Origin of the sequence: Thiomicrorhabdus arctica DSM 13458 (assembly GCF_000381085.1) — a bacterium.
GTDB classification, from domain to species: Bacteria; Pseudomonadota; Gammaproteobacteria; order Thiomicrospirales; family Thiomicrospiraceae; genus Thiomicrorhabdus; species Thiomicrorhabdus arctica.
This window is the reverse complement of the sequence record NZ_KB905901.1, coordinates 1-57671: the sequence shown is the minus strand read 5'-3', so window position 1 is coordinate 57671 and position 57671 is coordinate 1. Positions and strand designations below refer to the sequence as shown.

Here is a 57671-nt window from a genome sequence, read left to right as displayed (position 1 = left end):
GAATCTTCTATGAAGTCACCTAAAGAAGAATCTTCATCATCACCAATTGGTGTTTCCATAGAGATAGGCTCTTTGGCAATTTTCATGACCTTGCGGATTTTGTCTTCGGGCATCTCCATCTCTTCTGCCAGCTCTTCAGGCGTCGGTTCACGACCCATTCTTTGTAATAACTGACGTTGGATACGATTTAATTTATTGATCGTCTCAATCATATGTACTGGAATACGGATAGTACGTGCCTGATCGGCGATAGAGCGAGTAATCGCCTGACGAATCCACCAGGTTGCATAAGTCGAAAACTTGTAACCACGACGATATTCAAACTTATCAACGGCCTTCATCAGACCAATATTACCTTCCTGAATCAAATCTAGGAATTGAAGACCACGATTTGTGTATTTTTTAGCAATCGAGATAACCAAACGTAAATTAGCCTCAATCATCTCACGCTTAGCAAGACGAGCTGTTGTCTCTGACTTACTCAAATCTTTGTAGATTGTCTTGTAGAGTGCAATCGGCATTTTTTCAGCCTTGGAAATCATCGCTAAACGTTTTTGAGCACGTTTAATATCACCACGAGCGGCTTCTAAAGCCTCAGCATGTTTAGGTGAATTTTCAATCAAACGATCCACCATTTCATAGTCTCGCTCAGAGCCTACAAATGTTTTTAAAAACGTAGCACGTGGTACACCAATTTTACGCATCACGATATCGACAATAACACGTTCTTGCTCGCGAATGGATTGGATTCTAGCCTTGATTAGACGCATCATTCTGGTTGAGAATAAAGGCGTAATTCGAACACCACGTAAATGTTCAATGACGGCCTGTCGTTTTTTTATCGACTTAGGATCATCTGCACCGTCTTTATCAGCAGCTAATTGTGCTGCAACGCTAAACTTTTCAAGCTTTTTCAAGAATTCAGCTAATTCTTCAGGGTTAATCCCTTCTTCTTTGGGTTCGTTGTTAGCATCACTATCAGGTGAAAGCTCTGCAATTGGAATATCAATCAAGTCAGCTGGACGGTAGAAACCTTGAATGACATCGGCGATTTTACCTTCACCACTTTCCATCTTCTTGAACGTGCTTAAAATGGTATTCGCATAAACTGGATACTTAGCTAAAGCATCCAGCATATCGCGGTTTCCAAATTCAATACGTTTGGCGATATCAACTTCACCGTGGCGCGTCAAAAGCTCTACTGAACCCATCTCGCGCATATACATACGAACAGGATCCGTTGTACGACCAAACTCACCATCAACTTCAGATAGTGCAGTAAGTGCCGCTTCCGCAGCAGATTCATCAAAGACACCACCTTCCTGAGTGAGTAATTCATCCTCATCAGGTGCCGCATCAAATAACTTGATTCCAAAGTCTTTTAGAATCGTTAAAACTTGACCTAACTGATCTTCCTCAATGTCATCTGGTAAGACATCGTTGACATCCGCAAAGGTTAAATAACCCAGTTCCTTTGCGCGTTCAATTAGATCCGTTAACTGTTGCTTTCTTTCGACTTTAGTCATGTATTGCCTCAAATAATATTGCTTGATTCCGCTTACGGATTATTTCTGATAAAACTGCGTGTAAAAAAACGGAACGCGCAATTATACTAAACTTTTAAATTAATTTGTTACGATTTTCCCTTAAAAATGAGCGTGTTAGCAGTCAATTTCTGTGCCAACACTTTCATTCTATGGGGATGAATCTTTAATCATGATTTGTAACTTAGCCATTTCTTCAGCACTCCAGCCTGATTGTCCCAAACTTTTTTCATCAATCAACTTACCCAAACCTAACACCACGGCCTCAAATTCAGCCAACAGGAAACCTTCATCATCAGGGACTGGAGACTGCTCAATCAATGCCAACTCTGCTTGATAACCATTGGCATTCATCCAATTAAGCCCTGCTTCTGCAATAAATTGATTAAACTGTAATGACTCGATTACACCGCCTAAAACACTGTGATCACGTTCATTTGATCTAAATAAATCTTCACAAAATTCTGGTGCGAAGAAATCTGCCCACTCTGGTCTTTTTAGGAGAATCCGCACCATTTTCAATGGCATAGTGACGACTCGACTGACCTTAACACTCTGAGAGGTTTTTTTACCTGAGTCGGACTTAAACTGAGCAAAACCAGACTTGACATCCATCTGTTTTTCTACACGCCAAGTGGGCAAACCGACCACCTCTGCAACGCCTTCCGCCAATAGGAACTGATATAAATCCTGCGCTGATTGCACGTAAGGCTGTGCTAATGCGACCAACTGCTGACGTCCTTCTATCGAGTTTACAGGAGAAGATAACCGACCCTGCAAACCTTGTAGTAAAAAAGCCGACAAAGGCAAGGCTTCCTTGATTCTCGTTTGAAAACCCTCAAAACCATCTTCACGAATCATCGAGTCTGGATCCTGACCTTCCGGCAAGAACAGAAACTTGACCGAACGTTCTTGCTGCATCAGGGGTAATACCAACTCTAAAGCCTTCCATGCCGCCTTAAGTCCGGCAGAGTCGCCATCAAAACAGAAGACAATCTCGTTAACCTGCCTGAACAAGATCTCTATATGGTCAATCGTCGTCGCTGTACCCAGTGTTGCAACCGCATTATGGACTTCAAACTGAGCCAGCGCGACAACATCCATATACCCTTCTACCACCAAAATACTTTCAAATTTTTGGCGTGATTGGCGCATCTCGTACAAACCGTACAAAGTCCTACCCTTATGAAATATGGGCGTTTCTGGCGAATTCAAGTACTTAGGTTGTTCATCACCCAAAACACGTCCGCCAAAAGCAATCACTCGACCCCGCCCATCACGAATAGGGAACATGATTCGGTGCCGAAACCGATCATAGAGTTTGCCATCTTCTTTTTGCACCAATAGACCAACTTCAACCAACTGTTGCTTTAATTTCGCATCGGCTTTAAGGCCAGAAACCAAACTATTCCAACCTGGTGGCGCTAATCCAATCACGAACTGTTTAGCGATCTCAGCACTTAAGCCTCGAGCCTTTAGGTAGGATTTGGCTTCAAGCGCAGACGCATGGTCTCGCAATTGATGACGATAAAATTTGGCTGCCAAATGCATCACATCATATAAATCATGTTGCTTCTGCTGTTTGACTTGTTGGGCTTTCTGCCTTTCTGGTGTTAACTTTTCACGTGGAACTTCCATACCATACTGTGAGGCTAAGGTATCAACAGCTTCAACAAAAGACAGCCCCTCATATTCCATTAAAAACTTAAGAGCATCCCCACTGGCACCGCATCCAAAACAATGATAAAACTGTTTGGTTGGACTGACATTAAAGGAAGGTGACTTCTCATCATGAAAAGGACAACAGGCTTTATAGGAAGTGCCTGCTTTTTTGAGGGGAACACGCTGATTTATAACTTGCACCACATCTGCTCGAGATAACAAACTCTCGATAAAGGAACGCGGAATTGATCCAGACTGACTAGACATACTCACACCTTATCCACAGAAAAATACACAGGTCATTAAACGCAAAAACCCGCCAGTGATTCACTGGCGGGTTTTAAATTGGGTCGAAATCATTTTATCTAAAACAACTTATCACAACAGAGCTTAAAAAGTTAAAAACGTTTTAAACTAACTTTGCTTTAATCAGCTTACTTACCACACCCATATCGGCACGACCTTGCATCGTAGGCTTTAATAAACCCATAACCTTACCCATGTCTTGCATGGAGGCCGCACCACTAGAAGCCATGGCTTCATCGATAAGTCTGTTCACTTCTTCGTCTGTTAAAGCATCTGGCATGAAATCCTGAATGACCGTCATTTCAAAGGCTTCTTGCTCAGCTAAATCTGAACGATCTGCGTCCACAAATTGCTGATGAGAATCTCGACGCTGCTTCATAGCTTTGTCAACAATCGCTAGAGCAGCTGCTTCATCTACGGCAGCGCCTGAATCGATCTCAACCTGTTTGATTGCAGCTATCAAAGAACGCACTACAACTAGGCGCTCTTTATTCTTAGCTTTCATACAGGCTTTCATTTCAGCTGTAAGTCGTTCTTGCATCGTATTAGACATTAAGACTCATCCAATCCAATTATTAATACATACGAGTCGTACGACGGTTGTCGCGAGACAAACGCTTAGCTAAACGCTTAACAGCCGCTGCTTTCATACGCTTCTTAGCCCAAGTAGGCTTCTCATAATACTCGCGCTTACGAGTCTCAGTTAAAACACCTGCTTTTTCACAAGCACGCTTAAAACGACGTAGTGCTACGTCAAATGGTTCAGTATCTCTGATCTTTACGCTTGGCATAATTTTACCTAATTGATTTTTATATATCGGTTCTTATTCACCACGCAAGAAATGGAGAACAGCGGAAAACGTAGGATTATAATTTCGTAGCCGACATTTTGCAAACCTTTTTATGATAAAAAACGAGATTGTTTGTTAAAATTCAGCCACTTTGAATGAGAGAGAAGAATACGCCATGTTGGTTTTAGGAATAGAAAGCTCGTGCGATGAAACAGGAATCGCCCTATACGATACTGATAAAGGCCTAATTGCCGATACACTTTACACACAAGTCGAACTACATGCGCAATATGGTGGTGTCGTACCCGAACTGGCTTCTCGTGATCACATCCGTAAATTAACACCACTCATTCTACAGACCTTAGAAGATGCTCACATTTCTAAAGACGCACTGGATGGTATCGCTTACACAGCTGGGCCCGGTCTGATTGGCGCATTACTGACTGGAACTTCCGTTGCGCGCAGTCTGGCTTATGCACTCGACATCCCTGCAATCGGTGTCCATCATATGGAAGGTCATCTTCTTGCCCCCATGTTAGAGGATAACAAGCCTGAATTCCCTTTTATCTGTTTATTAGTTTCCGGTGGGCATACCATGATTATTCGTGTCGATGGCATTGGTCAATACAAACTACTTGGTGAAACTTTAGATGATGCTGCGGGTGAAGCTTTTGATAAGACCGCTAAATTACTTGAACTCGGCTACCCCGGCGGTCCGAATGTATCCAACCTAGCTTTAAAAGGTGAATCCGGGCGCTACATTTTTCCACGACCAATGGTTGATCGCCCTGGTATAGATATGAGTTTCAGCGGTTTAAAAACATTTACCCGTAACACTTGGTTGAAAGCGGTTGCAGAAGGGGACTCTAGCGAACAAACTAAAGCGGATATTTGCCGTGCATTTGAGCTGTCTGTTGCGGAAACCCTGACCATAAAATGCAAACGTGCTTTAGAGCAAGAAGGCCTAAATCGTATTGTGGTTGCGGGTGGCGTCAGCGCCAACCGTGAGATTCGAGCTAAACTAGACCAACTCATGAAGAAACGTCGTGGCGAATCCTTTTACCCAAGACTGGAGTTTTGCACCGACAATGGCGCAATGATTGCCTATGCGGGTGCACAGCGATTATTAGCAGGACAGTGCAATGATTTGAATTTTGCCGCCACGCCAAGATGGTCTTTGGAAGACTTACCACCCATAAAGGTTACCCTTAAGGAGTGATTGCCCTTAATTTTGTCATCACTAGATTGACCAGGCCTGGTCATTCTTGAAAAAAGCATTTAAATCTAAATTCAAACCTACTCTGAGCCTTTTTTATTTTTAAACAACCCCTCTTCACCACTCATCAATCGCTGGATATTGCCACGATGGCGCCAAAAGAGGAATACTGTCATGACAGCCGTCAAAAACACCCAACTGATTTCGCCTGATAAAAAATAGATATAAATCGGGGCTAATGCGGTGGCAATTAACGCGGATAAGGATGAAACTTTAAGCACTTTAGCGACAAATAACCATGTTGCTCCAACCGCTAGACCGATTGGCAATGACAAACCAAACATCACCCCCAGCATAGTAGCGACACCCTTCCCACCTTTAAAGCCAAAAAATACCGGATACAAATGGCCTATAAAGGCCATAAAACCTACCAGGATAATAAACTTGGCTTCCAAATGCATCCAGTGCGCTATGAGTACAGGAATCAACCCTTTTAACATATCGCCTACCAGAGTAATAGCCGCCGCTTTTTTGCCCTTGTCTCCGCCGATACGCAGAACATTGGTTGCACCTGGATTACCTGAGCCACCCTCTCTTGGATCTGGCAATCCCATTATTTGACAGACAATAATAGCCGTCGAAATCGAGCCTATTAAATAAGCCGCAATCATAAAAAGTGTTATCTCTAATTCCATCGTGTTTCCTTTAAAATATGCATTGCTACGACACACTCATCAGGTATTGAAATAAGGAATACTCATAGAGGTCGTGTAAAGATTGAATGATTTTACTAGAAGTAGATAATAGACGTTCAGATAAACACCCCTATCAACGTGAAAACGCCCAGAAACCGACTATTTTCAAGGAAGAACATGGACATCATCTTTATTCAAGGCCTAAAAACCCAAGCCATTATTGGTATTTTTGATTGGGAACGTGAAAACCGCCAACCTTTGATTTTTGACATTGAGATGGCGGTACCCATTGCCAGTGCGGCAAAAAGCGACGACATTGATGACACGGTCAGTTATAAAACGGTCTCGGATGAAATTATTGAACTCGTCGAAAACAGCTCTTATGAACTACTAGAAAGCCTAGCCGAAGCGATTTGTCTGCACATTTTAAGCACGCACAAAGCGGTACAAAGCATTCAGTTAAAGGTCGGAAAACCTCAAGCTGTCGCAGAAACCGATACTGTTGGATTGATCATAACCCGACATCAAGAAAAGTAACGCTTAGACTGCCTTTTAGTCGCCTGCCGCAGTTATGGCTCTTGTGCCGCACTTTTGATTAACGGCACAATATGCTCCATGTGTAAGCAAGCGTTTTGCTCAGTTATTTTATCTAACCCAACATAATCTTCCTCAAACTGACGACAATTTTGTTTCGATAGGTTTTTAACAATTTTATTATAAAGCCCATCGCCTTTTGCAAGACGAACAATTGTTACCAACTGCTCTGGCGTGAGTTGCGGAGCAAATTTCTGCACGATACGGTCATCAACACCGACCATTTTGTTGGCCAATACTCGGTAAGCTGCTAATTTACGCTGGTGACCCTCCTCATCTGCAGTATTAGGATGATTTAAACGCTGTTCAAGCACAGTATTGAGGGCTTTAACGACCTCAACAGGCAATGAAAATACAACTGGACCAATCTCTAGCTCAAACTCACCAGACTCTTTTCGTTTTGCTTCAATATCCATACTATATTCCTGCCTAAATATACTTTGTATCTGTTGAGGTAAACTCAATCTGGCCTAAACTTTCCAATTCAAAAGTCTTTTCGACAATTCGACGAATCGCACCTTTCAATATTTCTTTATTTGGCATGCTTGCATTGGCTAGGTCAGCCTCAAATTGTTTGGCCAAAATACCACCCGTATTTTTCATGATCAAGTCATTGAGTTCAGGGTCATTCGCCACCATCATAAACATCAATATATCTTTATTATCTAACACCCTTAAAAGATTCTGGCACTCCAAATCCTTCAATGCCTTAATTCTCAACCCTAACTTAATATAACTCTTTAACATAGAATGGCTTTCGCCCTGCTCTAACGCTAATAAGTGCGCTAAAGTGATATTCAATAGTGCCACTGAAAATTGATCCATCTTTACGGCAGCACAACCCATATGAACTAACCATTCATTTTCATGAAGTTTTTTTAATCCGACCTTCATAGTGAACATTTCTCTTATCAAGTAGTTATGAACTAAATTAGGTTTAGGCATCGTGAGTAAATTTAAACTCTACTCAAAGCCAAATGGACAGCAAACAGCTGACCATGCAATTTAGAACGTAGTAGCGGTTTATGCATGTTTGTTGCATAATACCACATCCTTTAATAAAACGATTTCATACGAAAAAATGCGCTCTAACACATCTTCTAAAAACCATCGTCATACAGCGCTGCCAACCCCTTCAGCCGAAGGGATTAAACACAGTCAGCAACTGAGTAAAAAAATTAGAAGTACGCTGACACGGCATAAGCAGTTAACCTTTGCCCAGTATATGGATAAAGCACTTTATACGCCAGAATTAGGATATTATGCAAGCGCATTACCCAAAATTGGCACGCAGGGTGATTTCATAACGGCTCCGGAAGTTTCACCGATTTTTTCGCGTTGTTTAGCCCACCAAGCAATACAGGTACTTGAACAACTCGAATCCCCTAATATTTTAGAATTTGGGGCCGGTAGTGGCGTCATGGCTAAAGATATTTTATTAGAGTTAGCGCAACAAGGACAAGCCATAGAACGGTATTACATTCTAGAAATCAGTGCGGATCTACAACAACGCCAAATCACTAGATTAAAGAATGAATTGCCCGCAGAACTGTATAAAAAGATCGTTTGGCTAAGTGAGTTACCGAGCAAACCGCTTTCTGCTGTTATTATTGCCAATGAGGTACTCGATGCCATGCCGTTTGAACGGTTGCGTATCGAGCCAGAGCAAGCTCTACAAGGCTATGTTATTTACAATGAAATCGCCGAAAAATTTGAGTGGGACTACCGACCGATTGTGGATTCGGGCTTGCAAAAATTTGCCAATCAACTGATTAAAAATATTGGTAAGGTCTCTCATTTAGGCTATGAGACGGAAATCAACCTCAATATCAAACCGTGGTTAAAATCACTCAACCAACGCCTAACACAAGGTGCGGTGTTTCTAATAGATTATGGCTATACTCGTCAAGAGTACTACCAGCCTGCTCGCGTAATGGGCACATTGCGTTGCCATTACCAACATCGTGCACATAGCAATCCTTTCTTTTATCCTGGACTACAAGACATTACCGCACATGTCGACTTTACGGCGGTAGCTGAAGATGGGTTTGACAGTGGCTTTAGGGTGGCTGGCTTCACAACTCAAGCAAATTTTTTAATGGGCTCTGGATTACTAGAGATGTCCGCAGCGCCTGAAGCTTCGATTACAGAGCAAATTAAAATTGCCCAACAGATCAAAACCCTGACACTGCCTGATGAAATGGGCGAAAGCTTTAAAGTGATCGCTCTGACTAAACATATTGATCACCCACTTATTGGCTTTAGCGTCCGGGATTTACGACATCAACTGTAAGAATTCACAACAATATTACGATTAAACACGAGACTTAGGAACCAACCATGGATATTTTTCAAGCCGCTATTTTAGGCATTATTGAGGGCCTTACTGAATTCTTGCCCATCTCATCAACAGGTCATTTAATTGTCGCCAGTGAGTGGATGGGATTGGAACAAACGGATCAAAACAAATCGTTTGAAGTCATTATTCAAGTCGCTGCTATTTTGGCTATTTTCTCGCACTACAAAGAGAAATTCAGTCTTCAGCATATTCGCCTTTGGACCAATGTATTGATTGCTTTTCTGCCTCTCGCCGCGATTGGATTTTTATTCCATACTCAAATTAAAGCGCTATTTACCTTAGAAACAGTGGCATGGATGTTTATTGTGGGTGGGATCATCTTTCTGATTATGGAAAAATTCTATCGAGAAGAGACTCATCACACTCGAGACATTGAAGATTTAAGCATCTCGCAAGCATTCTGGATTGGGATTGCACAAATGTTCGCACTTATTCCGGGCACAAGTCGTGCCGGAGCCTCGATAGTCGGTGGTATTCTGGTTGGATTAGACCGTAAAGCATCCGCTGAATTCTCTTTTTTACTGGCCTTACCGGTATTAGCTGCGGCATCTGGTTTAGATCTCGCCACACACTATTCTGAATTTGCTAACACATCATGGTTACCTTTATTGGTCGGCTTTGTCATGGCCTTTATTATGGCCTACTTAACCATGAGTTTATTTATCCACTTCCTAGCAAAATTCACCTTTAATGCTTTCGGGATTTACCGCATTATATTTGGAATTGTACTGTTGATCTGGTTTGTTTAAACTTGGTTCACAAGTAAGAAGGTTTCGATAAAAAAACTCATGCATACCACATGGATAAGGTACATCACTTTCTCTTTTATGGAGTATTGATATTATGGTTTTCAGGTGTTGCTCTGCAAGCAATGCCCCTTGTTATGATTCATTCGACCCTATACTGCACGCATACTTGATCCTTTATACATGCTTGCCAAAAATGAATAGCGCAAGGTTTTAGTGGCTTGATTATCTCGTTAAAAGGCTGGATATTTTATTCCTTGATGCAAGAAGAAAAACCATATCACTCTCTATCAATTAAATAACTTAACTGATGACAATTTTTGTCCCTAACTGATACTCCTCAGGAGACAGCATGCTTCGTTTTCATACCGCCCATCAAAGCCAGATCATCGACCAAATTGCTATTAAAGAAAGGAACATCCCTGGGATTCTTTTAATGAAAAGAGCCGGTTTATTTGCTTTTGAAACCTTACAACACCACTTCAGTAACCCACAATCCATCGTAGTATTTTGTGGTACCGGTCACAACGGTGGTGATGGCTTCGTGGTGGCTCAGTTGGCGTTACTGGCAGGCATGGAGGTGCATGTTTTGCTCCATGGCAATCCTGAGTCCATTCAGGGGGATGCACTGATTGCCTACCAAGAAATGCTTGCTGTCGGCATGACCACCAGCCCCTTTGCTGAAAGCATTATCATTCAAGCAGATGTTTTGGTGGACGCCCTATTTGGCACAGGGCTCAACCGACCGATTAGCGGTCAACTCGCCAAACAGATCCAATGGCTCAATCATCTAAAAAAACCCGTATTAGCATTGGATACACCCAGCGGCTTACACGCGGATACCGGTGCCATTTTAGGTCAAGCGATTCACGCGACCCATACTTGTACTTTTATGACTCGAAAGTTAGGCTTACATACTTTTCAAGGTACTGATACCGCCGGAAAAGTGCACTACAGTCGCCTGTTCTTACCATTAGAAATTCTCCAAAGCCAATCACCTCTTGCATTGAACCACCCCCTAAAATACTGGATGAATAAATTACCTGAGCGCCTCGCTAGCCAACATAAAGGGGTCGCTGGAACAGTTTGCTTAGTGGGCGGAAACCATTCGATGATGGGTGCTATTCAGCTTGCCGGTTTGGCGAGCCTAAAGGTCGGAGCAGGCCTGGTCAAAGTGATTACCCATTCAGAACACACCGTTGCCATTACGCAAAGCATTCCTGAGCTGATGTGTTATCAGCCTGAAGAGTTAACCATTCAAGCCAATCTTGCTAACGTGGTAGGGATTGGACCCGGACTAGGGCTAGACGATTGGGCTAAAACGCTCTATCAACAAGTCTTGGACGTGCCTTTACCGAAAGTCGTCGATGCGGATGCGTTGAAACTACTGGCCCTAAATCCGCAAAAACACAGTAATTGGGTACTGACACCGCATCCTGGAGAAGCCGCTTTATTACTCAATATGACTACACCTGAGATTCAAGCCAATCGCATCCAGGCCATTAAGGCCTTACAACAGAAATATGGCGGCGTGATTGTCTTAAAAGGCAATGGCAGTTTAATGTATGACGGCAAACATTTAGAAATTTGTCTGGCGGGTAATCCAGGCATGGCCGTAGGTGGGATGGGGGACGTGCTGACTGGCACAATAGCGACCTTTATTGCCCAAGGTTTATCCCTTTGGGATGCCACCTGTTTAGGCGTTTCATTACATGCACATGCTGGAGATGTGCTCGCCCAACAAAAAGGCCAGCCCGGAATATTACCTTCCGAACTGGCCTCTGTTATGAGCCAATTAATGAGTTATCGAGATTAAAATTAATGACGGTTCAGAAAGTTCAAAGTTAAAGTTAATCCACCACGCGGCTTCCACGGATTAAAGTCATTTTTCCCTCCCTGCTACTTCGGTAAGAAATCAGCCAAGACTTTAAAAACTTCAAAAAGTTCCTCTTCGGTCTCAGCGATAATATTGATATGGCCTAACTTACGTCCAGCACGCTCCTCTTTATCGTACAAATGTAAAAACGCTTTTGGCACTTTTAAAACCTGATCGATTGGACCCGTTTCGCCAATAATGTTAATCATCGCGGCCAATGGCTGACGTGGTGTCGTTGCGCCTAAAGGCAAACCCGTGATTGCACGTACATGATTTTCAAACTGCGAAGTCATCGCACCTTCAATGGTCCAGTGCCCTGAGTTATGCACTCGAGGCGCCATCTCATTAGCGACTAAACCATCAACCGTTTCAAATAATTCTAACGTTAAAACACCAACATGATCTAACTCATCCAGCAAGCTCTGCATGTAAGCTTCGGCTTTTTGTTGTGTTTTTTCTGAAACTTTACGCGCTGGCGCAATGGTATAGCGCAAAATGCCTTCGTGGTGCACATTTTGTACTAATGGATAATAAACATGTTCATTATTGGCATTACGTACCGCCACCATCGATAATTCACGCTGGAAGTTAATAAACCCTTCTAACACCAATTCACGTCCACCAATTTCTGACCAGGCCTGGTCAATTTGATTTTCGTCTTTTAAAACAAACTGGCCTTTACCATCATAGCCTTCAGTGGTGGTTTTTAAAACGGCTGGCAAGCCAATCTTTGCGACGGCACGTTTTAAGCTTTCAAGGGAATCTACGATTTGATAAGGTGCACAAGGAATATTGAGCTGGTCAAACATCCCTTTTTCTCGACCACGATGTTGAGCTGTATACAAAGACTTCTCACCAGGGTAGACCGGTGTAGTTTTTGCAATTTCACGTACCATCGCCACATCGGTGTTCTCACTTTCATAAGTAATGACATCCGCAAAACTCGCTAAATCCGCCAGAGAATCCACGTCATCCGATTGCATATACATATGACCCAGCAGCGCAGACGGTTCGCTTTTATTACTGCCGTAGAAACCAAATTTTTGGCCCAACGGGTAACCCGCAATTGCCAACATGCGACCGAGCTGTCCAGCACCTAATACACCAATACGTTTTGTAATCGGGGTCATCATTTTCTCCATGCAATGGCATCTATTATCAAATTCAAAGCTGTAAGGCTTAAACCAAGTTTCCTAAAATAAAAAACCGTAGACAAGCATTTTAACAAAGGCTTGACCTACGGTTTTAAGATATCAATATTCTTTTGTCTTCAGACGGTTTGTGACTCCGCGTTAAATGCGGGGATCTGAATTCTCTAAAACAGTTTGAGTTTGTTCCGCTCTAAACGCGTTAACCGCAGCACGAATGACGGGATTAGAATTACCAACAATTTGTGCCGCCAAAATACCCGCATTCTTAGCTCCCGCATCACCGATGGCTAAGGTGCCGACAGGAATACCGCCCGGCATTTGAACAATTGACAACAATGAATCTTGACCACTCAGCGCTTTAGATTGCACCGGTACACCCAGCACTGGCACCACAGTTTTAGCCGCTACCATACCCGGCAAATGTGCAGCACCACCGGCTCCAGCGATAATAACCTGCAGTCCACGCGCCTCAGCTTGATCAGCATAGTCAAACATTAAGTCAGGCGTTCTATGCGCCGAAACGACCTTCACTTCATGAGGCACTCCAAAAAGCTCTAACATGTCTACCGCATTTTTCATGGTTGGCCAATCAGATTTTGACCCCATAATCACACCAACAACAGGCAATATCAATTCTGCCATGATTCCACCTAACTTAGCCTAAAGCTTCGAAAAAACGGAGTATTTTACACTCCAATGAGAGATTATTCAATTTTTAGCAAAAATCGGTTTATCCTTCTACTATAGATGAGATCACCTTCTGATATTTAAATATCTCTAGGGATTCTTTAATTTAAGGTTCGCTGATATAAACACACCTACGATTACTGAGATAATTAAAGTTGGCTAATTTTTACCCTCCACTTATACACGGCATCAAAAATCATGACGGCAAACGGCTCAAGATTGACTTTCACTGACTGCTTGAAAACCTTGGCCCACAGTTTAGGAATATGGATGAAGTTTATTTGCTCGAGGATCAACTCTGATAAAGTGAGTTGAGAATGGGTGGCTCGAGTATTATGCGAAGCAGGCCAGTCAATAGAGACTAAATCCACCGCCTAATTTGCCAAAACCAGATTATTGACAAAGGGTTCAAACCCGTTGGCGTTGAATCTAATCTATCTAAGAATATCATTCTCACAAAAACGAGTTTATTTGAAGGCTTGTTTTAAGGAATAAGATGTAATGAGTTGTATTTGCGGAGCTGGGTTTAATTCAGTCTAACTCAACTCACCCGAGTCGATAACAGCAAAAGTATCTCCTCCCAAAGACTTGGCTTTCTTTTTCGCTAAGGTTGCATAGGAAGCTAGTCTTTGTTGATGACTAAACACACCCTCTTTAACGAGCAAAACACCGAGCGATAAACTCATCATCGAAAAAAACGTAGGTTCACCTTCACGACTCACCCCTTGAATTCCCCTACGCAATCTATCTTCTGGTAAGTAAAACTGCATAATTTCTTTTCTAAACTCATTCAAAACACCATTGCAAATGGTTTGATAATCACTCACTCGAGACGATACAATAATAAAATCATCCCCCCCGATATGGCCGATAAAATCTACATCAGGCTGAATATGACGCATCAAAATATCAGACATAGCGCGAATAATATCATCGCCTTGGTCAAAGCTGTAATAATCGTTATAAGGTTTAAAGTGGTCAATATCCACATAGATCACTACAAAGGGCATCTGCTGGTTTAAGAAGCCTTGAATGGCTCTTTGAATCGGTACATTACCCGGCAAGCCAGAAAGTGGGTTGGCATATTGGGCGCTTTCCATTTTCAGATTAGTCATGATACGAAGCAAATCCATAAATTTACCACAACCTCTAAACTCATCGTTTTCGGCAACGATAAAGGCGTCCCCCTTATGACTACCTTGATAATCTGTAATCAAACGACTTACCTCAACCAAAGGCATATCAATATCGACTACGACAGGGGCTTTATCCATAATATTTGCAATTGATTTTCGGTGATACAAATCACGACCAAATCGTCGTGCTAGCAAATCCATCAAGTCCCTCCGCCAAACAATTCCGACTATTTTTTTATCATCGACAATCGGTACAAAATCAATATGCGTTTCTTTAAGCAAATACTCCGTTATTAAACCAACCTCATTGTCCGGGTGAAAGCTATCACAAGCGTGCACAATGCACTCAACCGTTTCATCTACTTTAACCGCGACAGGACCAGCGACTACTGGCCACTGATAATCTAGTGTACGAGTCGGCACGGTCTGAGGCTTTTTAAAAAGATAACCTTGCACATAATCAACACCGAGCCCCTCTAACACTTTCAATGTCTCTTCGTCTTCAACCCCTTCTGCAACTATCTTAGTATTCAATCCTTTTGCTAAGGCGCAAATCGTTTCCATAAAACGCCTTTTGTCCACATCAACATCAAGCCCAGATACAAAGTGTTTATCAATTTTTACAAAATCCGGCTTCACCTCAGACCAGATACGTAAACCGTTATAACCCCCTCCTAAATCATCAATGGCTACCTTGAACCCCATTTCTCGATAATGATTAATAGATTCTACAAATAAAGAAAAATCTTCAACGGGCTGCAGTTCAGTAATCTCAATAACGACTTGCTCAACACTGATCCCGAGTAGCTTTAGACAATCTAATGTCACACCACTTTGATGTCCGCCTTGCATCAAAGCGTTGACGGTGACATTAATAAACAAAAATTCCGACGAACCATACTGTTGATATTTTTCGATGGCAATTTGCCTTGCTAACCAATCCATTTCAAATAGGCAACCATGCTCTTCTGCCACGTGAAATAGGTGCAATGGGCTGTATAACGGAGAATTTTCTGGGCCTCTAATCAGAGCTTCATAAGCAAATACCTGACGATTTTTGATATCAACAATCGGCTGAAAAACGGGGGATAAATTTCGCATAGATAGAATTGAATATAATTCTCGTCCTAAAACCGAATCCTGCAGTTCATATCTTAGACAATCACTTAACTGGATTAAATCCTTCGTTTGACACTGTTGTAACACAACTTACTCTCTGCTTGAATGGTGTAAAGAAGAGCACTATAGCAAAACCATATAAAATATTTTCGACAAGCTAATGACCGTTTTGTTACCAACTAAAGTCCTTTGACATTGAGCACCAAAAACAATACAAAACATTCCAGTACTTGACCCAAAAAGTCTTTTAAATCATAATAAGCCCTTAGCGCCGATTTGATAGATCAGCTTGCGGGCGCATTAAAAGTACGGCTAAAGCGAGGAATCAGTATGTCTTATACATTCCCGTCTTATTCCCCGTACCTCGTTAATTTAAATTTCATTCTCACTGATACTTCGAGGCACACACATGACTAAAACGACAGTATTTACCTCAGAATCCGTTTCTGAAGGCCACCCAGATAAAATTGCAGATCAAATTTCCGATGCGATGTTGGATGCAATCCTTAAGCAAGATCCTAAAGCACGCGTTGCATGCGAAACGTTTGTTAAAACCGGCATGGTTATGCTCGGTGGTGAAATCACTACTGAAGCTTGGGTAGACCAAGAAGAGTTGGTCCGTAATGTCGTCAAGGAAATTGGCTACAATCACGGTGACTTAGGTTTTGATGGCGAAACCTGTGCCGTACTTTCTTCTATCGGTAAACAGTCTCCAGAAATTGCAATGGGGGTAGATGACTCTGCCGAGCATGAACAAGGTGCAGGCGATCAGGGCTTAATGTTCGGTTATGCTTCAAATGAAACCGATGTGCTTATGCCTGCACCCATTTTTTATGCACATCGTTTAATGGAACGCCAGGCTCATGTTCGAAAATCAGGGATATTGTCCTGGTTAAGACCAGATGCTAAAAGCCAGATTACGTTACGTTATCAAGATGGGAAACCTGTCGGAATTGATGCGGTTGTTTTATCCACACAACACAATCCTGAAATTGACACCAACACCTTACGTGAAGCAGTGATGGATGAAATCATTAAACCCGTCTTACCTGAAGAGTGGTTGCACAGTGACACCCAGTTTCACATCAACCCCACCGGTCGTTTTGTCATCGGAGGTCCTGTTGGGGATGCCGGCTTAACGGGGCGTAAAATCATTGTGGATACCTATGGTGGCATGGCACGCCATGGTGGCGGTGCTTTCTCTGGAAAAGATCCATCAAAAGTAGATCGTTCTGCTGCCTATGCAGGTCGCTATGTCGCTAAAAATATCGTAGCTGCTGGCTTAGCAGATAAGTGTGAAATACAAATTTCATATGCCATTGGCGTTGCTGAACCAACCTCTATTAGCCTAGAAACCTTTGGTACAGAAAAAGTTGATATTACACTGATTGAACGCCTAGTACGCGAACACTTTGATCTGCGCCCAAAGGGTTTGATTGCCATGCTAGACTTATACCGTCCTATCTACCAAAAGACAGCCTCTTACGGTCATTTTGGTCGTGAACTACCCGAATTCACTTGGGAAAAGACCGATAAAGCTGCTGTTTTACGTTCTGATGCAGGCCTATAAAACCGGCGTTAAGCCTAGGGTCGAAAAACGATTCCATAAAATACAAACTTAACCGTAGCCAGGCCTGGCTACAGTTAAAAAGTAGAGCAAACACATGATTAAATCACAGCATAAATACCCACAAAAATTCAGCTTAGAATTCTTTCCTCCTAGAACGGATAAAGGCACTGAGAAGCTTAAGACAGTCATCGATGAGCTAGGCACATTGAATCCAGATTACATGTCCGTCACTTATGGTGCTGGTGGTACGACTCAAGCGAAAACCTTAGAAACCGTCCAGTATATTCAAGAGCAAACTGATTTTGCAGCCGCACCGCATTTAACCTGCATTGGCGCATGCGAAGACAGTGTAAATGAACTGTTAGACCTCTATGAAACCATGGGCATCAAACGAATTGTAGCGTTACGAGGCGATTTGCCATCTGGCATGATGGATCCCGGCGAGTTTAAATATGCGAGCGATTTAGTTAAATTCATCAAAGACACCCGTGGTGATCGTTTTCATTTAGAAGTCGCGGCGTATCCTGAAACCCATCCACAAGCGCGCAATTGCGATATTGGGATGAAATGGTTTAAGCATAAAGTGGATCAAGGGGCTGACTCAGCCATTACTCAGTACTTCTTTAACTTTGACAGTTACCGTTATTTTATCGATAACTGCGAACGAAATGGCATCGATTTACCGATTGTGCCAGGCATTATGCCGATCACCAACTACGAAAACCTGATTCGCTTTTCTGAAGGCTGCGGTGCTGAAGTGCCTCGCTGGTTGAAATGTCGTTTAGAAAGCTTTGATGATGACAAAGAGAGTCTCTTGTCCTTTGGTAAGGATGTTGTGCAAGAATTGGCGCAAAATCTATTAGATGCGGGCGCTCCCGGCATTCACTTTTACAGCATGAATAGCATTGAACCGACTTTGGAAATCACCAAATCTCTAACATTTAAATAAGTTCATCTTAATTAAGTTCATTTTAAGGGTTAGCAATATGCGCATTTCACGTCTATTCTTAGAAGGCAACTATCAAGTTAATCAAACGATTGCGTTGCCCAAAGAACAGGCGCATTATGCATTAACGGTGTTACGTCTTAAACATGGCTATTTGATTGAAGCCTTCAATGGATCAGGATTGCTCGCTACGGGTAAACTCATCGTGACCAGTCGGCGTACAGCTGACTTGCATATCGAATCCGTCGTAAAATCCGATAACGAATCCCCTTTGAAAACCGTCTTAGTACAAGGCGTTTCCAAAGGGGATCGAATGGATACCACAATCCAAAAAGCCGTTGAGCTCGGGGTAACGGCGATTCAACCGATTCTCACGGAACGCTGTGATGTTAAACTGGAGGTCGATAAGTTAGAAAAGCGCCGTAACCAGTGGCAAGCCATTGTGATTAATGCCTGCGAGCAAAGTGGTCGCACAGTCGTTCCTATCATATTCCCGATTCAAAGCTACCAGGCCTGGTTAGAAGCACAAAACCCGGACCAACCGATCTTTGGTTTAGTATTGGACCCTCATGCTGAACACAACTTAAAGACGGTAAAAGCACCTACTGCAAGCACGCCGATACAATTGCTGATAGGCCCTGAAGGTGGCTTAAGCGAAATAGAAGTCCAGCAAGCAGAAACCATAGGACTCATTCCAATACAACTCGGCCCTAGAGTACTGCGCACCGAAACCGCCGGCCCTGCAATTTTAGCTATATTACAATCACTCTGGGGTGATATATAACCGTGGTAATGTTCATAAAGCATCAGGCGGCCGCTGGCGAAAAGTGAGCAGCCCAACCAGTCGACGTTAACTTACACGAGCATAAATAAGAATCGCTCTCAGATATTTAAAATACAGTTATAATAGTCAAATCATAAAAGCTCAGCGAGCCTGAGCCCCACAATCTTCAGAAGAGATTCACCAATGCCTTCAATCAATCATGTTCCACATCTACAAACGGCTTTAAAAGGCCCTCTGCTCAAGTTGGAAAAACATCTTTTAGATCATCGAACAGAGATTGAATCTTGGTTTCGTAAGCAGTTTAAAAACACTCCAGCTCCTTTTTATTGCTCAGTCGATTTAAGAAATGCGGGGTTCAAATTAGCGCCCGTGGATACAAACCTATTCCCTGCCGGTTTTAATAATCTACACCCTGATTTACGTTCTTTAGCAGTGCATGCGGCACAAACCGCTGTAACGCAAGCTTGCCCGATAGCCGATGGTGTCTTAATCATCCCAGAAAGTCACACCCGAAATACCTTCTATCTTGAAAACCTCTTGACGTTACAAACCATCTTGGAAAGTGCCGGTTACGAAGTCCACATTGGCTCACTTATTCCAGATTTAGATGCCCCTCTATTAGTAGAGCTACCTTCCGGGAATACCTTGACGTTAAAACCGTTAATTCGCAAAGGCGAACGTATTGGAGTCGATAACTTCTTTCCTTGTGCCGTTTTATTAAACAACGATTTGTCCGGTGGTCGACCAGAAATTTTAGAGGGCATTGAGCAAACATTACTGCCGCCGATGGATTTGGGGTGGTCAAATCGTTATAAAACACAACACTTTGATCACTATTCCGATGTGACCGAAGCCTTTGCGAAAATTATCGATATTGACCAGTGGTTAATCAACCCGACCTCAATCTCTTGCGGTCCGATTAACTTTAAAGAACGTACTGGATTTGAAGATCTGGCTAACACGGTGAACCGAGTCTTAGATGAAACTAAGGCGTACTACGAAACCCATCAGATTGACTGTAAACCGTTTGTCATAGTAAAGTCCGACAGCGGCACATACGGGATGGCTATCATGTCCGTCAACAGTGCAGATGAAATTCTGAACTTAAACCGTAAACAACGTAACAAGATGGCGTCAGTGAAAGAAGGACTGCAAGTAGAGCAGATGCTGGTTCAAGAAGGCGTCTACACCTATGAAACCGTTAATGGCGCGGTTGCTGAACCGGTGGTCTACATGATAGGCAGTCAAGTCATTGGCGGATTTTACCGTATTCATACCGGAAAAAAAGCCACCGACAACCTGAATTCGCCAGGCATGCATTTCGAACCCCTCTCGTTTGAAGAGTCATGTGCCCTGCCAGATGACAATCAGAATCCTGATGCCAGTCCGAACCGTTTTTACGCTTATGGCGTGATTGCACGCTTAGCTTTATTGGCTGCCGCGCGTGAGATTGCCGTTGCAAAGGATGCGCTAACCGATTTAACAGACATTTAGGTAAGCACTTCAATGGGGAAAGGTTCAATCTCTGCTGACCTGACAAGTCTTTAGTTCATTGCTACATCAACTCCTTTGCTGTAGCAGACTTATTGAAGAAGTCTACTAACGAAACACACACTGAGGAGTCCTATCCTATGTCCATTCTGAACTTAGACACTCATAAAAAAAAACCCTCAGCTTTTTCATTGTTTAACCTAGGCTTTAGGCCATTTTTTTTAGGGGCTGGGTTATTTGCCATGTTGGGCATGTTGATTTGGTTTTTTCTTTTGCAAGGCTTACTGAGTTTACCGCTAGACAACCTATCCGTCACGCAGTGGCATGCACATGAGATGATATTTGGCTTCACGATGGCGGTCGCTGCTGGATTTTTACTGACCGCTGTCAAAAATTGGACGGGCGTTAACACTCCGTCCGGTCGCCCTTTAGCGATCCTATTTTCACTTTGGATAGGTGGACGAATCGGTTGGTTTCTTCCAATATTATTCCCCGGATTTGGCTTCGAATTACTCCTCATCACCGCATTGCTCGATCTTCTCTTTAACCTCTATTTCGCAATTGCATTTGCCACCCCCATTTTCCGTGCTAAGCAGTGGAAGCAAAATGACTTACTCGCCAAAATCATCTTAATGGGCTTATTCAATATCATCTTTTATTTAGGCCTGTTTGGCATATTAGAGCAAGGTATGGCGTGGGGAAATACTGGTGGCTTTTTTATTATTCTGGCATTGATTATGACGATGGGACGCAGAGTCATACCCTTCTTTATTGAAAAAGGCGTTAAAGAAACCGTCTCTTTAGCGAATCCGAAATGGATTGATTATAGTAATTTAGGATTGCTCTTACTGCTCATGTTGTCTGAATTATTTTTAGACAATGCTGTCATCACTGCATTCATTGCTTTAATGCTATTTTTTGTCGGTAATATGCGCCTCATCAATTGGTATACCCCTGGAATTTGGGCAAAACCGATGCTATGGAGCCTCTATTTGGGCATGGTTTTTATCCAAATTGGATTTTTACTCTATGTTATCACCGCCTTCCAACCGACCTTTCACTCCTTAGCGATTCATTCGCTCGCTGTTGGAGGCATAGGCTTGATAACCTTAGCAATGATGACTCGAGTCAGCCTAGGTCACACAGGCAGAAACGTCAATCAACCACCTAAACACCATACTATGATATTGTCATTGGTTGTCTTAGCCACTCTGGTGCGAGTGGTTTTGCCAATGATTGCACCTGAACAGTACGGCCTATGGATGATCAGCGCTCAATTTTTATGGATACTGGCTTTTGCTCTGTTTTGTTGGTCTTTTATACCGATGCTGGTTCAAAAACGCGTAGATGGGCATTTTGGTTAAATGACACAGCCAGGTACAATAGCAACAAATGTGTTAACTCAATGAAACCCGAGTGACTCAAAATGGATTTAAAAGGATAAGAAAATGCTTAAAGTCGGCATAGTAATGGATCCCATTGCAAACATTAAACCACATAAAGACAGCTCCTTTGCGATGCTGTTAGAAGCTCAACGACGCGGTCATGAATTGGTTTATATGCAACCTGAAGATCTTTATCTGAAAGATGGCCAGGCCTGGTCAATTACCCGTGGCCTTAACGTATGGGATAGGCCTAAAACAGAACAATATTTCGACTTCGACGGCCGTCATGACATCGCACTCAACACGTTAGATATCATTTTGATTCGCCAAGACCCCCCATTTACCAATGACTACCTCTATAGCACACATATTTTAGAGTTGGCCGAAGCGGAAGGCGTTTTAGTGGTGAACAAACCCCAGAGCTTACGTGATGCGAATGAAAAATTGTTTGCCAGCTGGTTCTCACAATGTATCCCCCCTACGATCGTCACCGCCAATGCAGATAAGTTACGAGCTTTTATAAGTCACCATCAAGACACTATTTTTAAACCGCTGGATGCGATGGGCGGTGCTTCAATCTTTAGGGTTAAACAAGATGACCCGAATATTAGCGTCATCATTGAGACCATGACCGACCATGGCAAACACCACATTATGGCGCAAACATATTTACCTGAGATTAAAGCAGGTGATAAACGTATTTTGCTGATAAATGGTGAGCCACTTGACTACACCTTAGCGCGTATTCCAGCTGAAGGGGAGACTCGCGGTAATATCGCTGCAGGCGGAACCGGTGTGGGCATGCCAATCACCGAACGTGAACGTTGGTTGTGTGAACAGATTAAACCGACACTTAAAGCCAAAGGGCTGTATTTTGTTGGTTTGGATGTTATTGGTGATTACATTACCGAGATTAATGTGACCAGTCCAACCTGCATTCGTGAGCTCGACGCGCAATTTGATTTAAATATTGCCGGCACTTTGTTTGATTGCTTGGAAGCACAGATTGAACTCCAAAAATAATGTACTAAACTCCAAACTGTTAGAAGCTTTTACATTAACTTTTTAGTATGACCACGCCAGGTGAATTTTTTATTGACTGAAATGCAGTCATGACAACACCTTATAATGAACCCTTACCGTTCAATGATTATGTTAGATGAAACTTATGTCAGAAAATAAATATAAACACCTCCAAATTCAACAACCACACCAGCGACTATCATGGACGCTTGGACTTGCACTTTTGCTGCTGTTAACAAGCTGTTCCAGTCAAAATTCGCCCCCCACTAAAGCGACTATTGTGGTCTTTGGTACCTTAGTTGACATTACTCTATACCATCCTGATGTCAAGCAAGCAGAAGCCGCGATTCAACAAGTTGAAACTGAATTTTTTCACTTTCACAAAGAGTGGCATGCTTGGGAAAAAGGTGGCATTATCGGCAAAATTAATCAAGCCATTGCCCAATCGCAACCTATTAATGTCCCCTTGAGCGTTAAAAACTTCATTATCAAGTCGCAAAGTTTAACCAGGGCAAGTCAGAAGTTATTTGATCCTGGCATTGGTAAATTGATTGCACTCTGGGGATTCCACAAAGAGACCTGGTCTGGCCCACCTCCCTCAGAAAAATCTATTCAGCATTGGTTAGACCAACGCCCTTCTCTCCTGGATATTTATTTTGAGGGGTTAACCCTCTATAGTAAGAATAACCAAGTACAACTGGACTTCGGCGGCAATGCCAAAGGACTTGCCATCGATATGGCATTAGATATCATTGCTAAGGCCGGCATTAAAAGTGCCATTGTGAATATTGGCGGCGACATGAAAACTCTGGGGTTGAAAAACGGCCAGCCTTGGTCTGTCGGTATTCAAAACCCAAACAACCCTTCGAACGTGGAAGTCGCTATTCACCTGAACGCGGACGAAAGCATTGTCACTTCCGGTACGTATCAGCGTTACTTCGAATGGCATGGACAACGTTATTCTCATATTATTAACCCGAATACTGGCTATCCGGCTCAAGGTTTTGCTTCCGTCACCGTATTACATAACGATGCTACTACGGCTGATGCCGCCGCGACTGCCATCCTGATTGCGGGCCCAAAAAACTGGTTAAACATTGCTAAAAGTATGGGGCTAACCTATGTTTTATGTATCGACAATCAGGGTAAAATCCTGCAAACAAAAGCCATGGCAGAACGCACGAAACTGTTATAATTTTCGCTATGAAACAATTGCCCTCTTTTGAACACAACTTTCTGATCGCCATGCCATCTTTAGACGATAGTTGGTTTGAAAAAACCGTCATTTATATCGTGGAAGATAATGACCATGGTTCGATGGGACTCGTCATTAATATTTCCCATAAATTAACCGTGCACGATCTACTTACTCACTTTGACTTCCCCTCACATCCTGACAGTCTTTTTTTAGAGGGCACCGTACTTAAAGGTGGACCAGTGGATATGGAACGCGGATTTATTCTGCATCATCCCTCAGGTGAATGGAAAAGTTCGATGCTTTTGCCTGATGACCTGGCCATGACTGTTTCAGATGATTTTATAGAGGCACTGAGTCATAATGAAAGCCCCGAACAATTCCAGATTTGTCTCGGATTTGCAGGCTGGAAACCTGGCCAGCTGGCACAAGAGCTGAAAAGTAACAGTTGGCTGACCATCCCTTACAATCAATCGCTATTGTTTGACACACCCATCGAAAACAGATGGGAAGTCGCTCTAAATACGTTGGGGATTTCGCCCGAGTTTTTAACACTGGAGGCTGGACATGCCTAATCAAAAGAGCAACCCATCTTCATTAAAAACTAAATCAACACCCATGTCAGGGATTGTACTGGGCTTTGATTTTGGTCTACGCCGTATTGGAGTGGCCGCTGGTCAAACCATCACCCAAACAGCGACGCCAGAAACCATTGTCAAAAGTAAAGATGGTAAACCGGATTGGGAACATATTAGCAAGTTGTTTGAAAACTGGAAGCCTGTTGCCATCGTCGTGGGTTTACCACTGCATTTAGACGGAACCGAACAAGCCTTGACTCAACCAGCCCGTAAGTTTGGTCAACGTTTAAGTGGCCGCTATCACTGCCCCGTTTTTTTTATGGAAGAACAACTCAGTTCAATTGAAGCAGAAGGCCGTCACCTTAAGCAAACTCACTTGGATGACCATGCTGCACAAATTATTTTAGAGAATTGGCTAGAAGCGAACATAACTCAAAACGCCCTTTAAGGCAACGTTCGGCAATTCTATTATCAAACTTAACATGCTGACTCTCACATGACGACACCTAACATTAACTGGAAAAAATATGACTGAACTCGACATTGATGTTTCATCCTTGCTTGAAAACATATGTGAACAATTACAACGTCGGGTTATTTTTAACCAGTCTCCTAAAATGATCGGTATTCGCACTGGAGGTGAGTGGGTCGCCCAAAAATTGCATGAAAAATTAGCCTTAACAGATCCGTTAGGTGTCATCGACATCTCCTTTTACCGTGATGACTTCTCCAAAATCGGTTTAAATCCAACGACACAAGCCTCTGATATCCCTTGGGAAATTGATGATCAACATATTATTCTCGTTGATGATGTTCTCTTTACCGGTCGCACCACACGCGCCGCCTTAAATGAAATCTTTGATTATGGTCGTCCTGCAAGTGTCACTTTAGTCGCTTTATTGGATCGAAAAGGGTGTCGTGAGTTGCCTTTTCAGGCTGACGTCATCGGCATGTCTCTAGAGTGTCGCCAAACCATTAAAGTGACAGGCCCAGACCCATTGATAGTCAAGATTTTAGACCAGCAGGAGGACGTCACATGAGCAGACTTACTGGCCCGAATATCCAACTCAATGAATTAGGTCAACTGCATCACTTTTTGACCATTGAAGGTCTAAAACAACAGCACTTAATAGAGATATTGGATACGGCTGAATCCTTTATTAATCCAAATACCCAAGAGATCAAAAAAGTCCCTATTCTGCGTGGAAAAACCATTATGAATCTCTTTTTTGAGCCCAGTACTCGAACCCGCACGACCTTTGAAATCGCCGAAAAAAGGTTATCTGCCCAAGTAGAAAGTTTAGATATTGAAACCTCTGCTGCCAAAAAAGGAGAATCTCTGCTTGATACCCTATGGAACTTACAAGCTATGCAGACTGATATGTTTGTGATTCGCCATGCGCAAAGCGGTGCGGCACAGTTTTTTTCGCAACACGTTGCCCCGCATGTCCATGTATTGAATGCGGGCGATGGCCAACATGCCCACCCAACACAAGCGATGTTGGATATGTTTACGATTCGTAAACACAAAGGCAGTGTCTTTGATTTGAAAGTTGCAATTGTCGGAGATGTCTTACACAGCCGAGTAGTCCGTTCACAAATTCAAGCCTTAAGCATTTTAGAGGCGCGTGAAATTCGCGTGGTTGGCCCTAAAACTTTGATGCCCGAGAGTCCTGAAGCCATGGGCATCCATGTCTATCACGACATGGAGGAAGGCATAAAGGATGTCGATGTCATTATTATGGTACGCCTACAAAATGAACGTATGACCAGCGCTTTGATTCCCAGTGAAAAAGAGTTTTTTAAGCTTTACGGACTCACAAAAGAGCGTCTTGCTCTGGCCAAACCCGATGCCATTGTCATGCATCCAGGACCCATTAACCGGGGCGTTGAAATTTCCTCCGAGGTTGCGGATGGTCCACAATCGGTCATTCTTGAACAGGTTACCTACGGTATTGCCGTTCGCATGGCGGTCATGTCCATTATTATGAGTAACGCGGCTCAATTGAAACAGCATCGTGCTGAACAAGCTTCACTTGATTTGGACGAGCCACATACCCTCAACGCAATGGAGGAGGCAAACTCATGAAATTAGTCATTCTAAATGGACGCATTATTGATCCAAGTCAAAATCTTGACCAGGTCACCAATTTGTATCTCTCTCGTGGCCGTATTGTAGGTATGGGAGATCAAGCACCAGAAGGATTTACAGCTACTCAAGAGGTTGATGCTACCGGAAAATGGATTTTACCTGGACTGGTCGATTTGCAAGCTCGTTTAGGCGAACCCGGCAGTAACTTTGCAGGCAGTATCGCTTCTGAAACCAAAGCAGCGGCGGCTGGCGGCATTACCAGTATCTGCTGTCCACCTGATACCTCGCCGGTAAATGATTCACAAGCAGTCACCGAGTTACTTCAACGTCGTGCACGTCAAGCTTCCACGGCATTTGTGATGCCGATTGGTGCTTTAACGATTGATTTAAAAGGTGAACGCCTCAGTGGCATCTACTCTTTGAAACAGGCAGGCTGTGTAGCTTTGAGCCAGGCGAACACTCCGATCAGAAGTGCCCTAACATTAAAAAATGCTTTGGAATATACGTCGACTCAAGACATGGTCGTCATGCTACGTTGTGAAGACCAGCAACTTAAAAACGGCGGGGTTGCACACAGCGGCCCTGTTAGTTCACGCTTAGGACTGCCCGAAATTCCACCTTCAGCCGAAACCACTGCGTTGGCTCGTGATTTAATTCTAGTGGAAGAAGCTGGAGTTCGAGCCCACTTCTCGCAACTCTCTTGTGCACGTTCGGTTGAAATGATTGCAGACGCCAAAAAACGCGGCTTACCCATCACTTGCGATGTTGCTATCCACCAATTACACCTCTCTGAAATGGATGTTCTTGGGTTTAATAGTCTGTTTCATGTCTCTCCACCCTTACGCAGCATGCAAGACAAACAGGCCTTGTTAATGGGGTTAAAGTCGGGCGTCATTGACGCGGTCGTGAGTGACCATACGCCGCTGCAAAAAGATGAAAAACTTCTGCCCTTTGGTGAAAGCATGCCAGGCATTAGTGGATTAGAAACCTTGCTGCCACTATTAATGAAATTAGTCCAAGAGAATGACCTCGATCTCATGACAGCCATCCGCTGTGTCACGCAGAACCCTGCAAAGATTTTAGGGGTTCAAAGGGGGACATTGGACATTAACCAACCCGCTGACTTAAGTATTTTCAATCCTGAAGGGATTTGGACTTTAAAAGTGAATGAAATGCTCAGTGAAGGTCAGAATACACCCTTTCAAGGGTGGGAGTTTATCGGACAGGTAGAGCAAACTTTTTTTCAAGGCCGCTCAGTTTATCGCAAAAATCAAGTGTAAAATATCTGGATGCATCCTACTACTTTTTCTATTGCTGACTGGCAACAGGCAGAACAAACAGCAGGCTATTGGCTAATTAGCCTGACCTTAACCGATCCAGTTCTATTTGATGTCGGTACAGTCTTCTGGCTTGATTCCTATCCAGAACCGCTACGTCTATTTCATCAAGAGCTACAATCGAACAACGTTAAATTACAGCTGTTAAGTTCAGTGTCAATCATGAAGACCACCTCCCCAGGCCAGCTACATTGTCGACCACCGAAAACGTCCACCACCATACCTGTCTCTGGAAATCTCCTGATTCTAGGCAGTGGTTTAGAGATGGCGAACCTTTTCTATATTGCAAAAAAGAGGCAGGCTTCTCATGCATCGGCTCAGACTCTCGCGCTTTTACACAGTGAACAACGATTTCCCTTCCCCATCAAACCATCCCGTTTTATACTCCCTGAAATGCCTCTTGATGCCATTGGAGCCAGCCCATTACTTGAGGACTGGAAAATCGCTAATCGGTTGGCCAGTGAGTTAGGGCTTCCAGGATGCTTTGAAGGCAGTCTCGCGGAGTTACTTGGCCAGTGGATTCAATATCACCATCAGAGTGAAACCCAGACTGAAAAATGGCAGATCCTCGCTTGCTTACCGAAAGAGATGCAAAAAAAATGTCTGGAAGTTTGTCAATCAATAGATTGGTTAAACTTCACAGGCATAACCTATAACGCTTAACAAAAAAGCACTCTTCACTTTACCTTATGTGTGATCGAATCTCAGAAAACCAGATCGATATTAACCTTCTAACTCTGCAATAGATGCGGCATGTTTACGAGTGGCCTTAGCAAGCTTTTCAAGTTCTTTGGCTGTAACATCCAATACTTTTGTCGCCGTCGAGCCAATAGCCGCTTCTATCAACATCTGCAACTCTTCAAAATTTTCATTACCCAGGGCTTTTACTTGCTCGTCCGTTAAACTTTTTTTAAAACCTTCCACAACCCTATAAGCATGTTTATCAATTTTCATTGTTCTATCCTACTGATTTTGCATAATTTAATAAATAAAAGCCTAGTAAACACCCTGTACTTTCGTAGGATTATCCTCTAATCATACTGAAATACATCTTCACCTGAACTGACAATCAATGGATCTGATTGACCGATAATTTTTTCATCCTTGCCTGCATAAGGTACCTGATTCAAGATATAACGCATCGTTTCAAGGCGTGCCCGTTTTTTATCATTCGATTTTACAACTGTCCAAGGCGCATGCTTGGTATTGCTGTAGAAGAACATGTCTTCTTTTGCCTTCGTGTATTCATCCCAATGATCTAAGGAAGCCAAATCCATCGGGCTTAATTTCCACTGTTTTAAAGGATCATCTTTACGTGCATTAAATCGGCGTAACTGTTCTTTACGACCTACAGAGAACCAAAACTTCATCAGACGGATACCGTCGTTTGTCACCATTCGTTCAAATTCAGGTGCCTGGTGTATAAACTGAGTATATTCAGAGGGAGTACAAAACCCCATAACGCGTTCAACACCTGCCCGGTTGTACCAAGAGCGGTCAAATAATACGATTTCACCTAACGTCGGTAGTTTTTGTATATAACGTTGAAAATACCACTGCCCTCTTTCAGTTTCACTTGGTTTGTCTAAGGCAATATTACGCGCACCACGCGGGTTAAGATGTTCCATAATACGTTTTATCGTTCCGCCTTTTCCAGCCGCATCACGTCCTTCAAACACCATAACAATCCGTTCATCATTTTCTTTGACCCATCTCTGTAACTTTAAGAGTTCGATCTGTAATAAGCGTTTAGTGGCTTTGTATTCTTGACGCTTCATTTTCACATCATAAGGATAACTGCCTTCACTGGATTTTACTTTCTTCACACTCACTCCTTTTGGGAATTTTTTTCTATAATTTAATTATACGCCTATTTCCCCATTTTTATACGAGGCGAATCATCGTTATAGCAACCCTACAGCGCATTCGCTTCATGCATGAACTAGATCAGCCAAATTTACAGCTCTCGTTAATCAACTTTATTTTAAGGTTTTATTTGTCAATTTTTACTACAATAACGCTTTCGCTCAAAGATTGGAAAATCGATGTCAACTTCACTGATTGAACGCTTTCACAGCGTACAAGATAGGATCCGCCAAGCCTGTTTACATTCTAAACGCCTACCCGAATCCGTTCATTTATTAGCCGTAAGCAAAACGAAACCGATCGAAGATATTTTGACTTTAGCTGAGAATGGCCAAACCTGTTTTGGTGAAAATTATGTGCAAGAGTCTTTGCTTAAAATTGCACAAAGCCCTGAATTAGAATGGCATTTTATTGGCCCAATTCAGTCCAATAAAACCAAACCAATTGCAGAACATTTTGATTGGGTGCATAGTGTTGATCGTTTGAAAATAGCCCAACGTTTAAGCAGCCAGCGACCTGCCAATCTAGCGCCACTGAATATTTTATTAGAGGTAAACATTAGTGAAGAAGCCTCTAAAACGGGCTTCTCTCCGGATGAAACAATCGAGATTGCGAATGAAATCAGTCAGCTACCCAACCTGTGCTTAAGGGGCTTAATGGCGATCCCACAGAAAGCAGTGAACATTGAAGCTCAGCGTGTGCCATTTGCATTGATGCGTATGCTTTTGCAGACATTGCAAAAACAAAACCCGAATGCACCCTTAGATACGCTTTCAATGGGCATGTCAGGCGATCTTGAGGCCGCTATTATGGAGGGCGCCACCATGGTACGCATTGGTACAGATATTTTTGGTGCTCGAGACATTTCTAGCAACGCGTAGGCTTTGATTCATTTGCAAAATACGCATCGAATTTCGTGCATTTTAAGGTGTTTACCACACATGAATTAATCCAACGATCTTCTCTTTTCAGGTACTGATGGATCTAATTTAACAGAAGGGTTCATCACTAATTTTGTAAACGCTGTGTACTGTAAGATAACGTTAGACATATTAAATAGTCTTAACTTTAACGCCCAGACTTGTCCCTAAACGATTCCCACTGACATTGAGTAAACTGAAAAACTAAACTATTTGATTTTTTGCTAGTGCATTAGGCTCTTTTATCTAAAAACAATTAATTCAAGCATTCTTAGTCAATGAATTTCTTGTATTTAATGTCGTTGGACCCTCTCATAATGTCTTCAGTTGTAATTCTTTATTGAGGATTTAAAGCAGTAATACCCGCCTTGGTCATGCTCGATAACTTATAAACTTTATTCTAAATTCGCTTTCATACCTAACGCATATGAATTATTGAAATAACATCTGATTTATGACCACAAGCCATTAACCTGGATTTGCTGAATCCAGCTTAATCGATGAATCTTCACATGGCATTATCAGTGACAATAATGTCTGTCATTTAAGCATAAAGTATTCGTAAAATCACCTCACTCCTATCAGTAGAGTGACCACAACTGCAACACTTCTTTCTTGCAAGAGAATTAAGCGTCTTCTGTAAAAGTAGATTAGGTTCCCTAACATTTTTTGGTTACTTCTTATCGCGTTTTCATCGCTTTTTCCCGTATAATATCGGACATCTTTCTACAAATTAACTCGGTTAACATAAAACACTATGAATCAAACAATCTGTTTTATCGGCGCGGGCAACATGGCGCAAAGTTTAATTGGTGGGCTATTAGCCAGTGGCTATTCAAAAGCACACATCTTTGCGACCGATCCAACGTCTGTACAGCGTGATCAAATCACCCAAACTTTCGGCATTCACTGTTTCGCGGATAATAATGAAGCGATCGCGAAAGCCGATATCGTAGTACTGGCGGTTAAACCCCAAATTTTGCAGTCCGTCTGCAAGGATATTCGAGCAAGCATACAGGCTAAATCGTGTATGGTCATTTCAGTTGCTGCCGGCATTCGCTCTTTAGATATCAATCGCTGGTTAGGTGGTGAAGTGTCAATCGTACGAACGATGCCCAACACACCCGCTTTGATTCAAACGGGTGCAACAGGATTGTTTGCAAATCCATTTGTTTCTGCTAATCAAAAAAGCCAAGCTGAGCACATTCTACGCGCGGCAGGTATCACTATTTGGGTCGATGACGAACAACAGCTTGACATCGTTACAGCATTGTCAGGCAGTGGCCCGGCTTATTACTTTCTCTTTATGGAGGCCATGGAAGAAGCCGCCAAAAAAATGGGACTCGATGCTAAAACAGCACACCTACTTACCATGCAAACCGCTTTGGGAGCCGCAAAAATGGTCATGGAAAGCCAACAAGATTGTGCAACATTAAGACGAAATGTGACATCACCCAACGGGACGACGGAAAGTGCCATTAAGCGCTTTGAAGAATCAAATCTTCGTCAAACAGTAGAAGGCGCTATGCTTTGTGCTCAAAATAGAGCCAAAGAGTTGGCCGATGAATTAGGAGGGCAAGCATAATGGAGATGACTTCACCAATGGGCCAAGGTGGTCTTTTTTTACTACAATTCATCACGGGACTAGTCATTTTTGGCTTAATGCTGCGTTTTTTATTACGTGCTACTCATGCAGACTGGCGCCACCCAATTGTGACCTTTATCGCCAAGATAACCAATCCATTATGCGCACCTATCAATAAAATTTTGCCTTTAAAAGGTCGCTGGGATTGGTCGGCTATCGTTACAGCCGTGATTATCCAAGCTCTATTCATTTTACTCGTAGGCTTTTTAACGGAGAAAGATTTTGGTGCTGTTTTTATTCTGCTTGCCTCCATTACAGAGATTATGAACCAGCTACTGGATATGCTCTTTTGGTTAATTATTATTCAAATAGTTCTGAGTTGGGTGGCTCCTGGATACAATCCAAACACGGTTATTTTTGATCAGCTAACCAGTCCAATTTTGGAGCCTTTTAGAAGAATCATCCCCCCGATTGCAGGTATGGATTTATCTCCTATAGCCGCGATACTGACGATTAAACTGGTACAAATTATAGCGGTCGGCTCTATCACACAAATTGCACAAACATTGGCGGGATAAGTCTTAGTTATGACAATTGAACTTGGTGTGATTACGCCGCAAACCTTACATATTGAACAACCATTGACGCTTTCAAGTGGTTCGATTTTACCTCGATATGACCTTATCTACGAAACCTATGGTCAACTTAATGCCAGTGCCTCGAATGGCATCTTAATTTGCCATGCATTAAGTGGAGACCATCATGTTGCTGGTTTAGATGCAAACAACAAGCCCGGCTGGTGGAATGATTATATTGGCCCCGGGAAACCAATTGATACGGATCATTTCTTTGTTGTCTGTTCCAATAATTTAGGTGGCTGCCATGGCAGCACGGGACCAACTACTTTGAATCCAGAAACTGGTAAAGTCTATGGACCTGACTTCCCAATCGTCACTTGTCGCGACTGGGTTAATAGCCAAAATGAACTTCGAAAACACCTCGGAATCAATCAATGGGCAGCTTTGATTGGTGGTTCTATGGGAGGCATGCAGGTTTTACAGTGGGCAATTGACTACCCGGATAAACTCCAACATGCCATTGTCATTGCGGCCGCCCCGAAATTATCTGCACAAAATATAGCCTTCAATGAAGTGGCTCGTAGAGCGATTATGACGGATCCAGATTTTCATGAGGGCCGTTTTCTTGAGCATAAAACCGTACCAAAACAAGGATTGGCCCAAGCGAGAATGCTTGGCCATTTAACCTACTTATCAGACGACATGATGGGGGCCAAGTTTGGACGTGAACGTCGTAAGGATGAGTTGCAATACAACTATGAAGTGGAATTTCAGGTTGAAAGCTATCTTCGCTATCAAGGTGAGAAATTCGCAACCACACAAAACTTTGATGCCAATACCTATTTATTAATGACCAAAGCATTAGATTATTTTGATCCCGCTTCAGAATTTGATCATGACCTTTCCAAAACGCTTGCTCAAACAACCGCAAAGTTTTTAGTCATCGCTTTTACAACGGATTGGCGCTTTGCACCCGCACGTTCACATGAAATCGTTAAAGCTTTGCTCGATAATGATACAGACGTTAGTTATGCAGAAGTTGAGTCTGAACATGGTCATGATGCATTCTTGCTGCGCAATGAACATTATGAAGGGCTTTTTAGAGCTTATATGCAGCGAATCATTAGTGAGATTACACCATTAGACCCCCTTATCTTTCTAAATCAAAAGGTTGACAAATGAGTCAAATCACACCTGAATTTAAGCTCATTTCAGAATGGATAAAACCCAATAGTCGCGTTTTAGACTTGGGTTGCGGGGATGGACAATTATTGCAGCACTTAATCGATACCTATGGCGTGACCGGTTATGGAATGGAAATAGACTCGTTTAAAAATATTCAAGCGATTGAAAAAGGCTTGAATGTTATCCAAAGCGATTTAAACAGCCATGACCTATGTGACTATTTTGATAAAGATTCTTTTGACTATGTCATTATGACCCAAGCACTCCAAGTCGTAAGTCGGCCAGACGAATTATTGGAAGATATGTTGGCGATAGGGAAGCAAATCATCATTACCTTCCCCAATTTTGGACATTGGCGCAACCGTGCCCAACTTTTGTTTAAAGGTCATATGCCTAAAACAGATACTCTGCCTTATCACTGGTACGACACACCGAATATCCACATGTGTACTTTTAATGACTTTGAAGCCTTGTGCGAAGAAAAAGACATTGAAGTAGTGGCGCGAACCGTCGTGAACGCAGAGCATAGGAGAACGCTCGGCATGTCTATCGCCCCTAACTGGCTAGGAGAAGTGGCCTTATACAAGGTTCAGAGGAAAACGCCTTAGTTTTTCCACAAAGGTTGGCTTCATTGGGCGCAATAAAACGCTTTATTTTCATGACATTTGGGTATTTTCTTTGCGAACCTTCTCCAATACTCATCCTTTCCTAACGAACGATTCCTAAAACATCAAAAGACTGCTTAAGTATTCTATTGAGATATTTGCAACATAGCAGCCTCTTGATTCAATCTATATTTGCTGTAAAGATTGAAGTAACTTGCCAGGTTTGCTATCCTATACCTAAATAAAAACCATTATCATTTAGAACTAAAAGATGCCGAACTTAAAACACAACCTTCCCCTATCCCATTGCCATGCTGGGCAAATCAGTCAGATCACCGCTTTGCAAGGTGACTCAGAGATAAAAATGCGTCTGGTGCACCTTGGATTCCATACCAACAGTGTGGTGGAACTTATACTGATCAGAGGCCAAAACTTGGTCGTATGTGTTGACGGGAGTCGATTTGCAGTCGATAAACAAATCGCGAACTATATACAGGTTGAACCGCTATCATGAATGTCATTAAGCCCCGGATTAAACTCAAAAAACACGCCTATCAAATTGCACTGATTGGTAACCCAAACTGCGGAAAAACTACACTTTTTAACCGTTTGACAGGCTCTCAGCAGACGACTGGCAATTGGCCAGGTGTGACTGTTGAGCAAAAAACTGGAAATTTTGAACTTAATCAAAAAAGCTACCATCTAGTTGATTTACCAGGTGTTTATAGCCTTGAGAAATCGTCCCACTCTGGTTTAGATGAAAAAGTTGCTTGCGATTATTTGCAGAGCCAGTCTGCTGACTTGATCATTAATGTGGTTGATGCAACCAGCTTAGAACGCCAACTGTTTTTAACGGCTCAACTGTTGCATATGGGGTTGCCCGTTATTGTTGTGTTAAACCGCATGGACCTTCTTAATGAGCGTAACCTGAATATTGACCCCGATAAACTCGCACTCCAATTGGGTTGTCCTGTCGTCCCAATTTCAGCTTATTACAATAAAGGGATAGATCACCTTAAACAACAGTTGCCTGAACTGCTTAATAAACGTTCAGACTTGCATTTTGATCTACCAGAAGAGTTACACAATTCGGTTCATGCCGTGCGTAGCCACCAAGAAAATGTGGATTCGGAGTCTTGTTGGAAAACGTTACAAATGTTGATTCATCCCGAACAGACGCCATTGGAACTTCGGAGCTTTTGCGAGGCTGAGAAAAAACGTTTAGAATCCCATTATGAAGAAGATCTACTCCTCATTTCAGCGGACTTATACTTTCAGTTTGCGCATGATGCTGCTCATGCTAGCCAAACGCATACAGACCAATATACTCGAAATACCACTGATCAAATTGACCGTTGGATACTGCACCCCCTTTTAGGAATGCCGATTTTTTTAGGCATTATGTATTTGGTCTTTGCACTCTCAGTGACCGTCGGCAATGCATTTCTCGATTTTTTCGACTTAGGAGCTCAGGCTTTATTTGTGGATGGGCCTACCGCTCTTTTACAATCCATAAATGCCCCTAACTGGTTAATTGCATTCTTAGCTCAGGGAATTGGCGGTGGCATACAAGTCGTTGCAACCTTTATTCCTGTCATAGGTGCTTTATTCCTGTTACTTTCTATTATGGAAGAAACTGGTTATATGCAGCGTGCAGCCCTAATAATGGATGGCCTGATGCGTCGTTTAGGCCTCTCAGGACAAGCATTTATTCCGTTAGTCGTTGGCTTCGGTTGTAATATTCCTGCGGTATTAGCCACTCGCACTCTACCGGATCAACGTGATCGTATTATGACAATTATGATGACGCCTTTTATGTCGTGTAGTGCACGTTTAACCGTTTACGTCATGTTTGCGACCGCTTTCTTTACCGAGCATGCTGCACTGATTGTATTTTCGCTGTATTTAATCGGCATACTTGCAGCAACCTTAACGGCATTACTTTTAAAAAACACCTTACTTCCGGGTGAAGCTCCAGCGCTCCTGATGGAACTGCCGATTTACCATAAACCGGCGATTATCAATGTCGCCATCAATACCCGTAATAAGTTGAAAAGTTTTATTCTAGATGCTGGAAAAATCATTGTTTTAGTCGTTTTAGCGCTCAACTTTTTTAATAGCTTAGGCACTGATGGTACCTTTGGCCATGAAAACCAACCGACTTCTGTACTCAGCACTGTCGCCAAGATTGCCACACCCGTCGTCGCACCCTTAGGCATTACCGAAGAGAATTGGCCAGCAACCGTTGGCCTTATTACGGGTTTATTAGCCAAGGAAGTGGTTGTCGGCTCATTGGATGCTCTTTATCAAAAACAAAAAACACACCTTGATAGTGATGAAACCTACGATTTTATAGACGCTATGCAAACAGCACTTGCAACAATTCCGCAGAATATTTCAGGTATTGTGACGAATGTACTAGACCCATTAGGGTTAGGTTCTATTCAGAATGTCGAAGATAAATTGCTTATTGCGGAAGAGCAGGGGTTTACTCTTTCGACACTCGATAAAATGGCGACGTATTTTAATGGGGATATTGGTGCTTATGCATATTTACTGCTTATCCTACTTTACTTTCCGTGTGTTGCGACCTTTGGAGCGATTAAACAGGAACTAGGTTGGCGTTGGGCATTATACAGTGGAGGTTGGAGTATGTTTCTAGGGTACAGTGTTGCCGTAGGCTTCTACCAAATCGCAACCTTTAACGAACACCCAACGGGTTCGACAATATGGCTTGGCATAATCACATTCGCGATGCTCGTCCTTTACCTTAGTTTGCGGAAGGTCGGACGAAAATTTCAATTGAAATCAAATTCCAAAAATATGATTTAATGTAAATTAATACAAAATCACAACTTGACATCTACATTTGTCCAGGAGAATCCATGATTTTATTAGAGTTAAAAAAATACATCAGACAGCATGAGCAGGTCACTTTAGCGGACATAAAAAATCACTTTGATCTCTCTGAAGAAGCCGCTTTTGGCCTGATGAATCCTCTTTTAGAACAGGGGCATGTGCAGGAAATAAGCGCCTCATCCTGCTCAACCGGAAACTGTTCTACTGGTTGCTCACAGAATTCAAAAGGTCCGTCCTATCAATGGATGGATAAACGCCTAAAAAACCTATCAATTTCCATTCAAATTATTTAGAATAAATGTATTCGTTATATTGCTCACAACACGTAGTCATTAGCAGAATAAAATAAAATTTGTTACTTGCTAGGATTCCCTCAAAAAAATGAATAAATGGTTTAGAAAAGGTAATGCCCGCCGCTTTCACCGTATTGATATGCCAATACGTTATTTTATTGTGCCTAAATCACCCATTAAGAATCGAGAGATCTACGCGACAGGTGCAGATTATTTTCCCGCGAGCTTACTCAGAAGAATTGAGGCGCACAAAGATTTTACGGTGCAATCCGTCGGTCGCATTCAAGAACAGAACGCTTTATTAACAGAAATATTTAAAGAAATCATTCAATATATTGAGTTTTTTGGTGAATGTGCTCGTTCAATTTCACAAGGACAAAACCCTAGAAAAGACCCTGGTTATTGGATGCGTGTAAAAGAACATCAACAAGGCTTTAAAAAAGCAATTCGTATTCAAGCGTCTTCGCCAAAAACATTTCAGTATTTACAGATGATTGAGGATAAATACCTCATATTTCTAAACAAAATGGTTGAAAGCATCGATCAATCAACCCCGGTCCACTTTTATGTTTCTGGTCATTTGCCAGTCGATTTTAAAGTCGATGAGATGATCGCTACTTTTCAAGCCCCTAAATTTCAAAAAATTCCATTGATTCAAGCCATATTGAATCTTTCAAATTTTATGGATGCTTATTTAGAAATTTATCGACAAATCAATGATGACAACTATTTAAAGCAGTTCCCGCAGGAATGGATCCTTAGAGATGCTAATACAAGTGCTAGCGGCCTCGCGGTACATATGGATAAGCGGTATGATTTATACTCCAGAGTTGATGTATATCTTTACTTCGCAGAACAAGACCGCGTCTTACCTTTTGAAGGCACTGTGGTTGATATACGAACCGATGAACGTAAACAGATGGAACGCATCGCAATCAACTTTGAATTTCCGCATGGCAGAGACCAGGATTTTCTGCAGCTCGAAATTCAAAAACAAGAAATAAAAGAGTGTATGAAAATAGTTCTTTAAAAAGATATTTTCATGGCCTATTGTCTCTGATGAAATTTAACATCATTTTAGCAAAAGCAAAAAGCCTATTTTAAATGAACGATAATGCAGACAATCTTATGAGGACTAAAATTCATGCCTGGAAGTAGTCACGATGTTGATCCAAGCTTCATGGATACTATTGCACTGTCAATCCGTGAACCTGCCCTGGATTTAATCCGCTTTTCAAGTCTCAAAGAGTTACTGACGATTCGATTGGATGGCCCAAGCCAACTGTCAAAAGAACAATACCCTGCTTTATCGCGAGAAGAATGGAATAAAGTTCTAAATGCCGTCATTCTCACTAAAGTCAGCTACTTTCAAGTTCAGCTCCACTTTCCCAACCGTTACATTGATAAATTAATTGAGATTACTGCTTTTGCATATGGCATGAAGGGCGAAAGTATCGGTGAACTATACCAAGCATTAATCCAAGACCATTCACAAATGGCGGCATGGATCAAAAATGCGTTACTGGTTAAACAACAAAATATTAAATATGCTCAAGGTCACCCCTAACCCTTACTTTTTAAACTAAATAACCCTTTTTAACCTGCACAATAACGATCTGGAATATGTTGCGATTTTCTTTAAAAAGGTAAAGCCACCATGGCCATAGCATCCTCAATCTCTTTATGCTGTAAAAACAGAGTAATAGCATGCACTTGCTCACTCGTTAGAAAATCGAACTCGACCCCAATGCGATATTGAAATGGCCGACCTTCCATGAAGACCTGGGAGATGATTTTGCCACGGCAGACCATCACCTCTGCGTCAATTTCCATAAAAATATCCATCTTTCCAAAAATAGGATACGTCTCATTGGTTAAAAAACTAAACCCCCCACAACTTAAATTGGCTTGGTAACTCGGCCACGTCTCTGCAAGAGAAACCTTACGGTAAACCCCTTTTAAACGTTCTAAAACCGTTGCCTGTAAATTAAGCTTTTCAATCATCAACTTAAGGACTTTCGCAGGTAAAATGCCTGAATCGACTAAATTATCCAAATTTTTAACATAACGAGTGGCACTAAACATTCCTTGAGAAGCCCATGGATAAAGAAATATCTTACCGGAAACACTTTTTCGAATCACCGTTTGCAATTCTGCAATATACAGCTCAATCGCTCGGTATAACCCCTGAACTAAAGGAGTGATGCTAGAGCCTTTTTTACTGCTCGGTGGTGAGAATTTTAGGTCTTCTTTAGAGCGAAATTGATAGTCACTTTGTTGGCGTGGATCGTTTGACTCTATCAATAAATCCGTCATCCACCACATAAAATTGATTCTATGATTCAATACAAAAAAGACATGAGGAGCATGTGAACTCGCATTAATGACTTTACCGAGCAGTTCATCTAGCTGACCACCCAACTTCTTTAAATGCGCCTCTTCTTTCTCATTTATCAATTGGCGACGGTCTGCACCTAGATATTTCCCATAACGGTCAACGGGTTCCAAGTGCATCGGGACCTTTACATCATATCTAAAGTAACGCCTTGGACTAGGCATGACAAATTCCTTTTATCTTTAGGATGGGTTTTATTTTTATTGCACTTATTTCTGTTGAATTGGTTGCAATTGCTGACCCGGAAAACCTTTAAAGGTAAATGCTTGGCCAAACCCTTTGACATAGCCACCTGTTACCGGTGTTAACTGAATCAAATGAAAATCCGGTAAACTTTTTAACAGTGTGATGATCTCACCAAATTTTGATTCGAATCGTGTCATTATCCATTCAAAGTGTGAAGATGCTCTGAGTACTTCGGCCAGTTCTAATTGCATCGTCAAACGTTCACGTGCAAACAACTGCTTGGTTTCAATTTCGTCAGCCACCAGTAAACAACTCACCAGGCCTGGTCGTTTTACTGAATCAGGGTTTAATGATGCAGCTTCATTCACTGTAATCCACTCTAGAATATTTTGAGTGTGCCGCGCTAATTCGCTGACAAATAAATAGAAGTGACCTTCATTATCCGTTACGAAGGGTGCCACACTGGTTTCCAAGGTACCTTGCGAATTAAAGGTACTTAACATAAGTGTCGAACGAGATTGAAAAAAATCTAGGCACGCTTGTTGATCTGTCAAACTATTCTTTAGCTCAGTCACGTTTAGTCTTTTCTTATTTTATGAAAGGATCCTAATATCAATTACAAAGCAATCGATAACGTCTTTACCAGCCACGTTGAGATGTCTTCTATCTCATCCAGACAGACTTGATGTTCCATTGGATACTCATACCACTCAATGACATACCCACATTGAGTTAAAGACTCTGCAGACTGCTTGGCAACAGGCATTGGAATGACGGTATCGAATTTTCCGTGAGCCATTAAAATAGGCAGGTGCAGGTGCAAGTGAAATTGTTCACTCATAGGGCAATAGGTTGAGAGAGCCATAATTCCTGCTAAGGCTTGGCTAAAACTCAAACCAGCATGCAGTGCGATTAAGCCTCCTTGCGAAAAACCTGCCAAAACAATTTTATCAACGTCAATTCCCGAGTCAATCTGCTGTTGAACCAATGCATGTATCTCATGACAAGAAACCCGAATACCGGCCGCATCAATATCATTCATAAAATCAGTACTACGAATGTCATACCAAGAACGCATCTCCATGCCACCATTTATGGTGACTGCTTGCACGGGTGCATTCGGAAATATAAACCGAATGCCATGCTGAGTGGGTAACCTTAACTCCGGTACCAGCCCTGCAAAGTCATTGCCATCGGCCCCTAAACCATGTAGCCAAATCACCGCAGCAGTGGCTTTGCTTTTCGGTTCGATAATAATTGGCGGGGCTTGTTTCGCTTCTTGCATTGTCGCTCGCTCGTTTCTGATAAAATATCCCTCATTCTAAGGGATGAAGACTTCATTAAACAAGAATTCTATTGAGATTGTAGAAATCATCTTTCAAATAGACTTGTTGATTGAAGCTGACCTCCCAATAACACTTAGCGCGGGTACTGAATAAATACCCCAAACCAATGGCTGATTTTTATGCATTTATCTTTAAGCATGTTTTTACTGCTGCTGGCGGCTCTTCTCTCAGGCTGTGGCAAAAAAAGTCCTTTAGTCCTGCCTGAAGAGGCACCAGAACAGGTCGTACAATCGGTCTCTTCTGATCAAACAAACTTGCGATTAATTAGTTCTCAGGAATCAAAATGACTCATGCTTTTCAACTTAAAAACGGTACCCTCCATGCCGAAGACGTCTCTTTAGACAGCTTAGCAAAACGCTATGGCACTCCATTGTACGTTTACTCTAAAACGGAATTCGAGAGCCGCTGGCTGGCTTTTGATACGGCTTTTGGAAGCCAACCTCATTTAGTTTGTTATGCCGTTAAAACCAACTCTAATATTGCTGTTTTACAAAGTTTAGCAAAGATAGGCGCAGGTTTTGACATTGTCTCACAAGGTGAACTTGAACGCGTTTTGCGTGCTGGTGGTGACCCTAAAAAGGTAGTTTTTTCAGGAGTCGCTAAGCAGTCTTCCGAAATTCGCCGTGCTTTAGAGGTCGGTATCCGTTGTTTTAACTTGGAGTCACATGCCGAGTTGGATCGTATTCAAACGGTTGCAGAATCCATGGATTTAATAGCTAATATCTCAATTCGAGTTAATCCCGATGTTGATGCCAAAACCCACCCGTATATTTCAACGGGGCTCAAAGACAATAAGTTTGGAGTAGATATTAACACTGCACCCGAATTATATGCCGATGCATGCGCTTGCTCGCACATCAATCCTGTTGGCATTGATTGCCATATCGGTTCACAGTTAACTGAGATAACGCCTTTTGTCGATGCCTTAGAGCGTGTGTTAACGTTGAAAGCGACGCTCGCTGAGATGGGCATTGATATTCATCACCTAGATTTAGGTGGCGGTTTAGGCATTCAATATACCGATGAAGTACCTCCTCCAATTGCGGAATACATTCAGGCATTAATCAACAAATTAAATGACCCTGATATTGAAGTGATTATCGAACCTGGCCGTGCCATCGCGGGTAATGCCGGTGTGCTATTAACCGAAGTTGAATACCTAAAGCCTACTGAACATAAAAATTTCGCTATTATTGATGCCGCAATGAACGATTTAATTCGTCCGGCGTTATACCAAGCTTACCAGGAGATTGTTGCGGTGACACCGAGAACAGATGGCTTAGAAACCAACTGGGATTTAGTTGGGCCTGTTTGTGAAACGGGTGACTTTTTAGGAAAAGATAGAGCGTTAAATCTTAAAGCCGGCGACTTGTTGGCCGTAATGTCTTCTGGAGCCTATGGTTTCACCATGAGCTCTAATTACAATACACGTCCACGTGCGGCAGAACTCATGGTACAAAATGACCAGGCCTGGTTGATTCGTCCACGTGAAACGTATGAAGACCTAATGGGTTCTGAGCTCCTGATTGAATCTTAGTCGATGCAACGTGAAATTTAGGTTAATACTTACCTTAAACTTACCTTAAGGACCCAAGGTCAAATTTGGGTCTTTTCGTTTAGTCGCCTTGTGGCAATAAACGCGCCTGCCAAAGATGTAAATCTGACAAAGGTTTTGCGCCTGGTAAACAGTTTTCCTCCCCTCTTACCCGCACAATCGTTTGCAAATCACCAAGGAATTCATCAGAATCTTGGCTGATTAATGCGCACCAGACGCCTACCTTATCCTGCCAAATGACTAACCCCTGTGCATTCGTAGAATAATCCAACCACCAAGCATGTTGCTGTAATCGAGAGACTTCAACCCAATCCTGCCATGAGGTCATTACCTTTGGCTCTGCTGAGAGTCGTTGTTCGAGATTGGATTTCTTTTCAGAATTGATGGCCATCATCTCCCGCACAAACTCGTCACATCCTATTTTTAACCAGGCCTGGTAGACTTGAGTCACTTCCACCAAATATCTACAGTTGCCAATTTTATCAATCTCAGCGTGTGGCAAAGTCAGGGCTTCAGCCAATCTATAAGCATCCTCAAGTAACGCCACCATGCTTTGACACTGCATAGGGCGACACGGTAGTTGTGCCAGTGCATGGTGCAATTTACAGCCAATCAACTCAGGAAAACGAGCTGCCAAAGACAAAGCCATGGAATTGATTCGAGGTAAAGTCTGCAAAGCCGTTAAACGTTGCTCATCCATTAAACAAATCTCAATTTGCTCGGCAATCTCGTCATTTACTAACCGTAAACGTAAATTACGTAAAAACTTTACTGTCTCAACTTTCTCTGGCCAACCCACTTGCCCAGCCATAATTTGGCGTTTTCCGGATAATAACGCGACAATATCCACTTCTTCCAAGCCCGCTGTTATTAAGCGCCATGCGAGCATTGGAGAATGATCAAGTAGCTCTAAAACTTGCGGATATTTGCCTGCATAATGCAGCAAGGAGAGTTGATGGGTAGGGAAAAGCGCACAGCTATCATGCACCCATTGTGGGATCTGTTTACGCCAATAAGAAATTTGAGAATAATTAGACCAATCAAGAATTCTTAGATTGTTTGGATAGGCTGGAATTTTAGATGAACTCATCGTTAAAGAATCCCAGCTAGGGACATTCAGAACACCAAATTCTGGCAGAACTTTTCGACAATCAATCCACAAGGTTTGTTCAACTTCATCCCAAAAACAGGATTTAGATAACTGTTTTTGAAGCTGTTTTTGTTGAACTTCGGACGGGTTTAAAGATAAAGCTGTTTTCATAGGGTGACTTTAAACCTTTTTAACGATTACCAAGTTGGTGTGACTTTAAAGAACAACGTTTTGATATATTCAGTTTCCGGAATCGCGGGATGAATAGGATGATCAGGGCCTTGATGACCTTGCTCAAACAATTGTACATTGCGATCAATATGACGTGCGGCAGACTGCACAGCCGTCAACAAATTATCACGCGTCATATGATGAGAGCAAGAAGCCGAGACCAAGATACCGTCTTTTTCTAAAACACGCATGGCGATTTCATTGATACGACGGTAGGCTTCAGCACCCTTTTTAAAGTCTTTTTTACGCTTAATAAAGGCAGGAGGATCGACAATGACAACATCAAACTTTTGCTCATCGGTACGCAGGGCATTTAAGACATCAAAGGCATTACCTTGAATAGTCACTAGCTTCTCTGCTACGCCATTTAAAGCCGCATTGATATCGACACCATCTAACGCAAACTCAGATGAATCAACGCAAGTCACTTCTTCTGCGCCAGCCACGGCTGCAGCGACACCCCAGCCACCTAGGTAACTAAAGACATCCAATACGCGCTTGCCTTTAACCAGCGTCTGTAGACGGCCACGAGCCATACGATGATCATAAAACCAACCGGTCTTTTGACCACCTTCAACCGGAATCGAAAATTTCACGCCATTCTCTTCAATGATAAGTTCAGCAGGCATTTCGCCATACACCACTTCTTCATACAAAGGTAAACCCTCTAACTCACGGCTTGGAGTATTATTCTTCATCACAATCGCTTGTGGGTGATATAAGTTTTCAAGGACTTGAACGATATCCTCTTTGATGACTTCCATACCTGCAGTGGTAATTTGCACAGCAAATACATCACCAAAACGATCAATAACCAGGCCTGGTAGACCATCAGAATCTCCAAATACCAGTCGATAGAAAGGCTGGTCAAAATGCATCTCACGCAACTCTTGTGCAGCTTGAATGCGTTTCTTTAAAAACTTCATATTCAGTTCAAGCTTAGCGCTACGACTGAGTAAACGTGCACAAATCAAGGTATTCGGATTAACAAAACCCATACCTAATGGCTTACCGTTAGAGGCTTCAATAATGACTTGCTGCCCAGCCTCAAAATCTTTTAACGGTGTTGCAACGGTATCTACTTCATTACTAAATACCCACATATGACCTTGTTGAATGCGGCGTTCTTCGTTCTTTTTTAAGCGTAAACTGGCTAACATAAAGTTCTTCTTTTTAAAGGTTTTAAAAAAAGAAAGAGGCTAAAGCCTCTTCTTTAAAATTTGGAAAGTCGGGTCTAAAGATTAACCGTCAATAAGCGCTTGATAATCTGCATCTGACATCAACTCTTCTAACTCGGTATGATCGTGCGGAGCAATCTTAAATAACCAACCGCCATCATAAGGCTCTTCATTTATGAGTTCCGGATCATCTTCCAAAGCTTCATTAATTTCAATAATTTCACCACTGACGGGTGCAAATATATCAGACGCTGATTTCACTGACTCTAAGGACATGACCTCATCCCCGGCTTGGGCATAACCGCCTAATTCGGGAAAAGTGACACTCATCATTTCACCTAAAGCCTCTTGCGCAAAATCAGTAATGCCAACCAGGGCATGACCGTCTTCATTGATGTAAACCCACTCATGAGTCTCTGCATATTTAAGATGATGTGGTAATACACTCATTGCTATTTGCTCCCTGCATTTAATAGCAAAATCATATCACTAATTAACTTCGATATCTGAAAAGTTTTAAGGCCTTTGGATAACGTCGCCTTCGGCGACAACGACACGATTTCTACCTAATTCTTTAGCGCTATATAGGGCATTATCAACTCGTTTTAAAATCGTTTTTTCATTATCCCATTTCGTTACCTGGCCCACACCAAAACTAATGGTGAGTTTTGACGGAAACTCACTTGTAGAAACCTTCTCTATCGTTGATCTTAATCGTTCAGCACTCTTTTCGGCTTCAATCAGACCCGTTTCAGGCATAATAATGGCAAATTCTTCCCCGCCAAAACGACACAATATATCTGTTTCACGCAGTAGCGACTGTATCACGGCTGAAATTTCAACCAATACCTGGTCACCTACATCATGTCCATAGTTATCATTCACCTTTTTAAAGAAATCAATATCAAACATTAATAGCGATAAATCACTCTTATATCGTCGTGAACGCTGAATCTCTTTGTTCAAACTACGATTAAAATAAAGGCGGTTTCCTATACCCGTTAAAGCATCCGTTTGTGATAAATGTTCCAACTGATTTTTATAAAGTTCTTGTTCGGTAATCTCTTGCAGTAAAACATTGAATAACGGTTTTTGTAATCCTTCCATCATGCCTGCTTTTACTGAGAAGTAATGAGGCTGACCATTTTTCATTATTTTAGCTTTATAAACCTTTTTTCTATTTTGAAGCACATAATCCAACCAATACACCCCTTGCATATATTTTTGTAAAAAGCCTTCTTCTTTTTCAAAGGTATTGCTAAGGTCTTCATGCTGTTTGAGAAATTCAGATAACGTCGAAAAATCACTATAAAAGTCAAAGAAATGCTGATTTGCATCCACGACTTTATTACGATCTGCTACTAAAATAATGTCCGATGCAGAATCAATGATTTGGCGATAATAACGTTTTCGACCATCCGACTGACGTTTAAAACAGTAGACAATAAATAGGACAGTCAGCAGTAATAAAAAGAGCATAACAGCATAGATATAGCCTGCTAATATCTGCTCCATTTCTGTAAAATCGACTTGATTCTTATTAGAAAATGTAAACCAAGAGGCAATCTCTTGATGGCTATTGTCTAGGATTAAATGTCGCCCAACAATTGTTTGTCCGTGAAGCTGATAACCTCCAAAATGCGTAAAGCCTAGCTTAGCTAGTTTGGCTAAAAAAGCTCGATCCTGAAGTAAAGCCGTTTTATTGACCACATAATAGTCTTCTAGAAACAGACCCGTCTCCGCATTAGTCAACTGTTTACGGAACCGTTTATCCACCAAAATAACGGAGTCAATATCTTCAGCTTGTTTTAAACGTTTTGCCAGAGTCCCAAATTTTGAAATCACCTCAACCAAGCCTAACAACTTTTTCTGTTCATCGAAAATAGGCATCGCCGATTTAACGGAAAGTGAAAAGGTCCCCACACTTAACGTTCGAGTCACTTTAGGATTGGCTAAATTAGCCTCAATATCCTTGCGGACTTTTAACAGTGAATCGCCTTTCTTAGGACTCCAACTTCTTAATAGACTCGCACCATCTGCATCAATGAGTTGTATCCAGACGTTATTGAAATTAGTATTGGTCGCTAGCTGATCTGAAAGTTGCTTAAAATCAAAGTTTACAGGGACACAGGTTTTGCACAACATGGACTTAATATCTGGGTTTTGAGACAGCGTAATGGCAATAGCCATAGAAGCATCTCTTTTATCCTCAATCAACGCTTTGATGTCCGATTCAATCTTTTGTTCATAAGCCGATATCGCGCTTCTTTCTAAGCTTGACTTCCCCCATTCATAGCCCCAGAGCGCACCAAATAGAACCAATCCTACTACAGTAAGCCACAAAGCGATGACATATGAATTTCTATTCTCATACCGATTTTTATTCACATATTATCCATCATATTCAATGAGTTAATTTAACTAGGATCTTAGTAGCTACCATCTTTCCATAAAAACCAACCAAATGCATCAAATTTTTCTAAATCAAGAATAGACTAATTAAGTTAAAATTGTGAAATCGCAGAAGTCACTACGCCCCAAATCACGATATCGGACTCCTCTCTGACCAAGATGGGGGGGTAATCATCATTTTCAGGTACTAACCATGTTCCAGTGGATTTCATTGATAAGCGTTTGACCGTCAATTCGCCATCCAATGCGGCAATCACGATTTTGCCATCCCGAGGTTCCAAACTCCGATCGACAATTAAAGTATCACCATCTTTAATGCCTATGTTTTGCATAGAGTCACCTTGTACAACGAGTAAAAAAGTGGCTTCTTTGTTATGAATCAACTTCTCATTTAAATCTAACCGTTCCTCAACATAGTCATCTGCTGGACTTGGAAAACCCGCTACCACTTTATGACTGTACAGCGGTAATTCAATAAAAGACACATCATTGGCGGGTAAATACCATCCAAACCCAGAGAAGTCTTTGTTTGATTTATCAAGGCCTAATCCTACTTTTGGTACCGTACCATCCAGGACATCCGTACTATTTTTATTGCTTGATAAATTCAACCAAGCCTGTATCGCAGTTACTTTTGAGTGCGGAATGCGCATGACTCTAGTTGGCTCACCAAACTTTCCGGAACCTTTCTTTCGCCCCGATCCTTGCCGAAGCCCACCGCGTTTGTCGATTTCATGACTCATAAAACTTTAAACCCTACCCTTTAGAATGTCTCATTTGATTTATGTAACACTTTTCATAGTATACTAGCATTGCACAAATGGCTCACTGAAATAAACCAAATCATTAAAGAGAAAAAATGAAAAAATATGCTCTGGTCGATGGAAACTCTTTTTATGCCTCCTGCGAAATAGCGTTTAACCCTGCCCTGAAAAGTCGTCCCGTTGTCGTGCTTTCAAATAATGATGGGTGCATTGTGGCGGCCAATCATTTGGCCAAACAGTTAGATCATTATTTAAAGCAGCCCTTTGAGAGGGGGGGATATCATGCCGCTCAAAAAGACAGCATGATGTTTCAACCGTATTTTAAAGTGGCTCGCTTACTTAAAAAACACAATACGGCCGTGTTTAGCTCTAACTACGAGCTCTATGCAGACATGAGCCAGCGCATGCACGCTATCAGCGCGCAATTTGCACCGCGGCAAGAGATTTACTCAATTGATGAAAGCTTTTTGGACTTTTCGAACCTCATCAAGGACGACTTAACACTCTATGCCCAGCAACTTAAACAAACCGTTTTTCAATGGATCGGCATTCCGGTTGCCGTTGGGATTGGCGCATCCAAAACACAAGCCAAATTGGCTAATCACTTAGCTAAAAAAAGCTCACACTGTATGGATGTTTTGGACTTAACCTGCTTATCTCAGGAGAGACAAGACGCGTTATATAAAACGGTCAAGGTTGGTAAAGTTTGGGGAATCGGCAAGCAGCTATCACAGAAGTTGGAATCGCAAAACATCGTCACGGCTTACGATTTAAAGTACTCTGATCCAAAAACAATTCGCCAACAATTTTCCGTGAATGTTGAGCGCACTTTATTAGAGTTAAATGGTCAGGCCTGCTTCCCTTTTCATGAGCACACTCTAGCGAAACTCTCGGACAATTACGCCGAAAAAATCAATGAAAAAAAACAAATTATTTCGTCACGGTCTTTTGGAAAATTGGTTGAGCACTTTGATGATATGCGTCAAGCGGTTGCTAGCTACACAGCAGTCGCAGCAGAAAAGTTACGTGGACAAAAGGGTGCTTGCCAGATGATAACCGTCTACATCACCACCCCGCCCTATCGAGAAAACGTCCTCCAGTATCAAAATCAAATAAGCCTACCGTTGATCTACCCCAGCGACAGCACCGTTTTACTCAGTAAAATGAGTTTACGTGCCCTAAAAAAAATATGGAAACCCGGCTTTCAATATTTAAAAGCAAGTGTCAGCTTATCTCAAATCAACCCAAAAGGAGCTATCCAAACGGATCTATTCGCACCCAATCCACACTATTCAGGCAATCAAAAATCAGACGCGTTAATGTTGGTAATGGATCAAATGAACCATAGAATGGGCAAAGGCAGCCTACAACTTGCTAACAGTGGACTACACCAGCAGAGTTGGAAGATGAATCGAAATTTAATGTCACCTAGGTGTACCACACGTTGGAATGAGTTACAGACGGTTAAGACTTAGAATTTATAAACAGAGTATTATTAAAAAAGTAAATTGGAAAGGAGTTGAACCTTTCGTCTTTGAAGAACGTTATTCTAAGTTATCAGGACTGGCATTTTTTTTGTTATTTGAAAAAAATCACTAAATGGATATGGATATGCATTTTTAGCAATAAAGCCAATCTACAGGCTTACCTTATCAAGGATTTTTTACGTGTATTCACGGCTCAAAACTTTCACACAAATTTCTAGGCGCACACTAAGTATTTATATATATAGTATGATATAAAAGAGAGATTAAAAACCACCCAAAGAGTCTTTTAACAATATTGATTCGCAGACGTCGACAAGACTCATCAAAAAAGTGAAAGGTATGACTGAAAAACCAACGAATGTGTATATCGCCCTTATTAGTGTTCATGGTCTTCTCCGCGGAAATAACTTGGAGTTAGGACGAGATGCCGATACAGGCGGGCAGATTCTGTATGTTCTAGAACTCGCTCAAGCTTTATCGGAAAGGCCTGAGGTGGGTAAAGTAGAAATTTTTACACGCTTGGTTAAAGATAAGACGGTTGATTATGAATATGCACAACCCCTTGAGAAGGTCAATGATAAGCTCTCTATTATCAGAATAGAGGCAGGTCCCGAAGAATACATATTCAAAGAGCAGTTATGGGATTATCTTGATGCGTTTGCTGACAATATGATGGAGTATTTCCGTGATCAAGAGCACTATCCTGATATTATTCACAGTCATTATGCAGACTCGGGTTACGTGGGTAGCCAGTTAGCCAATCAGTTATCTATTCCTCTTATTCATACGGGCCATTCATTAGGGCGTGTGAAGCGAGCAAGACTTTTTGCAAACGGTGTCTCGCCAAAAGAGATCGCAGAACAGTACAACATGTCTAGACGAATTAATGCCGAAGAACATGTTTTGGCTACTGCAGAAAGAGTCATTACCAGTACGCATCAAGAGATTGAAGAGCAGTATGAAATTTATGACTTCTATCAACCTGAGCAAATGCGTGTTATTCCTCCTGGAACCAATTTAGAGCAATTTCAACCTCCGCGCGGCGATGAATTAAACTCAGAGCTTTACCAACAGCTAACGTACTCTTTAACAAATCCAAACAAGCCAATTATTCTTGCTTTGTCACGACCCGATCCACGTAAAAATATTGCTGCACTGATTGAATCATATGGCCAGTCACCTGAACTTCAAGAAAAATCAAATTTACTTGTTATTGCGGGAAATCGAGATGATGTGGATGATTTAGAATCTGGAGCACAGCAGGTATTTCATGAAATTTGGTCAATGATTGATCGCTATGATTTATATGGCAAGGTGTCTTTACCCAAACATCATAGCCGAAATGACGTGGCATTTATTTATCGCATTGCCGCCGCATCAGGAGGTGTTTTTGTTAATCCAGCATTAACCGAACCCTTTGGGTTAACCTTAATTGAAGCATCTGCATCCGGTTTGCCTATTGTGGCAACCGAAGATGGTGGACCTAGAGATATTATAGAGAACTGTCAAAATGGTATTCTTATTGACCCACTAGAACCACAAACCATCACTCATGCCTTACTGGATATGCTCAATAAACCGGATATGAAAAATCAAATGATTAAAGATGGTTTAATCGGTGTAAAACAGCACTATGCCTGGAAATCCCACGCGGAAACCTATTTAAAATTAATCACTCCAATTGTTGAAAAATCAGAGCGCTTGCCTAGAACGCCAATATCAAGGCGTTCTGCTCTTTACAAAGACCGTGCCTTAGTCACCAGTCTTGATCATAACCTTATCGGTAATCCAGAAGCGTTAAGCAAACTGATCGCACTGTTAAAAGAGCACCGAAAATCAACTTTGTTTGTTGTAGCAACCAACAGAAGAATGGATTCCGCTCTGCGTTTACTAAAGCATTACAAACTCCCTGAACCGGATACCTTAATTACCAGTTCGGGAACAGAAATTTACTATGCCCCTAATCTCAATAAAGATAAGTATTGGGCAAAACATATTGAATTTCATTGGATAAGGCATAAAATTAAAGATCTTTTAGACAGTCATCCTGGCTTGTATTTACAGCCTAAGTCAGAACAAACGCCCTTTAAAATCAGTTATTACCTTAATGAGGATGTCACTGACCTTGAGCACATTAACGGCATACTTCATCAAGAAGATGAATCTGTTAATGTTCAGCTTTCTTTTGATAAATACTTAGATATATTGCCTATGCGAGCTTCTAAAGGTATGGCGCTTCGCTATGTGGCAGACCGTTGGCAAATACCATTAGAACATATCTTGGTTATTGGTGGCTCTGGTGCGGATGAAAATATGATGCGTGGTAACACGCTGGCCGTAGTGGTGGCTAACCGTCATAAAGAAGAGTTGTCACATCTTCCAGGTCTTGAGACAATTTACTACGCCAAAAAAAGTTATGAAGAAGGTATTTTAGAAGCTATTGAATACTTTGATTTCTTTGGTAAATGCAGCCCTCCTGAAGAAAATAACAACTCAACCGAAATACAGGAACCTGAATGATAAGACTGCTACTTTGTACCGATATGGATCGAACGGTTATCCCTAACGGCATACAAAAAGAAGCCATCGGTGCGCGTGAAACCTTTAGCCAGTTTTGCTATGAACATACAGTCACTTTGGTTTATGTTACGGGTCGTCATTTGGCATTAATGAGCCAAGCGGTTAAGAAATATAAACTGCCTATAGCCGACTATGCCATTACCGATGTTGGTACACGAATTTATCATCAAAAAGACAATCAATGGCATCCTATCTGTGCGTGGGAAAAAGAAATTAATCAAGATTGGCATGGAATTGAGCCAACGAAAATTCATCATTTAGTTTGCGCTATACCGGGTATTTCATTACAGGAGTTTGAAAAACAAAATTCCCATAAAATAAGTTTTTATATTGACCTTCAACAACTGGATGAAAGTGGCTGTTTCGCTCACGTTAAAAAACAACTTAGCCCTTTAAACATAAACACCAATTTAATTTGGAGTATTGATGAAACCAGTAATACCGGTTTACTTGATATTTTGCCACCTAAAGCCAATAAACTGCATGCCATTGAATTTCTGCAAAAGCACTTAGGTTATGAGGCACAAGAAGTGGTGTTTGCAGGGGACAGCGGCAATGATCTTGAAGTGTTAATTAGCCCAGTTCAATCTGTTTTGGTGGCCAATGCAACGCCAGAATTGAAAAAACAAGCGTTAAGTTTGGTTAAGCAAAAAGGTACTGAACAACAGTTTTATCAAGCCGTAAATACAAAGAATAACAACGGTAATTACAGCTCAGGAATATTACAAGGCGTGATGCACTACCTGCCAACCTTCAAACAATATATAAAAGGGTAAATGCTCCTATGAGGCAATCTTCCACAGACCAGATTACACTTTATGGTGAAGTTTTATTTGACTGCTTTAATCAGCAGCAAAAGCAAGAACAAGTGCTGGGTGGTGCGCCTTTTAATATTTGCTGGCATCTGCAAGCGTTGGGCGCTAATCCCATTTTTATTTCTAGAGTAGGTAAAGATAAGCTTGGTCAAAAAATCATTCACCAGGCTAAAGATTGGGGAATTGTTACCAATAATATTCAACAAGATGAAAATCATCCAACAGGCCAAGTGCAGGTCACTTTTATGGATGATGAGCCAAATTACGATATTAAAATTAACAGTGCTTACGACTTTATTAACCAATCTCAAACAATTTTACCTAACCCAAAAGGCATTCTTTACCATGGTTCGCTGGCTTTAAGAAGCGATTATGCAAAAGAACAGTTTCAAAAACTGGTTGACTCAGGAGACTGGGATATATTTTTAGATGTTAATTTAAGAGCGCCTTGGTGGGATAAACAAAGTTTAACTCAGTGGATAAAACAAGCGAAGTGGGTCAAACTTAATATAGATGAATTACGTGAATTAGGCTTTAAGCAAACGGACATTGAAACCGCAATTCAAGCCTTTCAAACCGAATTTGGTAATGAGCAAGTAATCGTCACTCAAGGCGCTGCTGGCGTTACAGTATTAACGGCAGATGGGTTTTTTAAAGAAATCCCTGACAAGATAAATCAATTTATTGATGCGGTAGGTGCGGGCGATGCCTTTACTGCCGTGTATATGCATGGTTTAATAAAAGACTGGCCAATTCAACAAACACTCGCTACAGCACAGTTGCTTGCGAGCAAAATCATAAGCATTCGCGGTGCTACACCTAATAATAAAACCTTTTATCAGTCATTACTTACGACTGATTCACAAAAATAGTTAAGAGCCTATGTACGAAGAAATCTCCCATTCAATGCTAAATGACATTCTCAATCAAATCAAGCCGGATATTTACCAAAAAGACCTACGGCATTTTTATACGCGACTAGGTGCAAACTTTTATGCTATTCATGGTTTATTCGGCAAGCTGTATGGCGATAGAGAAGATTTTGAGCAACAAGCTTTAAAGCTGGTTGAAACCATGGCCAGAAAATACATTAAACGCTCTGATGAATTAAAACAACAAGACATAGAACGTGAACGAGACTACAACTGGTTCTTAAATCAAAAATGGGTGGGAATGGCGCTATATGCCAATGGTTTTGCTAAAGATATTAAAGATATGCAAAGCCATTTAAGTTACCTGCAAGAACTTGGTGTAAACCTTGTACATATTATGCCAATTATGAAATGCCCAGAAGGACAGAGTGACGGTGGCTATGCTGTAAGTAATTTTAGAGAAATTGATGACCGTGTTGGCTCACTTGAAGATTTAAAAGTGCTTTCAGAAGATATGCGTGAACGCGATATATTGCTTGCATTGGATGTGGTTTTAAATCATACCTCTGACGAGCATGAATGGGCTGAAAAAGCCCGTGAAGGTGACCCCGTTTACAGAGATTACTATTACACATTCGAATCTCGTAATATCCCAGATATGTTTGAGCAAAGTATGCTGGAAGTTTTTCCAGAAACGGCACCTGGTAACTTTACCTGGGATGACAAAATGCAACGATGGGTCATGACTGTATTCAATAATTACCAGTGGGATTTAAACTACAGCAATCCATCTGTTTTTATTGAAATGCTGGATGTCATACTCTACTGGGCAAATAAAGGTGCCGATATCTTGCGTTTAGATGCGGTTGCATTCCTATGGAAAAAACTCGGCAGTACTTGTCAAAATGAACATGAAGCACACTTGATTTTACAGTTGCTTAAAGATTGTTGCCAAGTCGTTGCACCAGGCGTTCTGTTTATTGCTGAAGCCATTGTGGCTCCATCAGAAGTGACCAAATACTTTGGTGAAGATGCCGTGATTGCCAAAGAGTGTGAAATTGCCTATAACGCCACCTATATGGCGCTTTTATGGGATGCTGTAGCTACAAAAAATGCCAAATTATTAACGCAAGGCATCAAAAGTCTGCCTAATAAATTAGAACGCGCAACATGGCTAAACTACATTCGCTGTCATGATGATATTGGTTTAGGTTTTGATGATAAAGATATTATTCAAGCGGGGTATGAACCTCAATCACATCGTCGCTTTTTAATAAATTATTTGACTGGGCGTTATGAAGGCTCCCACGCTCATGGCCTACCGTTCGCTGAGAATATTAAAACAGGAGATTCGAGAGTTTCTGGTTCACTCGCCTCATTGATTGGCTTAGAATACGCTACCAATTCAGGAGACATTGAAGCCCAAGAAATTGCAATTAAACAAATCCTACTTTTAAACAGCATGATCCTCTCTTTTGGAGGACTTCCATTGCTCTATTATGGGGATGAAATTGGTACTTTAAATGATGATGCTTATCTAAATGATCCAAACAAAGTAGATGATAATCGTTGGGTACATCGCCCCAACATTAACTGGGAAAAAACCGAAAAGCGTCATGTAACAGGAACCATTGAGTACGAGATATTTAATGGAATTAAAAAGATGATTTCGGTTCGTAAAGAAATCAATGCTTTTGCTGATTTTAATAACCGAGAATTAATTGATGTTGGCAACCCAAATTTATTTGTTTTTAGCCGGTTCTCTCCACAAAAATTCAGTGATCGAGTGTTAGTGGTAGCTAATTTTAACAATCAACCACAAAAGTTGAACTTAGAAGATGTCCACAGCTGGGGCAGCTATGACCAAGGTCAACTGTTTGATTTATATAGTCGCCAGAAGCCAGAAATTTATAATAATTCATTAATCATCCCGGCATTTGGTTTTTATTGGCTGAGAGAGATGTGATTGCAGTCAAATCGATTAATCCTGACTAGGCACTATATGTTAAAAGTTCGTTGGTTTTATGCCTTAACAAGCGCTCCAAAAAATAATGACATTTTTCACGTTATAGTTAACAGTTCATCTTAAATAACTCAAGAAAAGTAACCTCAAATTATCATTGGGTTGTATTTGTAGCTGGCTCAGTAACGACTCATGACATTGAGCACATACTTTGTATTTTAAATAAGAATGGCGAGCTAGGCTCAAAAAGAAATGGTGCGCTCGAGAGAATTCGAATCTCCGACCCCTGCCTCCGGAGGGCAGTGCTCTATCCAGCTGAGCTACGAACGCAGATATATGATTGCCATATTATACAAGGTTTTAAGGCTATGTTTTATAAATCACCATGGTTGCCTATTGTAAAATAGAGATTGAATATTAACACGGTCAACTTAGCCAAAACTTACTTCTCAAGTCTCTATAAACGCTAAATTTAAACGTAACAACACCCTTGTATACAGTCAACACTTGGCAATACGCATGAATTCTACCCAAAAAAAAACCCGCGAAGCCTAAGGCAACACGGGTTTTTAGAATATAAGCTTGGCAATGACCTACTCTCACATGGGAACTCCCACACTACC

The 57671-nt window shown here is 41.8% G+C and carries 56 protein-coding genes and 1 tRNA gene (1 of these 57 running past the window's edge); 35 read left to right on the top strand and 22 right to left on the bottom strand.

All coding sequences use genetic code 11. From position 1 onward, the window contains the following. The 4 genes from rpoD to rpsU form a co-directional block, all read right to left on the bottom strand. Positions 1-1526 carry the 5' portion of an RNA polymerase sigma factor RpoD gene (gene rpoD / locus F612_RS0109870; protein ID WP_019557607.1) on the bottom strand. It extends 262 nt beyond the left edge of the window, so 1526 of the gene's 1788 nt are visible here — the first part of the coding sequence; it begins with the start codon at positions 1524-1526; its stop codon lies beyond the left edge, outside the window. 168 nt (positions 1527-1694) lie between these two features. Beyond that, on the bottom strand, positions 1695-3473 hold the full coding sequence (gene dnaG / locus F612_RS0109865) for a DNA primase (RefSeq protein ID WP_019557606.1): 1779 nt from the start codon (positions 3471-3473) through the stop codon (positions 1695-1697). A 142-nt stretch (positions 3474-3615) separates the two neighbouring features. Continuing rightward, positions 3616-4065, bottom strand: a complete 450-nt coding sequence (locus F612_RS0109860) for a GatB/YqeY domain-containing protein (protein WP_019557605.1) — start codon at positions 4063-4065, stop codon at positions 3616-3618. 22 nt (positions 4066-4087) lie between these two features. Further along, positions 4088-4303, bottom strand: coding sequence for a 30S ribosomal protein S21 (rpsU, locus tag F612_RS0109855; RefSeq protein WP_019557604.1), 216 nt, complete (start codon positions 4301-4303; stop codon positions 4088-4090). Positions 4304-4478: 175 nt separating this feature from the next. Here rpsU and tsaD point away from each other — a divergent pair, with 175 nt between their 5' ends. Beyond that, a complete protein-coding gene (gene tsaD, locus F612_RS0109850; RefSeq protein WP_019557603.1) occupies positions 4479-5522 on the top strand; it encodes a tRNA (adenosine(37)-N6)-threonylcarbamoyltransferase complex transferase subunit TsaD in 1044 nt (347 codons plus the stop codon). Between the two features lie 77 nt (positions 5523-5599). Here tsaD and plsY read toward each other — a convergent pair whose 3' ends face one another. After that, positions 5600-6214: a glycerol-3-phosphate 1-O-acyltransferase PlsY gene (gene plsY / locus F612_RS0109845; RefSeq protein ID WP_019557602.1), complete on the bottom strand. Its 615-nt coding sequence runs from the start codon at positions 6212-6214 to the stop codon at positions 5600-5602. Between the two features lie 177 nt (positions 6215-6391). Between plsY and folB the strand changes: the two genes are divergently transcribed. Continuing rightward, entirely contained in the window at positions 6392-6751 is a 360-nt protein-coding gene (gene folB, locus F612_RS0109840; protein ID WP_019557601.1) for a dihydroneopterin aldolase, read from the top strand. A 32-nt stretch (positions 6752-6783) separates the two neighbouring features. Here the strand turns inward: folB and F612_RS0109835 are convergent, their stop codons facing one another. Both F612_RS0109835 and F612_RS0109830 read right to left on the bottom strand, forming a co-directional pair. Then, positions 6784-7224: a FliG C-terminal domain-containing protein gene (locus F612_RS0109835; protein ID WP_019557600.1), complete on the bottom strand. Its 441-nt coding sequence runs from the start codon at positions 7222-7224 to the stop codon at positions 6784-6786. A gap of 13 nt (positions 7225-7237) precedes the next feature. After that, a complete protein-coding gene (locus F612_RS0109830) occupies positions 7238-7702 on the bottom strand; it encodes a FliG C-terminal domain-containing protein (protein ID WP_019557599.1) in 465 nt (154 codons plus the stop codon). 187 nt (positions 7703-7889) lie between these two features. Here F612_RS0109830 and F612_RS0109825 point away from each other — a divergent pair, with 187 nt between their 5' ends. From F612_RS0109825 to F612_RS0109815, 3 genes are all read left to right on the top strand, one after another. Further along, positions 7890-9101 (top strand): class I SAM-dependent methyltransferase, encoded by a 1212-nt coding sequence (locus tag F612_RS0109825; RefSeq protein ID WP_019557598.1) that lies wholly within the window; start codon positions 7890-7892, stop codon positions 9099-9101. Positions 9102-9148: 47 nt separating this feature from the next. Beyond that, positions 9149-9916, top strand: coding sequence for an undecaprenyl-diphosphate phosphatase (locus F612_RS0109820; protein WP_019557597.1), 768 nt, complete (start codon positions 9149-9151; stop codon positions 9914-9916). 349 nt (positions 9917-10265) lie between these two features. Beyond that, positions 10266-11729, top strand: coding sequence for a bifunctional ADP-dependent NAD(P)H-hydrate dehydratase/NAD(P)H-hydrate epimerase (locus F612_RS0109815; protein WP_019557596.1), 1464 nt, complete (start codon positions 10266-10268; stop codon positions 11727-11729). An 83-nt stretch (positions 11730-11812) separates the two neighbouring features. Here F612_RS0109815 and F612_RS0109810 read toward each other — a convergent pair whose 3' ends face one another. From F612_RS0109810 to F612_RS0109795, 4 genes are all read right to left on the bottom strand, one after another. Next, a complete protein-coding gene (locus F612_RS0109810) occupies positions 11813-12919 on the bottom strand; it encodes a 5-(carboxyamino)imidazole ribonucleotide synthase (RefSeq protein WP_019557595.1) in 1107 nt (368 codons plus the stop codon). Positions 12920-13081: 162 nt separating this feature from the next. After that, positions 13082-13582 (bottom strand): 5-(carboxyamino)imidazole ribonucleotide mutase, encoded by a 501-nt coding sequence (gene purE, locus F612_RS0109805; RefSeq protein WP_019557594.1) that lies wholly within the window; start codon positions 13580-13582, stop codon positions 13082-13084. A gap of 194 nt (positions 13583-13776) precedes the next feature. Continuing rightward, positions 13777-13998 (bottom strand): hypothetical protein, encoded by a 222-nt coding sequence (locus F612_RS0109800; protein WP_019557593.1) that lies wholly within the window; start codon positions 13996-13998, stop codon positions 13777-13779. A gap of 165 nt (positions 13999-14163) precedes the next feature. Further along, positions 14164-15969, bottom strand: a complete 1806-nt coding sequence (locus tag F612_RS0109795) for a GGDEF domain-containing protein (RefSeq protein WP_245539537.1) — start codon at positions 15967-15969, stop codon at positions 14164-14166. Between the two features lie 322 nt (positions 15970-16291). Here F612_RS0109795 and metK point away from each other — a divergent pair, with 322 nt between their 5' ends. The 13 genes from metK to F612_RS13030 all read left to right on the top strand — a co-directional run bounded on the left by metK (position 16292) and on the right by F612_RS13030 (position 28946). After that, entirely contained in the window at positions 16292-17452 is a 1161-nt protein-coding gene (metK, locus tag F612_RS0109790) for a methionine adenosyltransferase (RefSeq protein WP_019557591.1), read from the top strand. 94 nt (positions 17453-17546) lie between these two features. Beyond that, the gene (gene metF / locus F612_RS0109785) at positions 17547-18401 is read left to right on the top strand and encodes a methylenetetrahydrofolate reductase [NAD(P)H] (protein ID WP_019557590.1); all 855 of its coding nucleotides are present in this window, start codon (positions 17547-17549) and stop codon (positions 18399-18401) included. Between the two features lie 37 nt (positions 18402-18438). After that, entirely contained in the window at positions 18439-19182 is a 744-nt protein-coding gene (locus tag F612_RS0109780) for a 16S rRNA (uracil(1498)-N(3))-methyltransferase (protein WP_019557589.1), read from the top strand. Between the two features lie 183 nt (positions 19183-19365). Beyond that, entirely contained in the window at positions 19366-20676 is a 1311-nt protein-coding gene (gshA, locus tag F612_RS0109775; RefSeq protein ID WP_019557588.1) for a glutamate--cysteine ligase, read from the top strand. Between the two features lie 137 nt (positions 20677-20813). Continuing rightward, positions 20814-22037 carry an NnrS family protein gene (locus F612_RS0109770; RefSeq protein ID WP_019557587.1) on the top strand — a complete coding sequence of 408 codons (1224 nt, stop codon included), beginning with the start codon at positions 20814-20816 and terminating at the stop codon, positions 22035-22037. An 84-nt stretch (positions 22038-22121) separates the two neighbouring features. After that, positions 22122-23081, top strand: coding sequence for a glutathione synthase (gene gshB / locus F612_RS0109765; RefSeq protein WP_019557586.1), 960 nt, complete (start codon positions 22122-22124; stop codon positions 23079-23081). A 145-nt stretch (positions 23082-23226) separates the two neighbouring features. Then, a complete protein-coding gene (locus F612_RS0109760; protein WP_157760537.1) occupies positions 23227-24276 on the top strand; it encodes an FAD:protein FMN transferase in 1050 nt (349 codons plus the stop codon). An 8-nt stretch (positions 24277-24284) separates the two neighbouring features. Continuing rightward, a complete protein-coding gene (locus F612_RS0109755; protein ID WP_019557584.1) occupies positions 24285-24851 on the top strand; it encodes a YqgE/AlgH family protein in 567 nt (188 codons plus the stop codon). Continuing rightward, complete coding sequence (ruvX, locus tag F612_RS0109750) at positions 24844-25302, top strand: Holliday junction resolvase RuvX (RefSeq protein WP_019557583.1); 459 nt, start codon at positions 24844-24846, stop codon at positions 25300-25302. Before F612_RS0109755 ends, ruvX begins: the two co-directional genes overlap by 8 nt. A gap of 79 nt (positions 25303-25381) precedes the next feature. Next, positions 25382-25894 carry a bifunctional pyr operon transcriptional regulator/uracil phosphoribosyltransferase PyrR gene (pyrR, locus tag F612_RS0109745; protein ID WP_019557582.1) on the top strand — a complete coding sequence of 171 codons (513 nt, stop codon included), beginning with the start codon at positions 25382-25384 and terminating at the stop codon, positions 25892-25894. Beyond that, positions 25891-26943, top strand: coding sequence for an aspartate carbamoyltransferase catalytic subunit (locus F612_RS0109740; protein WP_019557581.1), 1053 nt, complete (start codon positions 25891-25893; stop codon positions 26941-26943). Before pyrR ends, F612_RS0109740 begins: the two co-directional genes overlap by 4 nt. Beyond that, complete coding sequence (locus tag F612_RS0109735; protein WP_019557580.1) at positions 26940-28226, top strand: dihydroorotase; 1287 nt, start codon at positions 26940-26942, stop codon at positions 28224-28226. Before F612_RS0109740 ends, F612_RS0109735 begins: the two co-directional genes overlap by 4 nt. A 9-nt stretch (positions 28227-28235) precedes the next feature. Then, positions 28236-28946: a hypothetical protein gene (locus tag F612_RS13030; RefSeq protein ID WP_019557579.1), complete on the top strand. Its 711-nt coding sequence runs from the start codon at positions 28236-28238 to the stop codon at positions 28944-28946. 60 nt (positions 28947-29006) lie between these two features. On the opposite strand, the gene F612_RS0109725 is transcribed toward F612_RS13030, so the two are convergent. After that, entirely contained in the window at positions 29007-29237 is a 231-nt protein-coding gene (locus F612_RS0109725; protein ID WP_019557578.1) for a hypothetical protein, read from the bottom strand. Positions 29238-29314: 77 nt separating this feature from the next. Continuing rightward, positions 29315-30061: a polyphosphate kinase 2 gene (ppk2, locus tag F612_RS0109720; protein WP_211209498.1), complete on the bottom strand. Its 747-nt coding sequence runs from the start codon at positions 30059-30061 to the stop codon at positions 29315-29317. Positions 30062-30328: 267 nt separating this feature from the next. Between ppk2 and F612_RS0109715 the strand changes: the two genes are divergently transcribed. The 10 genes from F612_RS0109715 to F612_RS0109670 all read left to right on the top strand — a co-directional run bounded on the left by F612_RS0109715 (position 30329) and on the right by F612_RS0109670 (position 39741). Further along, on the top strand, positions 30329-31030 hold the full coding sequence (locus F612_RS0109715; RefSeq protein WP_019557576.1) for a YggS family pyridoxal phosphate-dependent enzyme: 702 nt from the start codon (positions 30329-30331) through the stop codon (positions 31028-31030). Between the two features lie 796 nt (positions 31031-31826). After that, positions 31827-32654, top strand: a complete 828-nt coding sequence (gene proC, locus F612_RS0109710) for a pyrroline-5-carboxylate reductase (RefSeq protein WP_026329720.1) — start codon at positions 31827-31829, stop codon at positions 32652-32654. After that, positions 32654-33232, top strand: a complete 579-nt coding sequence (locus tag F612_RS0109705) for a YggT family protein (protein ID WP_019557574.1) — start codon at positions 32654-32656, stop codon at positions 33230-33232. Before proC ends, F612_RS0109705 begins: the two co-directional genes overlap by 1 nt. 9 nt (positions 33233-33241) lie before the next feature. Continuing rightward, the gene (gene metX, locus F612_RS0109700) at positions 33242-34414 is read left to right on the top strand and encodes a homoserine O-succinyltransferase MetX (protein ID WP_019557573.1); all 1173 of its coding nucleotides are present in this window, start codon (positions 33242-33244) and stop codon (positions 34412-34414) included. Beyond that, positions 34411-35025, top strand: coding sequence for a methionine biosynthesis protein MetW (metW, locus tag F612_RS0109695; protein ID WP_019557572.1), 615 nt, complete (start codon positions 34411-34413; stop codon positions 35023-35025). Before metX ends, metW begins: the two co-directional genes overlap by 4 nt. Positions 35026-35293: 268 nt before the next feature. Then, positions 35294-35536 (top strand): FeoA family protein, encoded by a 243-nt coding sequence (locus F612_RS12535; RefSeq protein ID WP_019557571.1) that lies wholly within the window; start codon positions 35294-35296, stop codon positions 35534-35536. Next, entirely contained in the window at positions 35533-37854 is a 2322-nt protein-coding gene (gene feoB / locus F612_RS0109685) for a Fe(2+) transporter permease subunit FeoB (RefSeq protein WP_019557570.1), read from the top strand. Before F612_RS12535 ends, feoB begins: the two co-directional genes overlap by 4 nt. 53 nt (positions 37855-37907) lie before the next feature. Continuing rightward, on the top strand, positions 37908-38174 hold the full coding sequence (locus tag F612_RS0109680) for a FeoC-like transcriptional regulator (RefSeq protein WP_019557569.1): 267 nt from the start codon (positions 37908-37910) through the stop codon (positions 38172-38174). Positions 38175-38262: 88 nt separating this feature from the next. Next, complete coding sequence (locus tag F612_RS0109675; RefSeq protein WP_019557568.1) at positions 38263-39204, top strand: PilZ domain-containing protein; 942 nt, start codon at positions 38263-38265, stop codon at positions 39202-39204. A 114-nt stretch (positions 39205-39318) separates the two neighbouring features. Then, the gene (locus tag F612_RS0109670) at positions 39319-39741 is read left to right on the top strand and encodes a hypothetical protein (RefSeq protein ID WP_019557567.1); all 423 of its coding nucleotides are present in this window, start codon (positions 39319-39321) and stop codon (positions 39739-39741) included. A 71-nt stretch (positions 39742-39812) separates the two neighbouring features. Here F612_RS0109670 and F612_RS0109665 read toward each other — a convergent pair whose 3' ends face one another. The 3 genes from F612_RS0109665 to F612_RS0109655 are packed head-to-tail and all read right to left on the bottom strand — an operon-like array spanning position 39813 to position 42040. Next, on the bottom strand, positions 39813-40733 hold the full coding sequence (locus F612_RS0109665) for a PilZ domain-containing protein (RefSeq protein WP_157760536.1): 921 nt from the start codon (positions 40731-40733) through the stop codon (positions 39813-39815). Between the two features lie 45 nt (positions 40734-40778). Further along, the gene (locus F612_RS0109660) at positions 40779-41330 is read right to left on the bottom strand and encodes a HugZ family pyridoxamine 5'-phosphate oxidase (RefSeq protein WP_019557565.1); all 552 of its coding nucleotides are present in this window, start codon (positions 41328-41330) and stop codon (positions 40779-40781) included. 41 nt (positions 41331-41371) lie between these two features. After that, positions 41372-42040 carry an alpha/beta hydrolase gene (locus F612_RS0109655; protein WP_019557564.1) on the bottom strand — a complete coding sequence of 223 codons (669 nt, stop codon included), beginning with the start codon at positions 42038-42040 and terminating at the stop codon, positions 41372-41374. Between the two features lie 180 nt (positions 42041-42220). On the opposite strand from F612_RS0109655, the gene lptM reads away from it, so the two are divergent. Beyond that, a complete protein-coding gene (gene lptM / locus F612_RS13260) occupies positions 42221-42388 on the top strand; it encodes an LPS translocon maturation chaperone LptM (protein WP_019557563.1) in 168 nt (55 codons plus the stop codon). Next, on the top strand, positions 42385-43638 hold the full coding sequence (lysA, locus tag F612_RS0109645; RefSeq protein WP_019557562.1) for a diaminopimelate decarboxylase: 1254 nt from the start codon (positions 42385-42387) through the stop codon (positions 43636-43638). Before lptM ends, lysA begins: the two co-directional genes overlap by 4 nt. Before the next feature lie 79 nt (positions 43639-43717). On the opposite strand, the gene F612_RS0109640 is transcribed toward lysA, so the two are convergent. The 5 genes from F612_RS0109640 to F612_RS0109620 form a co-directional block, all read right to left on the bottom strand. Continuing rightward, positions 43718-44917 carry a hypothetical protein gene (locus F612_RS0109640; RefSeq protein WP_019557561.1) on the bottom strand — a complete coding sequence of 400 codons (1200 nt, stop codon included), beginning with the start codon at positions 44915-44917 and terminating at the stop codon, positions 43718-43720. 26 nt (positions 44918-44943) lie between these two features. Continuing rightward, positions 44944-46137, bottom strand: coding sequence for a class I SAM-dependent rRNA methyltransferase (locus F612_RS0109635; RefSeq protein WP_019557560.1), 1194 nt, complete (start codon positions 46135-46137; stop codon positions 44944-44946). Positions 46138-46218: 81 nt separating this feature from the next. Further along, the gene (gcvH, locus tag F612_RS0109630; protein WP_019557559.1) at positions 46219-46605 is read right to left on the bottom strand and encodes a glycine cleavage system protein GcvH; all 387 of its coding nucleotides are present in this window, start codon (positions 46603-46605) and stop codon (positions 46219-46221) included. A gap of 66 nt (positions 46606-46671) precedes the next feature. Continuing rightward, positions 46672-48543, bottom strand: a complete 1872-nt coding sequence (locus tag F612_RS13025) for a sensor domain-containing diguanylate cyclase (RefSeq protein WP_019557558.1) — start codon at positions 48541-48543, stop codon at positions 46672-46674. Between the two features lie 116 nt (positions 48544-48659). Next, entirely contained in the window at positions 48660-49310 is a 651-nt protein-coding gene (locus tag F612_RS0109620; protein WP_019557557.1) for a LexA family protein, read from the bottom strand. Between the two features lie 116 nt (positions 49311-49426). On the opposite strand from F612_RS0109620, the gene F612_RS0109615 reads away from it, so the two are divergent. The 5 genes from F612_RS0109615 to F612_RS0109595 all read left to right on the top strand — a co-directional run bounded on the left by F612_RS0109615 (position 49427) and on the right by F612_RS0109595 (position 57051). Continuing rightward, a complete protein-coding gene (locus F612_RS0109615; protein WP_019557556.1) occupies positions 49427-50806 on the top strand; it encodes a Y-family DNA polymerase in 1380 nt (459 codons plus the stop codon). A gap of 351 nt (positions 50807-51157) precedes the next feature. Then, the gene (locus F612_RS0109610) at positions 51158-53338 is read left to right on the top strand and encodes an HAD family hydrolase (RefSeq protein ID WP_019557555.1); all 2181 of its coding nucleotides are present in this window, start codon (positions 51158-51160) and stop codon (positions 53336-53338) included. Further along, positions 53335-54174 (top strand): HAD-IIB family hydrolase, encoded by an 840-nt coding sequence (locus tag F612_RS0109605; protein WP_019557554.1) that lies wholly within the window; start codon positions 53335-53337, stop codon positions 54172-54174. Before F612_RS0109610 ends, F612_RS0109605 begins: the two co-directional genes overlap by 4 nt. Before the next feature lie 8 nt (positions 54175-54182). Then, a complete protein-coding gene (locus tag F612_RS0109600) occupies positions 54183-55085 on the top strand; it encodes a PfkB family carbohydrate kinase (RefSeq protein ID WP_019557553.1) in 903 nt (300 codons plus the stop codon). Between the two features lie 10 nt (positions 55086-55095). Then, entirely contained in the window at positions 55096-57051 is a 1956-nt protein-coding gene (locus F612_RS0109595) for an alpha-amylase family glycosyl hydrolase (protein WP_019557552.1), read from the top strand. Between the two features lie 250 nt (positions 57052-57301). On the opposite strand, the gene F612_RS0109590 is transcribed toward F612_RS0109595, so the two are convergent. After that, a tRNA-Arg gene (locus F612_RS0109590) sits at positions 57302-57378 on the bottom strand. Positions 57379-57671: the final 293 nt, after the last annotated feature.

Coding starts and splice junctions, on each gene's coding strand:
- dnaG (WP_019557606.1), bottom strand. CDS start 3,473: ATGTCTAGTCAGTCTGGATCAATTCCGCGTTCCTTTATCGAGAGTTTG.
- F612_RS0109860 (WP_019557605.1), bottom strand. CDS start 4,065: ATGTCTAATACGATGCAAGAACGACTTACAGCTGAAATGAAAGCCTGT.
- rpsU (WP_019557604.1), bottom strand. CDS start 4,303: ATGCCAAGCGTAAAGATCAGAGATACTGAACCATTTGACGTAGCACTA.
- tsaD (WP_019557603.1), top strand. CDS start 4,479: ATGTTGGTTTTAGGAATAGAAAGCTCGTGCGATGAAACAGGAATCGCC.
- plsY (WP_019557602.1), bottom strand. CDS start 6,214: ATGGAATTAGAGATAACACTTTTTATGATTGCGGCTTATTTAATAGGC.
- folB (WP_019557601.1), top strand. CDS start 6,392: ATGGACATCATCTTTATTCAAGGCCTAAAAACCCAAGCCATTATTGGT.
- F612_RS0109835 (WP_019557600.1), bottom strand. CDS start 7,224: ATGGATATTGAAGCAAAACGAAAAGAGTCTGGTGAGTTTGAGCTAGAG.
- F612_RS0109830 (WP_019557599.1), bottom strand. CDS start 7,702: ATGAAGGTCGGATTAAAAAAACTTCATGAAAATGAATGGTTAGTTCAT.
- F612_RS0109825 (WP_019557598.1), top strand. CDS start 7,890: ATGCGCTCTAACACATCTTCTAAAAACCATCGTCATACAGCGCTGCCA.
- F612_RS0109820 (WP_019557597.1), top strand. CDS start 9,149: ATGGATATTTTTCAAGCCGCTATTTTAGGCATTATTGAGGGCCTTACT.
- F612_RS0109815 (WP_019557596.1), top strand. CDS start 10,266: ATGCTTCGTTTTCATACCGCCCATCAAAGCCAGATCATCGACCAAATT.
- F612_RS0109810 (WP_019557595.1), bottom strand. CDS start 12,919: ATGACCCCGATTACAAAACGTATTGGTGTATTAGGTGCTGGACAGCTC.
- purE (WP_019557594.1), bottom strand. CDS start 13,582: ATGGCAGAATTGATATTGCCTGTTGTTGGTGTGATTATGGGGTCAAAA.
- metK (WP_019557591.1), top strand. CDS start 16,292: ATGACTAAAACGACAGTATTTACCTCAGAATCCGTTTCTGAAGGCCAC.
- metF (WP_019557590.1), top strand. CDS start 17,547: ATGATTAAATCACAGCATAAATACCCACAAAAATTCAGCTTAGAATTC.
- F612_RS0109780 (WP_019557589.1), top strand. CDS start 18,439: ATGCGCATTTCACGTCTATTCTTAGAAGGCAACTATCAAGTTAATCAA.
- gshA (WP_019557588.1), top strand. CDS start 19,366: ATGCCTTCAATCAATCATGTTCCACATCTACAAACGGCTTTAAAAGGC.
- F612_RS0109770 (WP_019557587.1), top strand. CDS start 20,814: ATGTCCATTCTGAACTTAGACACTCATAAAAAAAAACCCTCAGCTTTT.
- gshB (WP_019557586.1), top strand. CDS start 22,122: ATGCTTAAAGTCGGCATAGTAATGGATCCCATTGCAAACATTAAACCA.
- F612_RS0109760 (WP_157760537.1), top strand. CDS start 23,227: ATGTCAGAAAATAAATATAAACACCTCCAAATTCAACAACCACACCAG.
- F612_RS0109755 (WP_019557584.1), top strand. CDS start 24,285: ATGAAACAATTGCCCTCTTTTGAACACAACTTTCTGATCGCCATGCCA.
- ruvX (WP_019557583.1), top strand. CDS start 24,844: ATGCCTAATCAAAAGAGCAACCCATCTTCATTAAAAACTAAATCAACA.
- pyrR (WP_019557582.1), top strand. CDS start 25,382: ATGACTGAACTCGACATTGATGTTTCATCCTTGCTTGAAAACATATGT.
- F612_RS0109740 (WP_019557581.1), top strand. CDS start 25,891: ATGAGCAGACTTACTGGCCCGAATATCCAACTCAATGAATTAGGTCAA.
- F612_RS0109735 (WP_019557580.1), top strand. CDS start 26,940: ATGAAATTAGTCATTCTAAATGGACGCATTATTGATCCAAGTCAAAAT.
- F612_RS13030 (WP_019557579.1), top strand. CDS start 28,236: ATGCATCCTACTACTTTTTCTATTGCTGACTGGCAACAGGCAGAACAA.
- F612_RS0109725 (WP_019557578.1), bottom strand. CDS start 29,237: ATGAAAATTGATAAACATGCTTATAGGGTTGTGGAAGGTTTTAAAAAA.
- ppk2 (WP_211209498.1), bottom strand. CDS start 30,061: ATGAAGCGTCAAGAATACAAAGCCACTAAACGCTTATTACAGATCGAA.
- F612_RS0109715 (WP_019557576.1), top strand. CDS start 30,329: ATGTCAACTTCACTGATTGAACGCTTTCACAGCGTACAAGATAGGATC.
- proC (WP_026329720.1), top strand. CDS start 31,827: ATGAATCAAACAATCTGTTTTATCGGCGCGGGCAACATGGCGCAAAGT.
- F612_RS0109705 (WP_019557574.1), top strand. CDS start 32,654: ATGGAGATGACTTCACCAATGGGCCAAGGTGGTCTTTTTTTACTACAA.
- metX (WP_019557573.1), top strand. CDS start 33,242: ATGACAATTGAACTTGGTGTGATTACGCCGCAAACCTTACATATTGAA.
- metW (WP_019557572.1), top strand. CDS start 34,411: ATGAGTCAAATCACACCTGAATTTAAGCTCATTTCAGAATGGATAAAA.
- F612_RS12535 (WP_019557571.1), top strand. CDS start 35,294: ATGCCGAACTTAAAACACAACCTTCCCCTATCCCATTGCCATGCTGGG.
- feoB (WP_019557570.1), top strand. CDS start 35,533: ATGAATGTCATTAAGCCCCGGATTAAACTCAAAAAACACGCCTATCAA.
- F612_RS0109680 (WP_019557569.1), top strand. CDS start 37,908: ATGATTTTATTAGAGTTAAAAAAATACATCAGACAGCATGAGCAGGTC.
- F612_RS0109675 (WP_019557568.1), top strand. CDS start 38,263: ATGAATAAATGGTTTAGAAAAGGTAATGCCCGCCGCTTTCACCGTATT.
- F612_RS0109670 (WP_019557567.1), top strand. CDS start 39,319: ATGCCTGGAAGTAGTCACGATGTTGATCCAAGCTTCATGGATACTATT.
- F612_RS0109665 (WP_157760536.1), bottom strand. CDS start 40,733: ATGCCTAGTCCAAGGCGTTACTTTAGATATGATGTAAAGGTCCCGATG.
- F612_RS0109655 (WP_019557564.1), bottom strand. CDS start 42,040: ATGCAAGAAGCGAAACAAGCCCCGCCAATTATTATCGAACCGAAAAGC.
- lptM (WP_019557563.1), top strand. CDS start 42,221: ATGCATTTATCTTTAAGCATGTTTTTACTGCTGCTGGCGGCTCTTCTC.
- lysA (WP_019557562.1), top strand. CDS start 42,385: ATGACTCATGCTTTTCAACTTAAAAACGGTACCCTCCATGCCGAAGAC.
- F612_RS0109640 (WP_019557561.1), bottom strand. CDS start 44,917: ATGAAAACAGCTTTATCTTTAAACCCGTCCGAAGTTCAACAAAAACAG.
- F612_RS0109635 (WP_019557560.1), bottom strand. CDS start 46,137: ATGTTAGCCAGTTTACGCTTAAAAAAGAACGAAGAACGCCGCATTCAA.
- gcvH (WP_019557559.1), bottom strand. CDS start 46,605: ATGAGTGTATTACCACATCATCTTAAATATGCAGAGACTCATGAGTGG.
- F612_RS0109620 (WP_019557557.1), bottom strand. CDS start 49,310: ATGAGTCATGAAATCGACAAACGCGGTGGGCTTCGGCAAGGATCGGGG.
- F612_RS0109615 (WP_019557556.1), top strand. CDS start 49,427: ATGAAAAAATATGCTCTGGTCGATGGAAACTCTTTTTATGCCTCCTGC.
- F612_RS0109610 (WP_019557555.1), top strand. CDS start 51,158: ATGACTGAAAAACCAACGAATGTGTATATCGCCCTTATTAGTGTTCAT.
- F612_RS0109605 (WP_019557554.1), top strand. CDS start 53,335: ATGATAAGACTGCTACTTTGTACCGATATGGATCGAACGGTTATCCCT.
- F612_RS0109600 (WP_019557553.1), top strand. CDS start 54,183: ATGAGGCAATCTTCCACAGACCAGATTACACTTTATGGTGAAGTTTTA.
- F612_RS0109595 (WP_019557552.1), top strand. CDS start 55,096: ATGTACGAAGAAATCTCCCATTCAATGCTAAATGACATTCTCAATCAA.